The 57,671-nt window shown below is 35.3% G+C and carries 51 protein-coding genes (1 of these 51 running past the window's edge); 24 read left to right on the forward strand and 27 right to left on the reverse strand.

The features are described from left to right. Positions 1 to 21: 21 nt before the first annotated feature. Positions 22 to 606 (reverse strand): hypothetical protein, encoded by a 585-nt coding sequence (locus A8B35_RS04375; RefSeq protein WP_075602167.1) that lies wholly within the window; start codon positions 604 to 606, stop codon positions 22 to 24. A gap of 219 nt (positions 607 to 825) precedes the next feature. Between A8B35_RS04375 and A8B35_RS04380 the strand changes: the two genes are divergently transcribed. Next, entirely contained in the window at positions 826 to 1,275 is a 450-nt protein-coding gene (locus A8B35_RS04380; RefSeq protein ID WP_075602168.1) for a KTSC domain-containing protein, read from the forward strand. Between the two features lie 58 nt (positions 1,276 to 1,333). On the opposite strand, the gene A8B35_RS04385 is transcribed toward A8B35_RS04380, so the two are convergent. The 4 genes from A8B35_RS04385 to A8B35_RS04400 all read right to left on the reverse strand — a co-directional run bounded on the left by A8B35_RS04385 (position 1,334) and on the right by A8B35_RS04400 (position 5,936). Next, positions 1,334 to 2,776: a TrkH family potassium uptake protein gene (locus A8B35_RS04385; protein ID WP_075602169.1), complete on the reverse strand. Its 1,443-nt coding sequence runs from the start codon at positions 2,774 to 2,776 to the stop codon at positions 1,334 to 1,336. A 10-nt stretch (positions 2,777 to 2,786) separates the two neighbouring features. Then, positions 2,787 to 4,163 (reverse strand): sodium:proton antiporter NhaD, encoded by a 1,377-nt coding sequence (nhaD, locus tag A8B35_RS04390; RefSeq protein WP_075602170.1) that lies wholly within the window; start codon positions 4,161 to 4,163, stop codon positions 2,787 to 2,789. A gap of 117 nt (positions 4,164 to 4,280) precedes the next feature. Then, entirely contained in the window at positions 4,281 to 4,601 is a 321-nt protein-coding gene (locus tag A8B35_RS04395) for a hypothetical protein (protein WP_075602171.1), read from the reverse strand. A 561-nt stretch (positions 4,602 to 5,162) separates the two neighbouring features. Beyond that, positions 5,163 to 5,936, reverse strand: a complete 774-nt coding sequence (locus A8B35_RS04400) for a hypothetical protein (RefSeq protein WP_139314809.1) — start codon at positions 5,934 to 5,936, stop codon at positions 5,163 to 5,165. A gap of 770 nt (positions 5,937 to 6,706) precedes the next feature. On the opposite strand from A8B35_RS04400, the gene leuS reads away from it, so the two are divergent. After that, entirely contained in the window at positions 6,707 to 9,496 is a 2,790-nt protein-coding gene (leuS, locus tag A8B35_RS04405; RefSeq protein WP_075602173.1) for a leucine--tRNA ligase, read from the forward strand. Between the two features lie 463 nt (positions 9,497 to 9,959). Here the strand turns inward: leuS and nrfA are convergent, their stop codons facing one another. After that, complete coding sequence (gene nrfA, locus A8B35_RS04415) at positions 9,960 to 11,474, reverse strand: ammonia-forming cytochrome c nitrite reductase (protein ID WP_075602175.1); 1,515 nt, start codon at positions 11,472 to 11,474, stop codon at positions 9,960 to 9,962. Positions 11,475 to 11,502: 28 nt separating this feature from the next. After that, positions 11,503 to 12,093: a cytochrome c nitrite reductase small subunit gene (gene nrfH / locus A8B35_RS04420; protein ID WP_075602176.1), complete on the reverse strand. Its 591-nt coding sequence runs from the start codon at positions 12,091 to 12,093 to the stop codon at positions 11,503 to 11,505. A gap of 359 nt (positions 12,094 to 12,452) precedes the next feature. On the opposite strand from nrfH, the gene dapB reads away from it, so the two are divergent. The 5 genes from dapB to A8B35_RS04445 all read left to right on the forward strand — a co-directional run bounded on the left by dapB (position 12,453) and on the right by A8B35_RS04445 (position 16,922). Then, complete coding sequence (dapB, locus tag A8B35_RS04425) at positions 12,453 to 13,169, forward strand: 4-hydroxy-tetrahydrodipicolinate reductase (protein WP_075602177.1); 717 nt, start codon at positions 12,453 to 12,455, stop codon at positions 13,167 to 13,169. A gap of 18 nt (positions 13,170 to 13,187) precedes the next feature. Then, positions 13,188 to 14,630: a S26 family signal peptidase gene (locus A8B35_RS04430; protein ID WP_075602178.1), complete on the forward strand. Its 1,443-nt coding sequence runs from the start codon at positions 13,188 to 13,190 to the stop codon at positions 14,628 to 14,630. A gap of 71 nt (positions 14,631 to 14,701) precedes the next feature. After that, a complete protein-coding gene (gene lepB / locus A8B35_RS04435; protein WP_075602179.1) occupies positions 14,702 to 15,937 on the forward strand; it encodes a signal peptidase I in 1,236 nt (411 codons plus the stop codon). Positions 15,938 to 15,980: 43 nt separating this feature from the next. Then, complete coding sequence (locus tag A8B35_RS04440; protein ID WP_075602180.1) at positions 15,981 to 16,250, forward strand: LapA family protein; 270 nt, start codon at positions 15,981 to 15,983, stop codon at positions 16,248 to 16,250. A gap of 36 nt (positions 16,251 to 16,286) precedes the next feature. After that, positions 16,287 to 16,922 carry a WbqC family protein gene (locus A8B35_RS04445; protein ID WP_075602181.1) on the forward strand — a complete coding sequence of 212 codons (636 nt, stop codon included), beginning with the start codon at positions 16,287 to 16,289 and terminating at the stop codon, positions 16,920 to 16,922. Here the strand turns inward: A8B35_RS04445 and A8B35_RS04450 are convergent. Together A8B35_RS04450 and A8B35_RS04455 are read right to left on the reverse strand one after the other, a co-directional pair. Beyond that, positions 16,909 to 17,337: an NUDIX domain-containing protein gene (locus tag A8B35_RS04450; RefSeq protein WP_075602182.1), complete on the reverse strand. Its 429-nt coding sequence runs from the start codon at positions 17,335 to 17,337 to the stop codon at positions 16,909 to 16,911. The two genes, A8B35_RS04445 and A8B35_RS04450, sit on opposite strands and share 14 nt — an antisense overlap. Further along, a complete protein-coding gene (locus A8B35_RS04455; protein ID WP_075602183.1) occupies positions 17,338 to 18,111 on the reverse strand; it encodes a C40 family peptidase in 774 nt (257 codons plus the stop codon). 151 nt (positions 18,112 to 18,262) lie between these two features. Between A8B35_RS04455 and A8B35_RS04460 the strand changes: the two genes are divergently transcribed. Continuing rightward, complete coding sequence (locus A8B35_RS04460) at positions 18,263 to 20,377, forward strand: HD family phosphohydrolase (RefSeq protein WP_075602184.1); 2,115 nt, start codon at positions 18,263 to 18,265, stop codon at positions 20,375 to 20,377. Between the two features lie 56 nt (positions 20,378 to 20,433). On the opposite strand, the gene A8B35_RS04465 is transcribed toward A8B35_RS04460, so the two are convergent. After that, positions 20,434 to 22,353 carry a methyl-accepting chemotaxis protein gene (locus A8B35_RS04465; RefSeq protein ID WP_075602185.1) on the reverse strand — a complete coding sequence of 640 codons (1,920 nt, stop codon included), beginning with the start codon at positions 22,351 to 22,353 and terminating at the stop codon, positions 20,434 to 20,436. A gap of 274 nt (positions 22,354 to 22,627) precedes the next feature. Here A8B35_RS04465 and A8B35_RS04470 point away from each other — a divergent pair, with 274 nt between their 5' ends. After that, positions 22,628 to 23,644 (forward strand): substrate-binding domain-containing protein, encoded by a 1,017-nt coding sequence (locus A8B35_RS04470; RefSeq protein WP_075602186.1) that lies wholly within the window; start codon positions 22,628 to 22,630, stop codon positions 23,642 to 23,644. Positions 23,645 to 23,708: 64 nt separating this feature from the next. Here A8B35_RS04470 and A8B35_RS04475 read toward each other — a convergent pair whose 3' ends face one another. Then, the gene (locus A8B35_RS04475; RefSeq protein ID WP_075602187.1) at positions 23,709 to 24,530 is read right to left on the reverse strand and encodes a toxin-antitoxin system YwqK family antitoxin; all 822 of its coding nucleotides are present in this window, start codon (positions 24,528 to 24,530) and stop codon (positions 23,709 to 23,711) included. Positions 24,531 to 24,837: 307 nt separating this feature from the next. Here A8B35_RS04475 and rnr point away from each other — a divergent pair, with 307 nt between their 5' ends. The 3 genes from rnr to gcvH all read left to right on the forward strand — a co-directional run bounded on the left by rnr (position 24,838) and on the right by gcvH (position 28,455). Beyond that, positions 24,838 to 27,003: a ribonuclease R gene (gene rnr, locus A8B35_RS04480; protein ID WP_075602188.1), complete on the forward strand. Its 2,166-nt coding sequence runs from the start codon at positions 24,838 to 24,840 to the stop codon at positions 27,001 to 27,003. An 82-nt stretch (positions 27,004 to 27,085) separates the two neighbouring features. Further along, entirely contained in the window at positions 27,086 to 28,003 is a 918-nt protein-coding gene (gene metA, locus A8B35_RS04485) for a homoserine O-acetyltransferase MetA (RefSeq protein ID WP_075602189.1), read from the forward strand. 74 nt (positions 28,004 to 28,077) lie between these two features. Next, positions 28,078 to 28,455, forward strand: a complete 378-nt coding sequence (gcvH, locus tag A8B35_RS04490; protein WP_075602190.1) for a glycine cleavage system protein GcvH — start codon at positions 28,078 to 28,080, stop codon at positions 28,453 to 28,455. Positions 28,456 to 28,580: 125 nt separating this feature from the next. Here the strand turns inward: gcvH and infB are convergent, their stop codons facing one another. Genes infB through rimP form a run of 3 tightly spaced genes read right to left on the reverse strand, consistent with a single transcriptional unit; the run spans position 28,581 to position 33,358 of the window. Continuing rightward, positions 28,581 to 31,577, reverse strand: coding sequence for a translation initiation factor IF-2 (gene infB, locus A8B35_RS04495; RefSeq protein WP_075602191.1), 2,997 nt, complete (start codon positions 31,575 to 31,577; stop codon positions 28,581 to 28,583). 59 nt (positions 31,578 to 31,636) lie between these two features. Beyond that, positions 31,637 to 32,872, reverse strand: a complete 1,236-nt coding sequence (gene nusA, locus A8B35_RS04500; protein WP_075602192.1) for a transcription termination factor NusA — start codon at positions 32,870 to 32,872, stop codon at positions 31,637 to 31,639. Between the two features lie 21 nt (positions 32,873 to 32,893). Further along, positions 32,894 to 33,358, reverse strand: coding sequence for a ribosome assembly cofactor RimP (gene rimP, locus A8B35_RS04505; protein WP_075602193.1), 465 nt, complete (start codon positions 33,356 to 33,358; stop codon positions 32,894 to 32,896). A 234-nt stretch (positions 33,359 to 33,592) separates the two neighbouring features. Here rimP and A8B35_RS04510 point away from each other — a divergent pair, with 234 nt between their 5' ends. The 4 genes from A8B35_RS04510 (at position 33,593) to lpxA (ending at position 38,560) form a co-directional block, all read left to right on the forward strand. Further along, the gene (locus A8B35_RS04510) at positions 33,593 to 34,849 is read left to right on the forward strand and encodes an HD domain-containing protein (protein WP_075602194.1); all 1,257 of its coding nucleotides are present in this window, start codon (positions 33,593 to 33,595) and stop codon (positions 34,847 to 34,849) included. A gap of 183 nt (positions 34,850 to 35,032) precedes the next feature. Then, entirely contained in the window at positions 35,033 to 36,070 is a 1,038-nt protein-coding gene (gene lpxD / locus A8B35_RS04515) for a UDP-3-O-(3-hydroxymyristoyl)glucosamine N-acyltransferase (protein WP_075602195.1), read from the forward strand. A gap of 42 nt (positions 36,071 to 36,112) precedes the next feature. Further along, positions 36,113 to 37,513, forward strand: a complete 1,401-nt coding sequence (locus tag A8B35_RS04520) for a bifunctional UDP-3-O-[3-hydroxymyristoyl] N-acetylglucosamine deacetylase/3-hydroxyacyl-ACP dehydratase (RefSeq protein WP_075602196.1) — start codon at positions 36,113 to 36,115, stop codon at positions 37,511 to 37,513. 258 nt (positions 37,514 to 37,771) lie between these two features. After that, positions 37,772 to 38,560, forward strand: coding sequence for an acyl-ACP--UDP-N-acetylglucosamine O-acyltransferase (lpxA, locus tag A8B35_RS04525; RefSeq protein ID WP_075602197.1), 789 nt, complete (start codon positions 37,772 to 37,774; stop codon positions 38,558 to 38,560). A 111-nt stretch (positions 38,561 to 38,671) separates the two neighbouring features. On the opposite strand, the gene folE is transcribed toward lpxA, so the two are convergent. The 4 genes from folE to A8B35_RS04545 form a co-directional block, all read right to left on the reverse strand. After that, positions 38,672 to 39,295 carry a GTP cyclohydrolase I FolE gene (folE, locus tag A8B35_RS04530; protein WP_075602198.1) on the reverse strand — a complete coding sequence of 208 codons (624 nt, stop codon included), beginning with the start codon at positions 39,293 to 39,295 and terminating at the stop codon, positions 38,672 to 38,674. A gap of 43 nt (positions 39,296 to 39,338) precedes the next feature. Continuing rightward, positions 39,339 to 40,061, reverse strand: coding sequence for a carboxypeptidase-like regulatory domain-containing protein (locus tag A8B35_RS04535; protein ID WP_075602199.1), 723 nt, complete (start codon positions 40,059 to 40,061; stop codon positions 39,339 to 39,341). Positions 40,062 to 40,200: 139 nt separating this feature from the next. Next, on the reverse strand, positions 40,201 to 40,767 hold the full coding sequence (locus A8B35_RS04540) for a nitroreductase family protein (RefSeq protein ID WP_075602200.1): 567 nt from the start codon (positions 40,765 to 40,767) through the stop codon (positions 40,201 to 40,203). A gap of 65 nt (positions 40,768 to 40,832) precedes the next feature. Next, entirely contained in the window at positions 40,833 to 41,408 is a 576-nt protein-coding gene (locus A8B35_RS04545) for a superoxide dismutase (RefSeq protein ID WP_075602201.1), read from the reverse strand. 415 nt (positions 41,409 to 41,823) lie between these two features. Between A8B35_RS04545 and A8B35_RS04550 the strand changes: the two genes are divergently transcribed. Both A8B35_RS04550 and A8B35_RS04555 read left to right on the forward strand, forming a co-directional pair. Next, on the forward strand, positions 41,824 to 42,195 hold the full coding sequence (locus tag A8B35_RS04550; protein WP_075602202.1) for a BlaI/MecI/CopY family transcriptional regulator: 372 nt from the start codon (positions 41,824 to 41,826) through the stop codon (positions 42,193 to 42,195). Continuing rightward, positions 42,195 to 43,976, forward strand: coding sequence for a M23/M56 family metallopeptidase (locus A8B35_RS04555; RefSeq protein ID WP_075602203.1), 1,782 nt, complete (start codon positions 42,195 to 42,197; stop codon positions 43,974 to 43,976). The genes A8B35_RS04550 and A8B35_RS04555 overlap by 1 nt, the downstream gene beginning before the upstream one ends. Before the next feature lie 124 nt (positions 43,977 to 44,100). Here the strand turns inward: A8B35_RS04555 and groL are convergent, their stop codons facing one another. Together groL and A8B35_RS04565 are read right to left on the reverse strand one after the other, a co-directional pair. Then, positions 44,101 to 45,741, reverse strand: coding sequence for a chaperonin GroEL (gene groL / locus A8B35_RS04560; RefSeq protein ID WP_075602204.1), 1,641 nt, complete (start codon positions 45,739 to 45,741; stop codon positions 44,101 to 44,103). A 26-nt stretch (positions 45,742 to 45,767) separates the two neighbouring features. Further along, the gene (locus tag A8B35_RS04565; protein WP_075602287.1) at positions 45,768 to 46,046 is read right to left on the reverse strand and encodes a co-chaperone GroES; all 279 of its coding nucleotides are present in this window, start codon (positions 46,044 to 46,046) and stop codon (positions 45,768 to 45,770) included. A gap of 254 nt (positions 46,047 to 46,300) precedes the next feature. Here A8B35_RS04565 and A8B35_RS04570 point away from each other — a divergent pair, with 254 nt between their 5' ends. Genes A8B35_RS04570 through A8B35_RS04580 form a run of 3 tightly spaced genes read left to right on the forward strand, consistent with a single transcriptional unit; the run spans position 46,301 to position 48,604 of the window. Further along, positions 46,301 to 46,855 (forward strand): RNA polymerase sigma factor, encoded by a 555-nt coding sequence (locus A8B35_RS04570; RefSeq protein WP_171973156.1) that lies wholly within the window; start codon positions 46,301 to 46,303, stop codon positions 46,853 to 46,855. Next, positions 46,827 to 47,537, forward strand: coding sequence for a hypothetical protein (locus tag A8B35_RS04575; protein ID WP_075602206.1), 711 nt, complete (start codon positions 46,827 to 46,829; stop codon positions 47,535 to 47,537). Before A8B35_RS04570 ends, A8B35_RS04575 begins: the two co-directional genes overlap by 29 nt. A gap of 11 nt (positions 47,538 to 47,548) precedes the next feature. Next, entirely contained in the window at positions 47,549 to 48,604 is a 1,056-nt protein-coding gene (locus tag A8B35_RS04580; RefSeq protein ID WP_075602207.1) for a hypothetical protein, read from the forward strand. Between the two features lie 255 nt (positions 48,605 to 48,859). Here the strand turns inward: A8B35_RS04580 and A8B35_RS04585 are convergent, their stop codons facing one another. After that, a complete protein-coding gene (locus A8B35_RS04585; protein WP_139314810.1) occupies positions 48,860 to 49,540 on the reverse strand; it encodes a hypothetical protein in 681 nt (226 codons plus the stop codon). A gap of 418 nt (positions 49,541 to 49,958) precedes the next feature. On the opposite strand from A8B35_RS04585, the gene A8B35_RS04590 reads away from it, so the two are divergent. After that, on the forward strand, positions 49,959 to 50,912 hold the full coding sequence (locus A8B35_RS04590) for a hypothetical protein (RefSeq protein WP_075602209.1): 954 nt from the start codon (positions 49,959 to 49,961) through the stop codon (positions 50,910 to 50,912). Positions 50,913 to 50,956: 44 nt separating this feature from the next. On the opposite strand, the gene A8B35_RS04595 is transcribed toward A8B35_RS04590, so the two are convergent. From A8B35_RS04595 to A8B35_RS04610, 5 genes are all read right to left on the reverse strand, one after another. Further along, positions 50,957 to 51,421, reverse strand: a complete 465-nt coding sequence (locus tag A8B35_RS04595; RefSeq protein ID WP_075602210.1) for an SRPBCC family protein — start codon at positions 51,419 to 51,421, stop codon at positions 50,957 to 50,959. Positions 51,422 to 51,424: 3 nt separating this feature from the next. Further along, positions 51,425 to 51,598: a Lacal_2735 family protein gene (locus A8B35_RS23145; protein WP_139314811.1), complete on the reverse strand. Its 174-nt coding sequence runs from the start codon at positions 51,596 to 51,598 to the stop codon at positions 51,425 to 51,427. A gap of 79 nt (positions 51,599 to 51,677) precedes the next feature. Beyond that, positions 51,678 to 52,241: a 3'-5' exonuclease gene (locus A8B35_RS04600; RefSeq protein WP_075602211.1), complete on the reverse strand. Its 564-nt coding sequence runs from the start codon at positions 52,239 to 52,241 to the stop codon at positions 51,678 to 51,680. 107 nt (positions 52,242 to 52,348) lie between these two features. Beyond that, on the reverse strand, positions 52,349 to 53,593 hold the full coding sequence (locus A8B35_RS04605) for a threonine/serine exporter family protein (protein ID WP_075602212.1): 1,245 nt from the start codon (positions 53,591 to 53,593) through the stop codon (positions 52,349 to 52,351). A gap of 45 nt (positions 53,594 to 53,638) precedes the next feature. Beyond that, a complete protein-coding gene (locus A8B35_RS04610) occupies positions 53,639 to 54,940 on the reverse strand; it encodes a Na+/H+ antiporter family protein (protein WP_222844097.1) in 1,302 nt (433 codons plus the stop codon). A gap of 258 nt (positions 54,941 to 55,198) precedes the next feature. On the opposite strand from A8B35_RS04610, the gene A8B35_RS04615 reads away from it, so the two are divergent. Next, a complete protein-coding gene (locus A8B35_RS04615) occupies positions 55,199 to 56,059 on the forward strand; it encodes a DUF4437 domain-containing protein (RefSeq protein ID WP_075602214.1) in 861 nt (286 codons plus the stop codon). A 98-nt stretch (positions 56,060 to 56,157) separates the two neighbouring features. On the opposite strand, the gene A8B35_RS04620 is transcribed toward A8B35_RS04615, so the two are convergent. After that, complete coding sequence (locus tag A8B35_RS04620) at positions 56,158 to 56,919, reverse strand: RNA methyltransferase (protein WP_075602215.1); 762 nt, start codon at positions 56,917 to 56,919, stop codon at positions 56,158 to 56,160. A 218-nt stretch (positions 56,920 to 57,137) separates the two neighbouring features. Between A8B35_RS04620 and tamL the strand changes: the two genes are divergently transcribed. Further along, positions 57,138 to 57,671, forward strand: the 5' end (the start) of a protein-coding gene (gene tamL / locus A8B35_RS04625) for a translocation and assembly module lipoprotein TamL (protein ID WP_083634315.1). It continues 1,779 nt past the right edge of the window; 534 of the gene's 2,313 nt are visible here — the first part of the coding sequence; its start codon is at positions 57,138 to 57,140; its stop codon lies off the right edge, out of view.

Here is a 57,671-nt window from a genome sequence, read left to right on the forward strand (position 1 = left end):
ATTTCTATTATTTTAATTTGCTTACCACATAAATGTTTCCACTTTAGCTATAGTATCAGGTAAGTTAGCCCTTTGGTACATTCGTTGAACTCCTTTTACACTTACTTCTACAGATACTGAACCAATATCTAATAAATTGGTGGCTTCTAGCATTAATGTATCCGATTTAAATTCGTCGAAGCTATAAGTAGCGGGTAGTACTACATCTTTGTGTACAATTGTATCTCCAATAGAATCGGTATACATAACTCGTGCTTTACCTCTTAGGCTTGGGTTTTCTCTTGTTATTTTATATTGAATGATATTGTCTAAATTATATTCTTGTTGAAATATTTTATATACCTGAGGTTCTTCTTCTACATAGAAAATATAAAAGTTTTTCGAATAGCTTTTAGTTTCAATACTAGGTTGTTTTGTATCACAAACTACCACAACCTCCTCGTCAGGAGCAAGTGAGAAATTTTCAAAATCATCGCTTAATATCTCAACAGTAAACTCTGAAGTATTTTTATAGCTAATGTTATAGGTTGTTCCGAACAGAGTTGAGTCTTCCGAACAGGATAAAACAATTAAGGATATTATTGCTATTACTATTGTGTTTTTCATTAATTACTGTTTTAATAATTAGGCCTCAAAAGTATAAAAACTATTTAAGCAAGAGGTATTTTATAAACGCTGAAAGGCCCGTTATAGTATAAAGAATAATTGCAGATTATACAGTTCAGGTTTTAAGGCTAATGTTAATGCTTTATAAATAATTAGATTAGCGTATATATTTAACGTACTTTTGCGGCCGCTAAAAATAGCAGAGTTAAAAGTAGATTGATGAAAAGAATAAATGAATATAAGAAGTTGTTTAAGGTTGAGAATGCGATTGATCTTAAGGAGCTAAAGTTAACTTACCGTAGTTTGGTAAAGCAATGGCACCCTGATAAGTTTCAGGCTGATGACGAGAAGGCTGCTGAAGCTGAAAGTATGAGTCGTCAAATTATTGATGGTTACGACTTTTTAGTGAGCATTGCTCCTGAAACAATGGAAGCCAACAAAGAGCAATACACAAAAACAATTACCGAGTCGCCAATTACCGATTGGAAACACAAAAGCCAGGTGATGACACTTACTTTTTTAGATGGTACAACGTACGAGTTCTTTGGTGTAAGTCGTGTTATTTTCAATAAGTTTTTAAATGCTGATAACTTAAATCGTTTTGCCAAGCGTAATATATTCAATCAATATATTTACCGTCGCTCAATGAAAGCAATGCAAGAAGCATAATAATATTGACACATATTATATAGAATAGGCACTTCGTTTTTCGAGGCGCCTATTTTTTTTATCCCCGCCAAAAGTGAGGCGAAAAAATAATCAGAACAGAAAATAACTCTAACCTTCCTAATAACATCAAGAAAGATAGTATCCATTTTGCCGCATCGGGTATACCCGAAAAATTATTAGCTGGCCCTACAACGCCAAGACCAGGACCAATACCACCCATCGATGTGGCAACAGCACCCATCGACGACTCAATATCTAAACCAGTAATGGTTATGGCCAAAGAACCTACGGCGAATATTATAATATAGAGCACTAAAAATGCCAGTACCTTATAAACTACTTCGGGCGATACCGAGCGTGAGTTAATTTTTATGGGAATAACTGCCGAAGCATGCGTCATCCGTTTAAACTCAGTACGTATACTTTTTATTAGTATAATATGTCGGAATATTTTTACACCGCCCGATGTGCTTCCTACGCATGCACCACCAAACATGAGCAGAAACATCACAAAGGTTAGGTAAGGATGCCATGCGCCATAATCGGCAGTGGCAAAACCGGTGCTGGTTAATATACTCACCACCTGAAATGTTCCTGCTCTAAAAGCCTCCTCAATATCATAGTGTTCAACAAACATCAGCGCAAGCGATACACAAACAGAAACAAGCAGAACAATACCTCCGTAAATTCTGAACTCTCGGTTTCGTTTAAACTTATACCATTTCCTCTTCCAAATAAAGTAGAATAGTGCAAAGTTGGTACCCGCAAAAAACATGAACACAATTATCACATATTGTATATAGGGTGAATAGCTGGCAATGGAATCGTTTTTGGTAGAAAAACCACCTGAAGCCAATGTGCCAAAACTATGGCAGAGTGCATCAAAAAGGGGCATATTGCCAAGCATTAAAAACACCGTTTCTAATACGATCAATAACATGTAAATCCGCCATAAGCTGCTCGCTGTTTTCTGAATTTGCGGGTGTAGCTTATCATTTACCACACCTGCCGATTCGGCACTAAATAACTGCATGCCGCCAAAACCAAAGTAAGGCAATATAGCAATGGCCAATACAATAATTCCCATTCCCCCAATCAAGTGCGTAATACTTCGCCAAAACAAAATGCAATGTGGCAAAGCCTCAATATCGCTTACAACAGAAGCACCTGTGGTGGTAAATCCCGATATGGTTTCGAAAAATGCATTGGTAAAAGATGGTATTGTGCCGCTAAAAACGTAGGGCAAGCTCCCAAATAAAGACATAACCACCCACACAAGCGTTACAATAATAAAGCTCTCGCGCTTCATTTTACCACTTTCAAAATCGCGAGTACATAACCAGCATATTCCGCCAGTAAAAAATGTAATGATAAAGGAATAAGCAAAAGCGCGTATGTCGTGCTCGTTATATAGTATCGATACTATAATGCACAATAACATAAACGCACTTTCAAAAACCAAAATTAGTCCTAGTATATGAATAATGGCCTTCTTATTCATTGCTCAATAATTAAAATAAAAGTACTTGTAAATAGAAAGTAAGGGCTCCGGCAATGTAACCCACAAAAGCAATCCAACTCGCCTTTTTTAGGTACCACATAAAATCAATTTTCTCAATACCCATTGCTGCCACACCAGCTGCCGATCCAATAATTAGAATACTACCGCCCGTACCGGCACAATAAGCCAAAAACGACCAGAAGTTACCATCCTGAATAAAGTTGGCCATATAACCTGTAGCATCTGCCGCCGCAATATGATACATCCCCATTGATGCCGCCACCAAAGGCACGTTATCAACAATAGACGATACAACACCCACAATTAAATTAATGGCATAAATATTTTTCACCTCATCATCAAGCCACTGTGCCATAACATCTAAATGACCCGCAGTTTGTAAAGCAGCCACAGCACTCAATATCCCCAAAAAGAAAAGAACAGTAGGTATATCAATGGCCTTAATAGCCGCCATAACCGTAAGCTTACGTTTATCTTCATCGCTTCTGTTTTTAAGATACCTATCGGTCATTATCCACATAATAGACAGGCCAAATAACATACCTAAGAAAGGAGGCAAGTGCGTTACTGTTTTAAATATTGGCACCGATAACAATGCGGCTACACCAACCGAAAGCATGAAAACCCGTTCCTTCTGTGTGGTAAATTCATCGGTTTCGTTGGTATCTAGTACCGGACGAATGGTTTTTCCTTTGGTAAGCAGAGAAAACAAGAAAGTACTCACTAACATATTTACTATACTTGGCAAAATTACCGAGCTTATAATATGTGCAGCTGTAACTTGGCTTCCAATCCAAAGCATAATGGTAGTCACATCACCAATAGGCGACCATGCACCACCCGCATTGGCCGATACCACCACCATACTCGCAAAAATCCATCTATTATCTTTTTGTGTTAATAACTTTCTTAACACAGTTAATATCACAATTGTAGTGGTGAGGTTATCCAACACAGCCGACATAAAAAAGGTAAGAATACTAATAATCCAAAGTAGCTTTGTAGCATTACTATTGGTAATTTTACTGGTAATTACCTTAAAACCTTGGTATTTATCCACCAGCTCCACAATAGTCATTGCCCCAATCAAAAAGAAAATAATCGATGATATCTCCGATAAATGATGCATCAACTGATCATGCGTAATAAAATGCGTCATCTCCGCAAAACTACCGCCCTCTGCCATAAAGTTATTCCAGGCCGAGCTAAAGCCCAAGCCTAAAATCGATTCACCACTCAACGATAAAATAGCCCAGCACACCGAGCCAATAAATAAAGCAATAGCCGCTTTGTTAATATGATTTACGTGTTCAAACACGATGAATCCGTAACCTAGTACGAATACAACAAGCATTAATAAAAACATTACAAAAATGATTTAGGAAAAATGAAGTATATAACAACCCACCGTACAACAGTGCATTGCATTATTTAATAATAAAAATCTGAAGAATGTGCAGCAAGCCAAAACTTGCCCATGTTGTTAGACAATAGGAGGCGAACTATCGGCCTCAAAAAGAATATACCCGCAGAAGGTATATACCTCAATATGTTCAAAATGATATTGCATACCCTGATTGGTATGCGTAAGGCATGCCGATAAATCCGATAGAAGCGCATCGTAAACTAGCCCCGTTAGCACAAAGCCTTTGTCGTTCTCTACACTCGTTTCCGAATCAATAAACGTTAGTGTACCCACATATCCCTCTTCTACATCCGTATTTAAATACGATGTCACACCGCACACTTTCCCTAATAGCAGAAAAGCCGTTGCAACAACAAAAATGTAATAGAAGTTTTTCATGAGGTTTACTCTTATGGGCGGCAAATGTAAACTTTTGAAGCACTATCCTATCATCACGCTCCGTTAAAAAACACTAAAAACCTAAGTTAAATCATATATATGTTATTTGGGCGGAGTAATCTGGCTATTCGTTATAGCCTTTCTAACATTGGCTTGTTTAGCTAAGCAGTGCGTGTGCTCCTAAGGTCGCATACGCCAGCTAAGCTGCACAAAGCCCCTGTTAAAAAGGGCTGCCACTACTATCCAGCCCGCACATTAACGCTTAATATACTTCAAACCACTATTGCTAACTTTTAATACAAGCTTATTTAAGGTAAAAATGTCTACGAAGTCGAAAAAAATGCTTGCCAGATAGGATGAAGTTGTTAGCAGACTTTACGGAATGTTTACAAAGGTGGAAGAAAGTATTACCAATATTGATTAAGCCATATTACACACAAAGCAATAGCATATATTATGTAATTACAAAACCATAATTTACAAATGCCTTGAGATGGCTGCCTGCCTCGCCATGACAAGGTGCATCCTGCTTAGAATATTACTTCTAAAATTTATTGAACTTTAGTTTTTCCCTTTTCTCATATAATTATTAAGTTTTTCAACCGCGGCGAAATAACTCAGAATTAAGTCTCCCTCATTTGGCAAATATGTTAGTATAATACTAAAATTACTATTATGATTATTCCCTAACAGATAGAATAAGTCGCAAGTTTCAATTTCTGCTAATATTGATATCAATTCAGCTTCAGGATAAATAATACTTTTCCTAAATCCTTCTATATACCTTAAAGTATTATATCTATGCTTAATTGAAAAATCGATCCATGTAATTTTACTTTCGCGATTATTACTTAAATGTGTTCTATAAACATCACATATTTCTGTAATATTTTCGAGGGTCCAATCTGCGTCACCTTTGCTATTTCTTTTACTGAACCGGCGTAATATATTTTTATAATTACTTTCTTCTTCACATATTCGTGTATGATATTCTCTCCATACGCTTCTAAGCTTATCTTTATCTTTATATTCCTTTAGTACTACGACTATTAAATAAAAGAAGAAACCTGTTATAAAAGAAAAGCAAATATCTCTAAAAATTTTTCCAAATTCATAACCATATTGCCAACATTCCTCAATGTTGATTAACCAGAAATCAATAATAAAAACAATAGTGATTGAAACCATTGTAAAAAACAATACAGTCTTATTTATGTGATTGTAAATCCCTTTTGCATCAAAAATAATGTCTTGTATTTTACCATTAAGTGTTAGAGGTTTCTGTTTTATTATCATGTATTGAGTTAATGAGTTCTGTATACTTATTTTGTTCATTCAAAAATAACAGAAAAGTATCATAAACCAATCATATCTTAAAAAGTCATACCACATCTCTACCTCGCGGATTTAGCGTAGCGTAATCCGTGAAACTTTTCAATTATACAGAAACGAGAGAATAAAAGCATATTCAAATAAATGTAAGGTATTAATGACAAAAAACACACTACATTTTTGTGAAAAATACCTGTGATTTTTGAAAAAAGACGTGTGTTTTTAAAAAAAAGACACGTCTTTTTTTACACCAAATACAATGTGCTAAAAATAAACACCTTAACTCTATCACAGAATGATCATTCGTGATAGCAACCAGAATAGAGAACAGCCCAACCTGCAGTAAGGATAGCAACGGCAGTAAAAGCTTTGGGTGTTTAGTTTTTTAAGGAGGGTGGCGGCGACCGCAGGAAGCCCCCACACCGACTATAAAAAAAGAACAAGCCATAGCTTTTGCTATAGTGAATAGCCTGTTAACCCAAATTGTGTATTAAATATTTTTAGTGAGCATTTAAAATGCAATAAAATAAGCACTTATATAAAAGAGGCATAGCATCGCTATGGGGAATTTATATAAGTATTTATTTTGAAGTAGTTTAAATGCGTAACAAAATATTTAGTACATATTTTGGGTTTAACTGCCCAATAAAATCATGTTTTTTTACCTAAGGGTACTACAAGCAATTGTAAAAGATTTTTTATAATTTCGCAGCGCAGAATACCGCAGGTTTAAGCGGTGTTTTATCTACAGAATTCTTTGATATACAATAAATATGGATTACAATTTTAAAGCCATTGAAAAAAAATGGCAGAAGCAGTGGGTAGATAATAAAACCTACAAAGTTGAGATTGACAACAACCGTCCGAAATATTATGTGCTCGATATGTTTCCATATCCATCGGGTGCCGGACTGCATGTTGGTCACCCACTGGGTTATATTGCTTCTGACATATACAGCCGTTTTAAACGCCTAAATGGTTTTAATGTATTGCACCCAATGGGTTACGATGCCTATGGTTTGCCAGCAGAGCAATTTGCGATTCAAACGGGGCAGCACCCAGCCATTACTACCGAGAAAAACTTAAACAGATACCGCGAGCAGTTAGATAAAATTGGTTTCTGTTACGATTGGGATCGTGAGATTAGAACTTGTGAGCCCGATTATTATAAGTGGACACAGTGGGCATTTACCGAAATGTTTAACCACTACTACAACAATAAAACGCAAAAGGCCGAAAGCATTGATTCTTTAATTAAAGAATTTGAAGCCAACGGAACACAAAATATTGATGCATCGGAAACCGAAGCATTGAGCTTTACTGCCGATGAGTGGAAAGCAAAATCGGACAAGGAACAACAAGAGGTATTGTTAAACTACCGCTTGGCTTATTTGGCCGATACAATGGTAAATTGGTGTCCGGCTTTAGGTACTGTGTTAGCGAACGATGAGGTGAAGGATGGTTTATCGGAGCGTGGTGGTCACCCGGTGGAGCAAAAATTAATGCGCCAGTGGTTATTGCGTGTTTCTGCTTATTCGGAGCGCCTATTGCAAGGCTTAAACGATGTGGATTGGACCGATTCGTTAAAGGAAATGCAGCGTAACTGGATTGGCAAAAGTGAAGGTGCCGAGATGAAGTTTAAGGTGAAGGATTCGGATGTTGTGATGGATATTTTTACCACACGTGCCGATACGGTTTTTGGGGTTACCTTTATGGTATTGGCTCCGGAAAGCGATTTAACTTCGCAATTAACTACGCCTGAGCAAAAGGATGCGGTTGATGCTTACATTAAAGCTACTGCCAAGCGAACAGAGCGTGAGCGTCAGGCCGAGGTGGATAAAGTAACTGGTGTATTTTCGGGTTCGTATGCGATTAATCCATTAAATGGCGAAGAGATTCCTATTTGGGTGGGCGATTATGTATTGGCTGGTTACGGAACAGGTGCTGTAATGGCGGTTCCAGGTCACGACACACGCGACTTTAAATTTGCACGTCAGTTTAATTTACCAATTGTTCAGGTGGTTATTCCTGAAGGCGAAGAAGCAACAGATACGGCCACTTGGGACGATTCGAAAGATTCAAAAGCAGGTACAATGGTTAATTCTGATTTCCTAAACGGATTATCAGTTCCTGAGGCCATTGCCAAAACAAAAACACATATTAAAGAGCAAGGTGTTGGCGATGTAAAAATAAACTATCGCTTGCGCGATGCCATATTCAGCCGTCAACGCTATTGGGGTGAGCCATTCCCGGTTTATTACAAGGATGGAATGCCACAAATGGTTGATGCTGCCGATTTACCAATGCAATTACCTGAGGTGGATAAGTTTTTACCTACCGAAGATGGTGAGCCTCCGTTAGGTCGTGCTAAAAATTGGGTGTATAAAGATGCTTATCCATTAGAGTTAAATACAATGCCTGGTTTTGCAGGTTCGTCGGCGTATTACTTACGTTACATGGACCCGAAAAACGATACGGCATTAGTGGGTAAAGAGGCCAACGAGTATTGGCAAGATGTGGATTTATACATTGGTGGTACCGAGCATGCTACAGGTCACTTAATTTATTCGCGTTTCTGGAATAAGTTTTTATTCGATACTGGAAATGTAATTAAGGATGAGCCATACAAAAAGTTGATTAACCAAGGTATGATTCAAGGTCGTTCTAACTTTGTATATCGAATTAACGGAACCAACAAGTTTGTGTCGCTTAATTTAAAAGATGAGTATGAAACAACAGCACTTCATGTGGATGTTAATATTGTACATAACGATGTGTTGGATACTGAGAAATTCCGTAATTGGAATCCTGAGTATAAAGATGCTGAGTTCGTTTTAGAAGAGGACGACAAATATATTTGTGGTTGGGCCGTTGAAAAAATGTCGAAATCGATGTTTAACGTGGTTAATCCTGATGATATAGTTGAAGATTACGGTGCAGATACGCTTCGTTTATACGAGATGTTCTTAGGGCCATTGGAACAAAGTAAGCCTTGGAATACAAATGGTATTGATGGTGTGCATAAGTTTTTACGTAAAGCTTGGCGTTTATTCTTTGATGCCGAAGGAAATGTAAATATCTCTGACGAAAAGGCTACTAAGGATGAGTTGAAGACTTTACACAAAACCATTAAGAAGATTTCTGACGATATTGGTCACTTCTCGTTTAATACTTGTGTGAGTGCCTTTATGATTTGTGTAAACGAGCTTACTGAGCAAAAATGTAATAAGCGAGAAATACTAGAAGGCTTAACTACTTTATTGGCGCCTTTTGCACCACATATTAGCGAAGAGCTTTGGAGTACATTAGGTCATTCAACTAGCGTTTGCGATGCTGCATGGCCAGTATTTGAACCATCGCACTTAGTGGAAGCTAATTTTAGCTACCCTGTTTCGTTTAATGGAAAAATGCGTTTTAAATTAGAAATGCCTGTTGATGCCAGCAAAGAGCAAATTGAAGAGGCGGTTAAAACCCACGAGTCAGCTCAAAAGTGGTTAGAAGGAAAATCGATACGTAAAATGATTATCGTTCCTAAAAAGATTATTAATGTAGTGGTGGGGTAAGGTACCTACTAGCATATAAATATATACAAGGACTATGGTGCAAGCTGTAGTCCTTGTTTGTTTTAGTGTTTCATATCTTCAAGGAAGTCCTTAACAATGTTGTTCTGCCCTTTTGAACGTTCGGTTTGGACTTCGCAACACTTGTTTGTTGTATTTGGCACGTTCACTTTGCATCTCGCAGACTTGTAAGGTATATATCGAACGTTCGTTTTGGTATTTACAAGGCTTGTTAAGTGCATTAGGTACGTTCGATATTGGTCCCGCAGGTTTGTTTGGTGTATTTGTAACGTTCAAGTTGGGCCGCGCAAGTTTGTTTGGTGTATTTGGCATGTTCAAAATGGCTACGCAGTGTTGTAATGGCAAATTAATTTTAATGTATTTCGGAATATTACATGGCAGCATAAAATGAAAAGAGCTCACAGTATAACTGCAAGCTCTAAAGAGGTAAATTATCTAACCTAAATTAATTCATCGAAACATCATATTTAGCTTCTCTAGCATTAGCTTCTTCTTCCCATTGAGGAATTACGGTTTTTAAGAATTCGTCTTTCTCTGATTGAAGTTGATCAACATCTAAACCAATATACTTTTGAGCTTTTGCTTTAGTGCTGATATCAGGATAAGGAACTGCTTCATTATGTCCTAATTCAGATAATAAGCGACTTAGTTTTATTCTTCCTTCTTGAGCAATTGTAATTCCAGTGCCAATTACTCTACTAATCTCAACAGGAGAGTGGAAAGAACCACCATGACTTGCTGCTGCATAATCCCAACGCCATTGCGAGTGACGAATATCCATTAGTATATCTTTCATTTGTTTATCTGTAGCACCAAGGTCCCAAGCTAATTTAGCTTCAACGTGGGCGCGTACAATTAATTCCTCTAGCTTATCGCGATTTTCAATAATTCTATCTTGTCGCTGATATACATCTGCAATTAATTGATCTGTTTCCTGACGGTGACATACCTGACACGAGTTGGCAACATTATTAAGTGGACTTTGAATATGGTGATCAGTATATTTTATACCACCTTCGCTTTTATATGGCATATGACAATCGGCACAAGAAACACCACGTTCGGCATGTATACCAGTCATGTGAACTTCGTAACCTGGATGTTGTGCTTTTAACATTGGCGCTTTACTCATACTATGTGTCCAATCTGAGAATTCAATGTCATCATAATACTTCTCGGCACCTTCAACAGTCATTCCATTTTGCCATGGGAAAGTTAAATACGGCGATCCTGGTTTCTTCTTTTTATCAAAATAATACTCAACGTGGCATTGTGCACAAACCAATGAGCGCATCTCTTGGTGCGAAGCCTCATTAATATCTTTACCCATTGATTCAAATGCTTCAACAAGTGCAGGTCGTGTAATTTTTAAATTCATGGTTTTAGAATCATGACAATCAGCACAACCAATATTATTCATAACCTCAGCACCTTTTTGTTCCCAAGTTCCTTTATAAAACTCTTCAGGTCCCATTTCTTCCATCAAGCGCGGAACATCGGGGCTTTTACATGTCCAACATGTATTTGGCATCGGACTTTTTTTCCCTTCCATTGGAGCGCCAGTACGTAATGTATTCTGTATATCTTCAACAGCATGCATATGTCCTCTTCCTTGGTTGTAATCTTTAGAAAAACCATATCCAGCCCAAAGAACAACTAGTCTTGGGTCTACATCAAGCATGTCTATCATCGCAGAGCCATTGTATTTACTTGCATACAAAGTATCTTTAGTTTTTATATACGATTGATATTGATGCGGGAAATTCTGTCCCCAAATTTCGTTTCTTGGTTCAGTGCTCGAGTATTTTACTTGCGGAGTATAGGCAAAAACAGCTTCAGCTCTTCTTTCTGTTACTGATGAGGCTAATAATCCTAATAAAAACACAACCACAACAGTTGCAAAAAACAGTACCCAGCCTAGCCAGGGTTTCTCTTTCATTTGTTCACTAATAGATTTCATATGCTTGAGTTTATTTTATTAAGTTGTGCTATTTGTTATTTTTTTTTAAATCTTTTATCCATTGAGGTAGGGGGCTTTCAGGTACGGGAACTCTCGCATTAGGTGTACTAGAAAGACTATTCACTCTACCATGCGGCGTTTCTCTATGGCACTCCCAACAAAGTCTATCATTAATATTGGAGTGTACATTTGGCATTTTTGATAATAACTTGTCGTCTTTAATTAAGCCTTCGTGACATCTAACGCAATTATTCTGAACCACATGTTTACCTTCATCCTTAATGAATATCACCTGAGGTTCAGCGCGCATTGTAAATATAGTAGCATGTCGTAATCCATCCTTCGCTTTAAAATAATACTTGTTAAAAACATTATTATGAGGCACGTGGCAATCATTACAAGCAGCAACCTCCCTGTGCGAACTATGTGTCCAAGTAGCATATTGAGGAGCCATAATATGACAATTTACGCATGTTTTAGGGTCATCAGATAAGTAGGAGTGAGCTCTTGAAACATAAAATACGTATATAAAAAGCCCAACAAAAATACCGATAACAAGAATTACTGGAAAGATCCAATTTTCGGGAGGTTTAATGAAGTCAATAAGTCGTTTATTCATAATTCCTTAATTAGGATAAGTATTATTTATTTAAAAACAATAATAGTTTAGGTAACTAATTGCCTAAATTAAATCAATTACTACTAAATCACAAATTAGATAATTTTATAACTAACTAATAAGCAAGCTGTAATATTAATCTGCTTTTGTAGTATCTTGGTTATTAAGATACAATAAATACAAGTAAGAATAATTCTAAATTATTTATAGGAGTGAATCATCTAATAAATAGAAAATCAGAATAAAAGTTAATATTTATGTTTTTATGCGCATTAGAACGATGAATAAATTGAGTTTGTTATATTTGTTTTTTTGGAAACAATAGTTCGTAATTAACAAATAATTCAAAATATATTACAATGAATATCGCACTTATTGGATATGGTAAAATGGGTAAGGAAATTGAAAAGATTGCTCTTGAAAGAGGTCATACAATTTCTAGTAAGATTGACATGAATAGTCAGGATACTTTTGATGGAGAAGGTTTTAAAAAAGCTGACGTTGCCATAGAATTTACTATTCCTGATGCTGCATATGGAAATTTTATCAATTGTTTTGAACGTAATATGCCTGTGGTTTCAGGAACAACAGGATGGCTAGATAAAATTGAAGAGATAAAAGATTATTGTGAAAATAAAGGACAAACCTTTTTTTATGCCTCAAATTTTAGTGTTGGAGTAAACGTATTTTTTGAGATTAATAAAAAACTAGCACAATTAATGAATGGTGTAGATGGTTATGATGTAACTATGGATGAAACACACCATATTCATAAATTAGATTCTCCAAGTGGAACAGCCATAACCATTGCCGAAGGTATTATAGAGAACCTTGATTCAAAAAATGAATGGGTTGAAGGAGTAGATGCTAAAGATGGTCAGTTACATATTGAGGCCTATCGTAGAGATGAAGTGCCTGGAATACATACAGTGAAATATGATTCAGATGTTGATGAAATCATTATTCATCACAGTGCCAAATCAAGAAAAGGTTTTGCCTTAGGTGCTGTATTAGCTGCAGAATATGCTGCTAAAAACAAAGGTTACCTAGGAATGAGCGATCTTTTAAAATTTTAAAACTAAACTTAATCTAATATGTTTAAAAACATTCCCTTAGCAAAATGGATTAAATTTGCTATTGCATTAATTGTATATATTCTTTGGGTAATTTGGGTTGGTAATTATTGGTTACTACCAGGTGTATTTGTAGTTTTCGACATCTACATATCAAAGAAGGTACCCTGGGATTATTGGAAGAATCCTAAAGACGGTAGTAAACCAAAAGCTTGGGTTGAGTGGGTTGATGCCTTGGTTTTCGCTTTAGTTGCTGTTTACTTTATTAACTTATTTTTGTTTCAAAACTATAAGATTCCAACATCTTCGTTGGAGAAGACTCTTTTAGTTGGAGACCACTTATTTGTTAGTAAAGTAAGTTATGGCCCGCGTATACCGCAAACGCCATTGTCGTTTCCGCTTTTACAAAATACTGTGCCTGTAATTAATACCAAATCGTATTTAGAATGGCCTAAATGGGAATATCGAAGATTAGCAGGTTTTGGTAAAGTTAAGAGGGATGATATTGTAGTATTTAATTTTCCTACGGGAGATACTGTACCTACGCTAGTTACAAATCCTGATTTCTACATTACTACTCGTAACCTTGGTTTGAGTATTGCTAGAGATAATCCGGCTTATTTAAAAGGTATTTCACCAGATAATCAGTGGAAATATAACGAGCAATTACGAGCATTAGGAAAAGCCTACGTTAATCAAAACGAGGGTACTTTTGGCGAGGTAGTATATCGTCCTGTAGATAGACGCGATAATTACGTAAAGCGCTGTGTTGCCATTGCGGGTGAAACATTCGAGGTAAAACATAATCAAATCTATATTAATGGCGAGGCAGTGGTTAATCCGAAAGGCTTACAACATTGGTATAACATTAGAACTGATGGCACCAAGTTTAATGATAAGTTCTTAGATAAAATGGAGATTTCAGCCGAGGATGCAAGTGGAATGGGCTTTGGTCCAACTTATAGACTTCCATTAACTGAAGAGAAGGCGGCACAAATGAAGTCGTTCCCTTTCATTAAACAAATTATGATGGATGAGGAAGTGTCTGATTCTACATCTATGCCGCAAACTTGGCCATATAGTACTGATTATGTTTGGAGCAGAGATAACTTTGGTCCTTTATACATACCTGAGAAAGGTGCTACAGTTGATATTAATATGAAGAACTTAGTTCTTTATGATAGAATTATTACTGCCTACGAGGGTAATACCTTGGAAGTGAAAAATAACGATATTTACATTAATGGTGAGCTTGCAACAAGCTATACTTTTAAAATGGATTATTATTTCATGTTAGGTGATAATCGCCACCAATCAGCCGATTCGCGTTATTGGGGATTTGTACCGGAAGATCATGTTGTAGGAAAACCATTGTTAGTTTGGCTTTCATTAAACAAAGACAAATCAATCTTTGGAGGGAAAATTAGGTTTGATAGATTTTTTAAATGGGTTGCTAACGAATAGCAATTAAATAATATATTGTAGAAAACAGGGATATTCATTTTTGATTAATCCCTGTTTTAGTATTTAAGAGTATGAGCAATAAGAATATACTTAAACTAATTACGAGTATTTTATTATTCTGGGTTGGAGTCTGGACTAGGAGCTTGCAACCCTTCATACTCATATTATTTATTGGAGATACCGTAAATAATAGTCCATATTATAATCGGATTCACAACTTTCTGAAAACAAAATTAGATAAACGAGTTAAATGGGCGGAGTGGGGTCTTTCTCTACTAATTGGTGTTTGGATTATTTTCTTCGTTACAGATAATTTTATTCAGAGTTATAGTTTTCAAACCTCTTCGATGCAAGGGACAATAAAGTCAGGCGATGTTTTGTTGATCAATAAACTAGTTCCAGGTAAAAGACTTAGTCCAAATAATATTAGTGAATACAAGCGCACCAGAGGGTTAGATAACATTTCAAGAAAAGATATTATTGTGTTTAATTTCCCTGAAGGGGATACGCTGTTAATTGATAAACCAAACGAAAGTTATCATTATTTAAAGCGTTTATATCGCTTGAATCTATCAGAGAATAATAGTAATAGTTTTGATACAAAGCGATATTATTCAATAGAAGAACGACCACTTATTGTAAGTCGGGTATTAGGAATGCCAGGCGATTCTATTAGTATTATTGAAGGTTTATTTTATGCCAATAACACTATGGTAGAATACCCAGATTCTTCAATCGGTAGGTATCAAATTATTGACAATAAGGAAGCCATTAATAATAAACTGATAAAACCTTACAATACCTTATATTCTTCAGAAGGATTCAAATGGGAAATATTTCAAAAAGATTACGAGCTCTATAAGGATTCTATTACCTGGCTAAAACCAGATATAAATTCTAAAAATTATCCCGAGCCCTTTATTTACCCATTTGATAAGCATCTTCTTTGGAATAAAGATTTTTTAGGCCCTATTTATATCCCCCAAAAGGGAAGTAGTATTGAAGTTAATAATAGCACAATAGCTATTTATCGACGGGTTATAGAAACCTATGAGCAAAATGAAGTGGAAGTAGTAAACGGGGTTATATACATCAATGGCGAAATTCAGAAAAGCTATACTTTTAAAATGAATTACTATTGGGTTCAAGGTGATAATCGTTCACATTCTTTTGATAGCAGGTATTGGGGTTTTTTACCAGAGAATCATATAGTAGGCAAAACAAATTTTACAATTGCTTCAGTAGATCATTCTAATAGAAGTTCAGGATACTTTAGATTGCATCGCTTTTTTAAAAATCTTGAGTAACTTAGCTTAAATTTTAAAAGTTATTACATCAAAACTTAATTATATGAAGAAGTCATTCTGGGTATTAATAGTTCTTGCAGTGTTGATCGTTATGTTTTCTGTTCAAAATGCATCAACCGTTGAGTTTCATTTCTTTACTGTAACATCAGAAATATCATTAGCCGTATTGCTAATTATTACGTTTATAAGTGGCGTTTTAATCGGAGCAATATACTCTTCGTTGGCCCGAAGAAATAAAAAGAATAAGAACGAAAGTGTTAAGGATATATCTATAGCAGAAGATGAAAATATAGATTCTGCAGATGGTAAATAACCGTTCTTAGATTACAATTATTTAGTTTAAATATTTATGCAAAGCATATTTACCTCAAGTTACCTACCTCCAGTTCAGTTTTTGTCACATTGGGTTAATACCGATGAACCAATTATTGAAGCGCATTGCAACTATGCGAAACAAACCTACAGAAACCGATGTGATATTTTAGGTGCTAATGGTCCTATTTCGTTAATTGTCCCGGTTATAAAGGGGCGAAGGCCAAAGGTGGTATCCAAAGATGTTGAAATTGCCTATTACGAGCGATGGCAAGATCTGCATTGGAGGTCAATATTATCGGCCTATAAATCATCTCCATTTTTTGAATATTATATGGATGAATTCGCAATCTTTTATGAGAAACAGTATAAGTTCTTATTAGATTTTAATAATGAGCTAATGCAAGTAGTATTAGATGCTTTAGATATCAATAAAGACTTAAAATTTACTGAGAAATTTGATAGAGTATTGGCTGATGATATTATGGATTATAGAGAGATTATCCATCCTAAAAAAGACTATAGTCAACTAGATTTAAACTTTAAGCCTATAAAATACCGACAGGTTTTCTCTGATCGTTATGAATTTATCCCAAATTTAAGTGTGATTGACCTAATATTTAACAAAGGTCCTGAAGCTATTGATTTGCTTGAAGATTCTATTTTAAAATAGATTTCTTTATATCCGAAATGATTTTATCATGATCAAAAGCCAACTTAGGTAGCTTATTAATTTTAAACCATTGTACATCTATTGCATCATCCTGTGCAATGGCTTTTAATTCTTCTTCTACAAACGTGTAGTAAACCACAGATATGGTCCTCCCACGAGGATCTCTATCAATAGAGTCGTATATACCAAACTGGGTTAGTTCCTCACAAATTATCCCAGTTTCCTCTTTCAACTCCCTGTGGGCTGCAGTAACAAGTGTTTCATCCATGTCTAAAAAACCACCAGGGAATGCCCAAGAATCTTTGTAAGGTTCATTTTTGCGTTTAATTAGTAGAACGCTAGGTTCATTTTTTGCACATAGGATTATGGAATCAACAGTAAGTGATGCTCTAGGAAAATCGTAGGTAAAGGCCATTTATAAAATTCGTTTGATCACTCTTAGCTTATGTGAGTAGGTGTTTTTATCGCGTTTGAAAATACCTTGATGGTCAAGCTGATCAATTCTAACTTCGCCATTTGCATGAATGATTTGACCTCCACCAATGCAGATTCCTACATGTATTACTTTCCCTTCTTCATTATCAAAAAAAGCAAGATCACCCACAGTGGCTTCTTCAACAAATTCAACTGTTTCTCCAAAGTTAACTTGTTGCGATGCATCGCGAGGTAATTTTAGGCCATTAATTTTATAAACTATTTGAGATAAGCCTGAACAATCAATACCAAAAAAAGAACGGCCACCCCATAAATATGGAGTATGTAGTAAAGATGTTGCAACTTCTCTAATTCCTATTTCTTTAGCAGCCGGAAGCTGACCTGATATGAAATAATCATTTTTACCTATGGCAAAACTATTGCGATCATGTCCGTTAAATACAATTCTACTTCCAGCAGGAATGGTAATAGGAGCGCTGGATCCATCTTGAACAATTTTAATGTAAGGAACAGGAACCATCCAAGCATCCGCATCTTTCCATAATTCATATTGAGTTTGAGCAACTTCAAAAACTAAGTTTGAGTCAATCCATCCCTCGTAACCATCAAAGTCCATTTTTATCTTAGCCCACTTATCCGTTTTTTCTGTTACCTGATAAGTTTCTCCAAATAAGATTTGCGTTACCAATTCTGAACGTTCAGAAGCTTCGCTTCGCACTGGAATGTAACTAAATACACATATAGATCCCTTCATAAAACACTAAAATTTCAGCTGCGAAGATACCATTTTATGATAAAAGTCGCCTGTTTTACCCAAAAAAAACAAATTAAGTCAATGTAATGCCGTTGTTTTACTAATTTTAAACCGTCCTTATTTAAGGGTATCATTCAAAAAAATAAGTAAAATGAAACAAGTGTTGCCTAAGCTAAAAAAATATTCTAAGTCGATTAATCGAGTATTATTATTTATTGCAGCCATTATTATAATATCAAACTTATTGCCGAGGGAAGGAAAATTCCGTTTTGAATTTAAAAAGAGTGAACCTTGGAGATATGAAACTTTGATTGCTCCGTTTGATTTTAGAATATACAAAACGGATCTTGAGTTAAAGGCAGAAAGCGATAGTATTTTGAGCCATTTTAGGCCTTATTTTTCAAAGGATAGTTTGGTATATCCAACCGTAGTTGAAAATATTGCAAAGAGTATTATTGCCAACAGAAAACTACTTGAAAATAGATATCCATTTTTAACGTACGATTCTTTTATAATGGATTCTATTAATGCAACAATTTCTACTGTGTTAAAGCCTATTTACAATAAAGGGATTGTTCAAATTCCTGATGAATATATTAATCAGGCTTCTGATTTAGAATTTAAATTGATTGATAAAAACTTAGCAGAACTATATTCTGCCAGAGAGTTTTATTCTTCTAGAGATGCCTATAAACGTGCCGTTGAAGAAATTGATAGACTACTTTCTTACAAAGGGTTTGAGTATGATAACATGGATGGCTTCGTATCTGACCTTAAGATTGATGAATACATAGTTGCCAATATTCAAATAAATATTGAAAGAACAAATGAAGAGAAAGAGGATCAGTTAAAGAATATGGCTTTAACAGAGGGTATTGTTTTATCTGGTCAGAAGGTAATTGATAAAGGAGAATTGGTTGACAATGTTGCTCTGAAGAAGCTTGTATCCTATAAAAAAGAATACGAAAGTAGAATTGGAACAATGTCGGAGTATAATATAATATATGCAGGTCAGATATTGGTTACATTTGTGCTAACAATGAGTTTGTTTTTGTTCTTATTGTTCTATCGAAAGGATGTATTCAGAAACCTTAAACATGTTACTTTTTTATTGTTGATGATTGTTACGGTAATAGCTTTAGCATATCTGTCGTTCAAAATTGAGGATATTCCAATTTGGGTTATTCCTTTTACTATTCTGCCTTTAATAGTAAGAACATTTATGGATTCTAGATTGGCATTCTTCTTCTATGTAGTTGCTATTTTGTTGGCTTCGTTTTTCAGCGACAAGAGTTTTGAATTCATATTCTTGCAAATTCCTGCTGGGATTGCTTCTATATTTACGCTGTATAAAATGGCTCGTAGATCTCAAATTGTGCGCTCGGCCTTGGCTATATTTGCTACTTATAGTATTTTCTATACTGGATTAACATTAATTCAAGAGGGTAATATTGAAAGTTTAAATTATGAAACGTATATCTATTTTGCTATAAATGCCTTATTGATATTAATGGTGCATCCGTTAATCTATGTTTTTGAAAAGATATTTGACTTCCTTTCGGATGTTACTTTGGTAGAACTTTCAGATACTAACCATCCTTTATTACGTCAATTGGCAGAGAATGCACCTGGGACATTCCAGCACAGTATACAGGTTGGTAATTTGGCACAAGAAGCGGCCTATAAAATTGGTGCAAATCCTTTATTAATTAGAGCAGGAGCAATGTATCATGATATTGGGAAAAGTGTAAATCCATATTACTTTACTGAAAACCAGACTACGGGTATCAATCCCCATCAAAATATGGATTATGAAGATAGTGCTAAGATAGTAATTGATCATATTGAGGGAGGCGTAAAAATTGCTCAGAAGCATAATTTGCCAACTCAAATAATTGATTTTATAACTACTCACCAAGGTACAACGAAGACTCGTTATTTCTATAATTCTTTTATAAACGAGAACCCAGATGTTGAGCCTAATGAAAAGAACTTTACATATCCAGGTCCTACGCCTTTTACTAAAGAGACCGCTATTTTAATGATGGCCGACTCAATAGAAGCAGCATCACGAAGCTTAAAGGAATATACTGATGAGGCTATTGAGAATTTAGTAGAAAAGATTGTGAGTGTTCAAATGCAAGAAGGACAATTTCAGAATGCGCCAATTACCTTTAGAGAAGTAAATAAGGTAAAAGCTGTTTTTAAGGAGAAGTTGAAAAATATTTATCACGCTAGGGTTTCCTATCCTGATATTAAAAAATAGGCATAAAAAAAAGGATTCGAGCTATTCGAATCCTTTTTTATGCAATAATATATTAGTTAAAAACTTTCATAACCTTCACTCTCATTTAGCCCTAAATCTATAATTGGCTCAACTTTAGTTAAGTTCTTTTTTTTAGGTTGATAAACTGGAGTGTCTTGTTTTGTAGTTGATGTTTGTGATGTATCTGTTTCTTTAACAGTTTCAGGTTCATCGCCTAGTTTAAAAACAGAGATTGATCCTTTCAGCATGCCCGAGAGAGCTTCTAACTCTTTTGCAGCAGTGCTAATTTCTTCACTATTTGCGGCATTGCGTTGAGTGATTTGATTGAGCTGCTGAATAGCATTATTGATTTGTTCAATTCCTGTAACCTGCTCAAGAGATGCAGATGTAATTTCCTGAACTAAATTTGCAGTTTTCTCAATTTCAGGTGTAATATGTACTAGTTTCTCTCTTGCCTCAGAAGACGAAGTTATTGTTTTTTGTGATACCTCATTTATTTCGTTTGCAGCACCTTGACTTCTTTCGGCAAGTTTACGTACCTCGGCAGCAACCACAGCAAATCCTCTTCCTTCTTGTCCAGCTCTAGCTGCTTCAACAGCAGCATTAAGTGCTAATATATTTGTTTGAAATGCTATATCACCAATTATAGAAATTTTATCAGTAATGTTGGTTAGGTATTCATTTGCCTTTAAAGAGCTTTCGTTACTAATTTGAATACCAACAGCAGCATCTTTTGCAATTTTCTCGGTTTGTTTTGCGTTATCTGTATTTTGTTGAATATTAGCATGCATTTCCTCCATTGACGAAGAAACCTCTTCAGCTGATGATGCCTGCTCTGTAGCACCTTCACTTAATTCAAGTGATTCACGCGTAAGCTTTTCACTAGCTTTAACCATCTTATCAGCTCCAACTCTAATTTCATCAATTACGGTTTTAATATTCGCAACCATTGAATCTAAGGCAGCAGATAAACGTCCCACTTCATCTTTACGGTTAGAAGCAAATGTTATATTGAGATCTCCAGCAGCAACTTTCTCTGCTAAGGTAATTCCCTCCATAATTGGTTTACTAATTGAGTTTGCCAAAATAAATGTCAAAATAATTCCAAAAATCATAATGACAAATAGAGCTATTATGAGGATGTTTTTTTCCTGGGTTACCACATTTGCGCTATTGGTCCCCATTTCTAACAGATAATCCAAACCAATATCAGATGCCTTTTTAACTTCCCACATTAACTCTTTTCCAGCTTCAAATCTTTTTAATTCGGCTAAACGTGCGTTGTTATAAAGTTTTACGAAAGAAGTCGTTTGGTCAATAAAACTATTAGCATCTGTTTTAATAGGGGATTGTGGAAGTTTAGGTTGCAGCTCTTCTAATGTATTGGCTATTTTTTTTATTTCAACTCCATTCTTATGGCTTACAGATTGCACTAGATTTGCATATGCTTTATTTAGTTGCGCAATTGTTCTCTGAGTATTGTATGATCCTGTATTTGACTCAGCTAATTGGTTTAAATCTTTAAATGCTTTTTTTAAATGAACTTGAGCTGTTGTACTTTGCTCTTCTTTATTTAGATAGTCATTTCTGATGTTATCAAAATTCTCGAATAGATCACCAACAGCATGAAGGTCTATGCCTTTTTTATTTCCTTTTATTTGTGTCGAATCAGAAAGTGTAATGAGATTATTTAGTGCTTGTTGAAAACTGTTAATATCCCAAGATGCCATTTCTCTATAATATGTATTTCCCGAGTAATCTTGAGCTAATTGATAACCATTAGAACTTTCCCAAAAATGATCCATTCTGGAAGACTCATTAACCGATGGTATATAGGTATCAGATAAAGAAGTAATTTCTCTATCAACCTTGAGTAGGTTGATTAGTAAAACGAGGCATGTTATGGTTGAAAGTAAAACCACTAGGCCAAACCCAATGCCTATTTTCTTCTTTATTTTAAGATCTCTCCAAGTCATAAAATATAGATTTTAAATAAGTTAGTAATGTCTAAATGTTTAGTAACGAATACTTATTACTTATTCACTTAGTTTAAATATAAGTATGTGTGACGTGTAAAAGTAATGAATTTTATTAGATTTGTAAGGAATACATAATCTTTAGTTATCAGTTTTAATCACACACTAATTCTGTATCTTCTTAAAGTATTATGTAGTATGGGAGAATAAAGTGTTGTTGTGGATTTTATCCATAACGTTAATAAATATATGGGTACTTAAAAACATTATTTCTATGAATACAAATTTGAAAAAAGCTTTCAAGGGACTTCTTTGTTTTATATTTGCCATCTTGATATTTGGATGCAGTAAAACAAAACAAAACACAATTGGTTTTTTGCACCCTACTAAAGATATTATCAGGTTTACTATTGAGAGTAAGGCATTCAAGGATTATTGTAAACCTCAAGGTTACGATGTTATCATTAAAGGGGCTCAGAATGATGAAGCATTACAGATTGAACAGGCTAGAGAATTGATAGCGCAGGATGTTGATTTATTAGTAATTATTGCGGTAAATATTAATACTGCAGCCGCAATAGTACGCGAGGCTCATGAAAATAACATCCCGGTAATGGCTTATAATAGATTAATCGAAAATTGTGAAGTAGATTTCTTTATGGGTAGCAATGGTGATCAAATTGGGAAAATAATGGTGGATGCTCTTGTGGAGAAAAGTGGTGGAGGTAACTTCGTAATCCTAGGGGGCGATAAGTTCGATAAAAATGGATTAGATCTACAAAAGTCAGCAGAGAAATATTTACAACCTTACATTGATCAAGAAAAGGTAAATATTGTATACAAGACTTATATTGAGCAATGGATGCCATCAATTGCGAAGTATGAATTTGAAAAGATCATTTCGTTATATGGCACCGATATTGATGCAGTTCTTGCAGGATCAGATGGTATGGCAGAAGCTGTTATTAGCGTATTAAAAGAACATGATTTGCAAGGGAAAGTGGCTATAAGTGGTCAAGATGCTGAAATAAGAGCCTGTAAAGCTATCCTAGCGGGTAATCAAACCGTTACGGTTTATCATCCGCTAAAAGAGATAGCCCATAAAGGTGCTGAAATTGCAATTGATATGATAAATAATAAGAACCTAAAAAAGTATATAAACAGTAGTGAGTTTAATGGACTAATTGATGTGCCTACTCATAGAGTTAACTCTATTGGTGTGAATAAAGATAACTTGCAAGAGGTTTTAGTTGACTCAAAGTTTTACACAATAGATCAAGTTTATAATTAATTACACTATATAAAAAATATAAAAGAAAGCGCTATGGGAATAGTGCTTTTTTTTGTACTTGATTTTAAGGTCTTCTAAACCCAACCTCTTTGCTATCCTTTATCATAATTATTTTGACTAATTGAGAATCAGAATTATAGATGTAGCGCTCACCATCTATTAGCTCACCAATTTTATAGGTTCCTTTTTCTTCTATATCTCCATTTAACTTATAGATTATATGAAAACCACTTCCGTTAAACTTTTTGTTGTCATTATTATGCTTTTGATTGTTTTTGTTAATAGCAACAGGAGGTGAGACATGTTTAATCTCTACTATTTCATTAACTTTCCCATCCACATATTCTTTGGTGGATATTAAGATACCTTGTTCGTTATATGAATTCATGGAGCCAATAGTTTTGCCATCATTCCAAGTTCCAGAATATTTAGGCTTTCCATTCTCATGATAGTATTTTTGTTTACCGCTTCGTTTACCCTCTTTATTGTAGTGCCAATCGTAAGCAATATTTCCATTTTTATGGTAGTATTTGTAATTGCCTTCCCAATGGTTGATATGCCAATTTCCAGTTTCAGATAAGGTTCCATCTTCGTAGTAAAAATTAGCTTTACCTATTGCGCTACCATTTATATAGGTAATTTCATCCTTTTTATTTCCATTCGAATAATAGCTTGTCCATATTCCATTTTTTCTACCATTAGAATAAGAACCCTTTTGTTTTAATTGGTTTGTCTTATAGTTAATAAGCCAAAAACCTTCTTTTTTACCTTCAGAGTTTAGTTGATTAATAGTATCATTTATAAAATAAAGATTCTCATTAAGGTTTGCTTTTAATGAGAATGAGGACAGGATATATATAAATACTATAAATATAAAATGGTTCATATGACTAAGATACGGAGTTAAGGTGATTTGTGTTATCTCATTGCCTAAAAATAATAAAATGTAATTTAAAGCAATAAACTATATCTGATAAAAAAAACTGAGTACATTTGTTTTACCTTAGAAATAGGATAATGTTTCTATTCTGAGCTAAAAATATTACACCAATAATTAGGATACTAAACTAGATACAGTTTAAAGAAAGTGTTTTATGGAATTGACTTTATGTCAATAATCTGTAAATGATACAAACTACTCACTTCAAAAAGAAGCTCCTATATTATAAATTGATTACTATCATCACTACGATATGACAGGAAAAAAGAAACCGAAAAAAAAGAGAAATACCCTTAAAAAAGGACAGATTGTTAACCTTATTCAAGGAGTATTTAATAATAACCCTAAACGCAGTTACAATTACAAACAAATATCGACTTTCCTCGATTTAAAGAAGCCTGTAATGAAGCAGGCAGTGGTGCAAATTCTTTATGAAATGCTAGATAGCGGATTTTTAACAGAAACTGCCAAAGGAAAGTTTAAATTATTGTCTCGAAATAAATATATAATAGGTACCGTTGATGCAACTAAAAGTGGAGCCGCATACATTGTACCTGAAGATGGTGATGGAGATGACGTATTTGTAAGCCAACAAAACCTTAAATCAGCGCTTAATGGCGATATAGTTAAGGTGCAATGTTTTGCTAAAAAGCGAGGTAAATCGCAAGAAGGTGAAGTGCTTGAAATAATCGAGCGTAAACGAGATTCCTTTGTTGGAAGAATTGAAATGTCCGATAATTTTGCATTTCTGGTTACCGATAATAGAGTAATGTTTAAGGATTTGTTTATTCCTCTAACTAAGTTAAACGGAGCAACAAATGGTCAGTTGGCCATTGGTAGAATTACTGATTGGAAAGATCATAATAAAAATCCATTTGGAGAAATAATTGAAGTTTTAGGTGACGCAGGGGAAAACAATGCAGAAATGCACGCCATCTTGGCTGAGTTTGATTTACCTTATCATTATCCAGAAAAAGTTGTTGCCGCAGCTGAAGAAATTCCTGAAGAAATTCCTGAAGAAGAAATAAAGAAGCGACGAGATTTCAGAGGAATAACCACTTTTACAATTGACCCAAAAGATGCCAAGGATTTTGATGATGCATTATCACTTCAAAAATTAGAAAATGGTAATTGGGAAGTAGGTGTACACATTGCTGATGTTACGCATTATGTAACTCCAAAATCAATTATTGATAAAGAAGGTTACGATAGAGCAACTTCGGTATATCTTGTAGATAGAGTTGTACCAATGCTACCCGAGAGGTTAAGTAATGGGATATGTTCTCTTCGTCCAAACGAGGATAAACTTTGTTTTTCGGTGGTTTTCGAATTAGATGAATCTGCTAACTTACAGGATTATTGGATAGGACGTACTATAATTCATAGTGATAGACGTTTTACTTACGAAGAAGCACAAACAACTATAGAAACAGGAGAGGGAGATTACAATTCTGATATTCTGCAGTTAGATGGATTAGCTAAGAAATTAAGGAAGAAACGTTTTCAAAGTGGAGCTATTTCGTTTGAACGAACTGAGGTGAAATTTGAGATTGATGAAACAGGTAAGCCTTTAAGTGTTTTCTTTAAAGAAAGTAAAGATGCGAATAAACTAATTGAAGAGTTTATGCTTTTGGCAAATAAAAAGGTTGCAGAGTTTATCGGTAAAAAAGAAATATCAAACGGAAAAGGGGACAAAGCTAAAACATTTGTTTATAGGGTTCATAATAATCCAGATCCTGAAAAGTTTGAAAATTTTGCTCGCTTTGCACGTAAATTTGGTTACGATATTAACGGAGAAGATCCAGATAAAATAAGTGGCACAATTAATCGCCTTTTAAAAGATGTAGAGGGTAAAAAGGAGCAAAATATTATTGAAGTTTTAGCCATCAGAACCATGGCCAAGGCTGTATATTCTACAAAAAATGTTGGGCATTACGGCTTGGCTTTTAAACATTATTCTCATTTTACATCGCCAATTCGTCGTTATCCTGATATGATGGTACATCGTTTATTAGAGCACTATTTGGATGGAGGTAGATCAATAAATCAAGAAAAAATAGAAGAGCAATGTAAGCATTGTTCAAAAATGGAGCTTACCGCTTCAGAGGCTGAGCGTTCATCTATAAAACTGAAACAAGTTGAGTTCTTAAAAGATAGAGTAGGAGAGCAATTTCACGGGGTTATTTCAGGAGTTACTGAATGGGGTTTTTACGTTGAGCTCGATGATAATAAATGTGAAGGCATGGTATCAATGAGGAGCTTAGATGATGACTATTATAGCTTTGATGAGGAAAACTATTGTATTATAGGAAGACGTAAGAATAAGAAATTCCAATTAGGAGATCCTGTCAGAATACAAGTTGCCAATGCTAATTTGGTTAAAAAACAGCTCGATTTTGAATTAATAGCAGTTTTATAGGCTTAATATTGTTACAAATATCATTGTAATTATTTTGTTTAGAATGTATTTTGCATTTTTGTGAGTCATAAAGGAAAGAAACATGCCAATAAAGATACCAGATAAATTACCAGCAAAGAATATACTTGAAAGCGAAAATGTCTTTGTTATGGATGAGAGTAGAGCTATCCAGCAAGATATTAGGCCACTTAAAATAGTTATATTTAATTTGATGCCTCTCAAGATTACTACTGAAGCTCAAATTATGCGAGTATTGTCTAATACGCCACTACAAGTTGAAGTGGACTTATTAATGACTCGTACACATGCGCCTAAAACCACACCACGTGAACACTTAGCTAACTTTTACAAAACCTTTGAAGAGGTAAAGCAAAGTAAGTATGATGGTATGATAATTACTGGCGCTCCCGTTGAGCATCTAGAGTTTGATGAGGTAACTTATTGGGACGAACTTAAAGAGATTATGGAGTGGGGACGTAGAAACGTTACCAGCACACTGCATATTTGTTGGGGCGCGCAGGCCGGTCTTTACTACCATTATGGTATTCCTAAATACCATTTAGGGCATAAATTATTCGGGGTTTTTAATCATGATGTAGAAGATAAAAAGGAACCTTTATTAAGAGGTTTTGATGATATGTTTTTTGCTCCCCATTCTCGTTTTACAGGAGTACGAAAAAAAGATATAGATAAGATTCCTGGATTGAAAATATTGGCTCAATCAGAAGATGCTGGAGTACATATTGTAATTTCACCTGATAAACGATTAATATTTGTTACTGGCCATGCCGAGTATGATCCGTATACCTTACGTGATGAATATTTCCGTGATCTAGAGAAGGGTGATGATATTGCCATACCAGAGAACTATTTTATAGATGATGATGCATCTAATGATATAATTGTAAAGTGGAGAAGTCATGCTAGTTTGTTATTTACAAACTGGTTGAATTATTACGTTTATCAAGAAACACCATATAATAACGAAGAGATTCATTAATATGATATTTCTCCATAAATATTATCTGATAAAGATATATTTTTGAATTGTATTTAAAACTTAAAAAGATAACAATGAATATTCCTGAAAATCTTAAGTATACAAAAGATCACGAGTGGGTGAGAGTAGAAGGCGACATTGCCTATGTAGGTGTTACTGATTTCGCTCAGGGCGAATTGGGTGATATTGTTTTTGTTGAAATTGAAACAGAAGGTGAAACGCTAGATAAAGAAGAGGTATTTGGAACAATTGAAGCAGTAAAGACGGTTTCAGATTTGTACATGCCTGTAGCAGGAACAATTGAAGAGTTTAACGCCGAATTAGAGTCTAATCCTGAGCTTGTGAATAAAGATCCTTACGAAGGTGGTTGGATGGTTAAATTAAAAGCTACAGATGCTGCTGAATATGATACACTATTAACTGCTGATCAGTATAAAGAATTGGTTAGTTAATTATAATAGTAGAAGATATGTAAGCCTGATATAATTTTATATCGGGCTTTTTTATGTCTAAAATTTAGTAAAAAAAAGGCTGCTTGATTTTTCAAGCAGCCTGTATATTATTAATGTAATATTAGTTACAGTTTTCTAGAAACTTCAATTTCTTCGTAACCTTCAATTATATCACCTTCTTTAATGTTGTCATAACCATCTAAGTTAAGTCCACATTCATAACCGCTAGCCACTTCTTTTGCATCGTCCTTGTAACGTTTTAGCGATCCTAATAATCCCGTATGAATTACAATTCCTTCTCTAATTAAGCGGATTTTAGAGTTGCGATTAATCTTACCACTCTTAACCATACAACCTGCAATAGTACCAACTTTGGTAATTTTGAAAGTCTCACGTATTTCAAGTGTTGCAATAACTTGCTCTTTAATTTCAGGAGAAAGCATACCTTCCATCGCTGATTTTAATTCTTCAATTGCATCATAGATAATTGAGTAAAGACGGATATCAATTTCTTCCTTTTCAGCAATTTTACGAGCAGTTAATGACGGACGAACTTGGAAACCAATTACAATAGCATTAGATGCCGTTGCAAGCATAATATCCGATTCTGAAATCTGACCTACTCCTTTATGAATTACATTTACTGCAATCTCTTCTGTTGATAACTTAATTAATGAGTCAGAAAGTGCTTCGATAGATCCATCCACATCACCCTTAACAATAACGTTAAGTTCTTGGAAGTTACCAATTGCAATACGACGTCCGATCTCGTCAAGCGTAATATGCTTCTTAGTTCTCATTCCTTGCTCACGCTGTAATTGAGTACGTTTAGTAGCAATTTCTTTCGCTTCGCGCTCGCTCTCCATAATGTTGAACTTCTCACCAGCTTGAGCTGCTCCATTTAAACCAAGTATTAAAACTGGTTCAGAAGGTCCTACTTCTGTAACACGTTGGTTTCTCTCGTTAAACATTGCCTTAACGTGGCCAGTATAACCTCCAGCTAGAATAATATCACCTACTTTAAGTGTTCCTGATTGTACAAGAACTGTAGTTACATAACCTCTACCTTTATCTAATGACGATTCAATTACAGAACCAACAGCTTTCTTTTCTTTTACAGCTTTTAATTCAAGCAGGTCAGCTTCAAGTAATACTTTTTCAAGTAACTCATCGATATTAATACCGTTTTTAGCTGAAATTTCTTGACACTGATATTTACCTCCCCAGTCTTCAACTAGGTAGTTCATTTGTGATAACTGACTCTTGATATTGTCAGGATTAGCACCTGGTTTATCAATCTTATTAATTGCAAATACAATTGGTACACCTGCTGCAGAAGCATGATTAATTGCTTCTTTTGTTTGAGGCATCACATCATCATCAGCTGCTACAATAATAATTGCAATATCAGTTACTGAAGCACCACGCGCACGCATCGCCGTAAAGGCTTCGTGACCTGGAGTATCTAAGAAAGTAATTTTTCTACCACTATCTAAAGATACTGAGTAAGCTCCAATGTGCTGAGTAATACCCCCAGCTTCACCTTGAATAACATTTGCTTTACGGATATGATCCAATAAAGAAGTTTTACCGTGGTCAACGTGTCCCATCACTGTAATAATAGGAGAACGTTCAAGCATTAATGATTCATCATACTCTTCTTCTTCCTCAATTGCTTCAGCAGTTTCAACACTAATAAACTCAACTTTGTGTTCAAATTCTTCAGCTACTAGAGTAATAGTTTCAGCATCTAGGCGTTGATTAATAGATACAAATAAACCTAAACTCATACATGAGGCAATAATTTGGTTTACCTGAACATTCATCATCGTTGCTAATTCGGACACTGTTACGAATTCTGCAACTTGAATAATATTTTCTTCTAAGCTTGCCTTTTCAATTTCTTCAGCCTGCTTTTGGTAAGCGGCATCACGCTTATCTCTACGGTGACGAGAACCTTTCGATTTTCCTTTACCAGCAGTTAATCTAGCTAAAGTATCTTTAATTTGCTTTTGTACGTCTTCCTCAGTAATTTCAGCCTTAACAGGTCTTTTTTGAGGTCTACCTACATTATTATTAGGTCTACGACGGTTGTTATTATTGTTGTTGTTACGTTGGTTTCCTCCACCTTGGTTTCCACCTTGAGGTCTCTGACGCTGTCCACCACCTTGTTGGTTTCCACCGCCTTGTTGAGCCTGCTTGTCTCCAACATTAACTCGTTCTTTATCTTTGCGAATGCGCTTACGCTTCTTTTTCTTTTGATTCGCGTTGTCTGATTTTTCAGCTGGTTTTGGTAGTTCAATTTTACCAATAACTGTAGGACCACTCAGTTTTTTTACTTGAGTAGGTTTAAAAACGTCACCATCTGACTTCGTTTCTTTTTCTCCTTCAGTAGCTTGCGTTTGTTTTGATTTTTCGGTAACCACTTCTGTTTTAAGTTCTTCTTTTTGCTTAGGCTTTTCTGCTTTTGGTTCTTCCTTTTTAGCAGCGGCCGGCTTTGAGTCTGTTTTAACTTCCTTTTTAGGTGCAGGTTTTGCTTTTGGCTTATTAATCGAGTCAATATCAATTTTCCCTAGCACCTTTGGCTCCTCAACATTTTTTGTGGCAGTTGGTATATGTGGAGGATCAGCTTTAGGTGTTTCCTTTTTAGCTGGTTTCTCTATTGGTTTTTCTTCCTTAATAGGTGCTTTTTCAACAGGCTTAGCTTCAACAGGTTTTTCTTGTTTTGGCGCAGCAGGTTTTTCAGCCTTAGGCTTTTTGTTAAATTGATCAAGATCAATTTTGCCTTTAACTTTTAGCTCTTCTTTTTTAGGAACCTCTATATTTTCAACTTTAGATTTCTCTTCCTTTTTAGGCTTTTCAGCAGGAGCTAAATCTTCTCTGATATCTTCTATAGAAATAGTCTCTTTTTGAGGCTTTTGCTTAGTAAGCTCTTCAGATTTCTTACGTACATTTAAATCTGTACTGTATTCACTCTCAAGATGCTGATGCATTGCATCAGTAATCTTAAGGTTAGGGTTGAATTCTATATCAAACCCTTTCTTTTGTAAAAACTCAACAATGGTATGTGTACCTACATTGAATTCTCTTGCGACTTTGCTTAATCTTTTTCCAACTGCCATATTGGGACTTAATGAATTTCTCGATTATTACTATTAAAATATTAAGTAGATTTGAACTCCTATTCAAACTCAGAACTTAGTATCTTAACTACATCTTTTATTGTTTCTTCTTCTAAATCAGTGCGTTTAACTAAATCCTCTACGGATAAGTCTAATACTGATTTTGCGGTATCACAACCAATAGCTTTAATCTCATCCAAAATCCAGCCTTCAATTTCGTCAGAGAATTCGTCTAAGCTAACGTCTTCATCATCTTCTTCTGTTTCACGGTAAACATCTAACTCGTAGCCTGTCAACTGACTTGCTAAACGGATGTTTAATCCACCTTTACCAATTGCTAAACTCACCTCTTCAGGACGAAGGTATACTTGCGCACGTTTATCATCCTCAAATAGTTTGATACTTGTAATTTTAGCAGGGTTAAGTGAGCGTTGAATAAATAACTGAACATTTGTTGTATAATTAATTACATCAATGTTCTCATTTCTAAGTTCACGCACAATACCGTGTATTCTAGAACCTTTCATTCCCACACATGCTCCAACTGGGTCAATGCGTTCATCGTATGATTCAACAGCAACTTTAGCTCTGTCTCCTGGCATACGAACAATTTTTTTGATAGTAATTAAACCATCAAAAATTTCAGGTACTTCAAGTTCAAATAATCTCTCTAAGAAAACAGGAGATGTTCTTGATACGATAATCAGAGGGTTGTTATTTCGTATTTCTACTCTAACTACAACAGCTCTTAAGGTATCTCCTTTTCTAAAGAAATCAGATGGAATTTGCTCAGTCTTAGGTAAAATAAGTTCATTACCCTCGTCATCAAGAATTAAAATTTCTCTTTTCCAAATTTGGTAAACCTCACCAGTAATGATGTCACCAATTCTATCTTTATATTTATGATAGATATTATCTTTTTCTAATTCTAATATTCTTGCCGATAAGTTTTGGCGAAGACTTAGAATAGCACGTCTTCCAAAATCTAAAAATCTAACTTCATCGGTTACTTCTTCACCAACCTCATAGTCATCTTCAATCTTTTTAGCATCAGATAATGAAATTTGAAGGTTGTCGTCTTCTAATTCATCATCAGCTACAATTTCGCGGTTACGCCAAATCTCAAAGTCACCTTTGTCGGTATTGATGATTACATCGAAGTTTTCATCTGTTCCAAAGCGCTTTATTAATACGCTTCTAAAAGAGTCTTCCAGAACTCTGATCATTGTAGCACGATCAATGCTCTTTAATTCTTTAAACTCCGAAAAAGTATCAATTAAATTTATGTTTTCCATCGTATTCTAGTTTTCAATCGGTTAAAACGAGATAATTAATTTTACCGATTTAACTTCGTCGAACTTATATGTATGACTAAATGTTTTTATTTCCTTTTTTTTCTTGCCTTCAATTTTTACCTTTTTTTCTTCTTCAACGGTAAAATCATCTTCGTTGGCACTAACCAATATTCCTTTGAATGGCGCACCATCAAATAATATCACTTCAATTTCCCTGCCAATATTCTTTATGTATTGAGGAAGTACTTTTAAAGGTTGACCTAAACCAGGTGTTGAAACTTCCAACTCAAAATCTTCAACTTCTCTGTCAAATTCACCTTCTATTAATCGGCTTATCTGAATGCAATAATCAATGGTAATCCCTTCTATGCTATCAATTAAGACCATTATTTTATTTGTAGCTGATACTTTTATATCAACAATAAAACAATTGTCTTCAGTAATTTTACCTTCAATTATATTGTGAATTGTTTCTCTGGTTATCATGAATTTATTGTAATAAAATAGGGGACACTCGCCCCCTACCACCTAGATTCTCTTTAAATCTGCTGCAAAGATAACTAATTGTAGCGTAATTTCCAAAGGGCATTTATTTGATTTGTTATGCTTTTAAATTTATCTTGTTGAATCGCTAAATTTATAAATCGTTTAACTAAATATTTTTATAATGTGGATTACTACTAATAATTGGGTTCAAGTACCTATAACCCTCAATGTTATATGCAAAGTTCTTTAAATAAGCTAAAAATCATTAATGATCCCGTTTACGGATTTGTTAAAATTCCATTTGAGTTTGTATACGATATTCTGCAACATCGCTATTTTCAAAGGCTTCGTGGCATTAAGCAACTTGGATTAACCTCATTAGTTTATCCAGGCGCTATGCATAACCGTTTTCAACATGCCGTTGGGGCGATGCATTTAATGAGTTCTGCAATTTTGATATTGAGAGAGAAAGGGATAATTATCACAGAGGAGGAGTCTATTTCAGTTCATTTAGCTGTTTTGTTGCACGATATTGGTCATGGGCCATATTCGCATGTATTAGAAAATAGTATTGTTCAAGGTATTTCGCATGAGGAGATATCCTTACTTTTTATGCATCAATTAAACAATCAGTTTGATGGAAAACTGGATTTGGCGATTGAGATTTTTAAGAATAATTATACTAAAAAGTTTTTACATCAATTAGTAAGTAGTCAATTAGATATGGACCGATTGGATTATTTACGTCGCGATAGCTTTTTTACTGGTGTTTCTGAAGGCGTAATTGGGTCTGACCGGATTATTAAAATGTTACATGTTAGTAATGATAACCTTGTGGTTGAATCAAAAGGAATTTATTCAATTGAAAAATTTCTAATTGCTCGTAGATTAATGTATTGGCAAGTGTATTTACATAAAACTGCGGTGGCTGCTGAGCGTATGCTAGTAAATGTTTTACGCAGAGCAAAGTTTTTAATGATGAATAACAGCCCTTTATTTGCTACACCTGCGCTAAAATATTTTTTGGGAAATACAATTGTGTTAGATCATTTTAAGCAGGATAATAAGGCTTTAAATGCTTTTTCATTGCTTGATGATTCAGATATTATGTCTGCCATTAAAGTCTGGTCTGATCATGATGACTTTATACTATCAAAACTTGCGTCGTCTTTACTTTCAAGGAATTTGCATAAAGTAATTATACAGAATGAAGCGTTTGATACTAAGATCATATCAAATATAAGAGCTGAAGTAAAACGTAAATACAAACTAGATAATTCCGAGGTTGATTATTTTGTTGCAGTTGACAATGTTGAGAGTCATACCTATAATGTTAATAAGGATAAAATTGAAATACTTTTCTCAAATGGTGCATTGAAAGATATATCAGAGGCATCTGATATATTAAAACTATCTGTATTAGGAAATAATATAAAAAAGAAAATATTATGCTATCCTAAAGACGTTTTTGTCATTAATGACAATGTTTAATTTTAAAAATAATGGAAATAATGTTTAGCTTTGCACGAAATTAATACTTTAAGTATCATATTTAATTATTTAAATGCACCCCTTTAAATTTCAGAGGTCCATTTAGTTTTGATGTAGTTAAAAGAACTGCCTATTAGTTCCTTATAGTTGCATCCTAATAAAATGAAAGTAAACACAAATCACATGAATTTTTCAGCAAAACAGATTGCAGAGTTAGTCGAAGGAGAAGTTGTTGGTAACCCGGATGTGGAAATCAGTAATGTATCTAAGATTGAGGAAGGTAAACCTGGAACTATCTCATTTTTATCCAATACTAAATACACAAAGTATATTTATGATACCGAAGCTTCGGTTGTAATTGTAAATAATGATTTTATACCTGATGAGCCAGTTAAGTGTACTTTGATTAAAGTGGAAGATGCTTACAGTTCAGTTGCAAAACTTATGAGGATGTATACTGAAATGATGCCTAAGAAAACGGGAATAGAACAACCTAGCTTTATATCTGAGTCGGCAACTGTTGGTGATTTTGCTTATGTTGGGGCATTCGCATATATAGGTGATAATGTTACTATAGGTGACAATGTAAGTATATATCCAAACACTTATATTGGGGATAATGTAACAATAGGTGATAATTGTACTTTATATGCAGGGGTTAAGATTTATAAAGACTGTAAGGTTGGTAATAACTGTATTTTACATGCAGGTGCTGTTGTAGGTTCTGACGGTTTTGGTTTTGCACCTAACCAGAATAATGAATTTGATAAAATACCCCAGTTAGGAAATGTTGTAATTGAAGATAATTGCGAGATAGGAGCCAATACTACTATTGATAGAGCAACAATGGGATCAACCTTAATTCAACAAGGAGTTAAATTGGATAATTTGGTGCAGGTAGCGCATAATGTTGTGTTTGGTAAAAATACAGTTATGGCTGCTCTTTCAGGTGTTGCAGGATCTTCAAAAATTGGAGAGAACTGTATGTTTGGTGGGCATACTGCTGTTGCAGGGCATTTAACGGTTGCAAATAGGACTAATGTAGCCGGGATATCTGGCGTTTCTGGTAATGTTAAAAAGGAAGGAACCGTTATAAAGGGTTCAGCAGCGTTCGACTTGAGATCATTTAATAGATCTTACGTTAATTTTAAAAGATTGCCTGAAATGGCTGAAGAGCTAAAATCTCTGAAAGAAGAGATTAAGAAATTAAAAGGAGAATAAATACAGATAGACTAATTCTTAACAATAGAATAAGACTTTATAATGATAGAGAATCAAAGAACTTTAGCAAAACAAGCAACCCTAAAAGGGAAAGGACTACATACTGGAGTTGAAGTTACATTAGTACTTAATCCAGCTCCTGAGAATCATGGATATAAGTTTAAAAGAGTTGATTTAGAGGATCAAACTATTATAGAAGCCCTTGTTGAAAATGTTGCATTTACTGAGCGAGGAACTGTATTAAAAAAGAAGGAAGCCAGTATAAGTACAATTGAACATTGTATGGCTGCATTAAGAGGTCTGGGTGTCGACAATTGTTTAATTGAAGTTAATGGTCCAGAGGTGCCTATTCTTGACGGGAGTTCTAAGTTCTATGTAGAAGCCATTAGAAATGCAGGAATAGTTGAGCAAGAAGCAGAAAGAAGATACTTTGTTATTAAAGAAAGAATAGAATATGAAGATAAGGAGAGGGGCATAAAGTTAGTTGCCTTGCCTGATGATAGCTTCAGTATTGATACTTTAATATCTTATCCAAATTCGATACTGTTAGCAAGTCAGTACGCTAGTTTAGAGTCTTTAGATGATTTTGAGAAAGAGGTAAGTGCTTGTAGAACATTCGTATTCCTTCATGAAGTTGAAATGCTAATGAAGCATAACCTTATTAAAGGCGGTGATCTTGATAACGCGATTATTATTTTAGATAAAGAAGTTAGTCAGGAAGAATTAGACCGATTAGCAGATTTATTTAATCAACCTCATATTGAAGTTAAGTCAATTGGTGTTTTAAATAATCTTGAGTTAGTGCATCAAAATGAACCAGCACGACATAAATTATTAGATGTTATTGGTGATTTATGTTTAGCGGGTATGCCAATTAAGGGAAAGATTATAGCAACACGACCTGGGCACCAATCGAATGTTGAGTTTGCTAAGGTGTTGAGAGCAGAGATAAAAAAGATTCAGAATAAACCAGTTGCTCCAGTATATGATCCGTGTAAAGAACCTCTTTACGATATAAATAAGATACGTAATACTTTACCACATAGATACCCTTTCTTATTGGTTGATAAAATTATCGACTTATCTAGTAAGTCAGTGGTTGGTATTAAAAACATAACTCTAAACGAACCTTTCTTTCAGGGACATTTCCCCACAGAGCCAGTTATGCCAGGTGTACTTTTAGTAGAGGCAATGGCACAATGTGGAGGTATTTTCGTTTTAGATCAGGTCGAGGACCCTGAAAACTACTCTACTTACTTTATGAAATTGGATAATATCAAGTTCAGAAAGAAAGTGATTCCAGGAGATACGGTAATTTTCAAATTAGAATTAATAGCACCTATGCGTAGAGGTGTAGCTAATATGAAGGGTGTAGCCTTTGTTGGTGACGCTGTAGTAGCTGAAGGTGAATTTATGGCCAATGTATCAAAAAATAAAGCTTAGTATAAATAGCTGTATTTTGCAATGTTCGTTATATAAGAGATTGTAGTAGCTGTAAATAAGGGTATTTATTTTTTTTATTGGGATACTTAGACTATTTTCGCAGCTGATTTTTCGGAAGGAAGATTTTACGCATAAAGAATTTAATAGATATGTAGCCTGTAAATTACTTATTTGAGTATTAGGCTTTCGCTAAATATAGTATGGTAGCATTACATTAGTAGTTATCTGTATTTAGTAGATGAAATAAAATAAACACACATGAAACAACCATTAGCATACATTCACCCGGAAGCAAAAATAGCTCCGAATGTGGTAATAGAACCATTTGTTACCATATATAAAGATGTTGTTATTGAGGAAGGAACTAAGATTGGTGCTAACGTAACCATTTTTGAAGGATCTAGAATTGGTAAAAATTGTAATATATTTCCAGGTGCTGTAATTGGTGCCATCCCTCAAGATTTAAAATTTGCTGGGGAGGAAACTGTTGCTATTATTGGAGACAATACTACTATTAGAGAGTGTGTAACTGTTAATAGAGGAACTGCTTCAAAGGGTAAAACTGTTGTAGGTAGTAATTGCTTATTAATGGCCTATTCGCATATTGGTCATGATTGTGAGATAAAAAATAATGTGATCATTGGTAATGCTTCTCAAATTGCAGGAGAAGTGGTTATAGATGATTTTGCTATTTTAAGTGGATCTGTTTTAGTACACCAGTTTTCATCAATTGGTAGTCATGTTATGGTTCAGGGCGGATCAAAAATATCTAAAGATATTCCTCCATATGTTATTGCAGGTAGAGAGCCAGTAACTTATTTTGGTATCAATACTGTAGGATTACAGCGTAGAGGATTTTCAAAAGATATAGTAGATCGTATTCACCAGATTTATAGAATATTCTATAATAGTAACCTGAATAACACAAGTGCAATAGAGCAGATTGAGGCTGAGATTCCGGAGTGCGAAGAGCGTGAGGTAATTCTAAGCTTTATTAAGAGATCAGAGCGAGGTGTTATTAAAGGGCCTACAGTTAGAAAGAAGTAATTATTATAATATTATACGAGCCGGTTTGTTATTACAAACCGGCTTTTTTTATACAAAAAAACTCAGAACCATTTAGGAACTGAGTTTGTATATTTTAATTATTTATTCTGATTAATGCAGTTTTCCTGCGATTATATTGAAGAACTCCTCGCGTGTAGAATGACTATTCAAGAAAGCCCCGGTAAAGTCAGAAGTGGTTGTTACCGAATGTTGTTTTTGAACACCTCTCATTTGCATGCACATATGCTGTGCTTCTATCACAACAGCAACACCTAGCGGATTAAGAGTATTTTGAATAGCTTCTTTAATTTGAGTAGTAAGTCGCTCTTGCACTTGTAATCTGCGAGAAAAAGCTTCCGCCACACGTGCTAGCTTGCTTAAGCCAGTAATATGTTGTTTGGGAATATAGGCAATGTGAGCTTTCCCGAAGAAAGGTAGCATGTGGTGCTCGCACATCGAGTATATCTCAATATCTTTAACTACCACCATTTGTTGGTAGTCTTCCTTAAACATAGCAGATTTTATAATCTCTTCAGGATCCATCTGATAGCCTTGCGTTAAAAACTGCATTGCTTTGGCTACTCTCAGCGGTGTTTTTTCTAACCCTTCCCTGTTTACATCTTCTCCTAATAGTTTGATCGTTTCTGCATAATGCTCTACTAATTTGTTAGTAGTTTCATCATCGTAACTTTCTGTTTTTGTATATCCGCCTTTGCCGTTAAGTGTAAAATCCATTTTAAATACTATGAAATGATATTATGAATATATGCTAAAAGTGTTATTCTTCTAGGTGCTTATATTGTTGTTTTTGTCGTTCTCTATAAGTAGAAATTAAAAATTCCCACTCCTCCTGAGTAATATGTATTGCTTTAGAAGATTTCTTTTTGTTTAGTCTGCGTCTTTCTAGTTCTGCATTTATTTCGGTATTGCTTACTGCAACTAGTTGGTCGGGTTGGTATTGGTGCTTGTAAACAATATTATCCGATTGTGATTTTATAAAACCTTTTTGATTCATTTCTGCATCCCATACTTCTACGGGTCTTGTCTTTGCCTGATAAGCAGATCTGTTTAAGTTATTTTGAGCTGTAATCATATCGTTAGTGGTCATAAGCGGTAGGTTTCTTGCTACTGCATTTGGGTTAAGGTTTTGAGGTATAATTACAACCTCAGATAGTTGAATAGTATCCTTACTTAAAAACACACCCGTTAAAAACTTGTTGTTTTTCATAGAGTCTGTAACCTGCAAATAAAGTGGTTTGTAGCCCACATGGGTAAATTTAATAATATCTCCTTTTTCAGCTAAAAAGATAAATTCCCCACTTCTATTTGTTATGTGTGTTTCTTTATCGTTTATAATGTATCTGGCATTAGCTATGCTTTCAGTGCTGTCGCTATCCATGATAACACCCCTAAATAATTGAGAGTTTTTATTAGTATCCTGTGCAAATATGCTATTTGATATAAAAAGTAAGCCTAGTAAAATTAGAATTGAGAATCTCATAGTAATATGTTTATGGTGTCTATTGTTGGCAAATATACTACTTTCAATGCTGTTGTGAAATATATGCCTTAATGTGTTTACTGTGTTATTGTAAGATAAAACAAAGCCTCAACAGTTTTTGTTGAGGCTCATTATAAATTTATAAGTCTATAATTAAATCATCCAAACTTCTTTTAGGTACGTGGTGTTTGCCTTTTATATCTCTCCAGTATTGATAAGACTTGTCAAGGTCTTTGATAACCACTTCTTCTTTAGGTACTCCAATGGCGAGTATTTGAAGAATTTTATATTCAGATGGAATATCTAATTTGCGTTGTAATTTTTCTCTTTCTACGTTACCGATAATGCATCCACCTAGTCCTTTTTCAACAGCTCCTAGCATAATACTTTGAGCAGCAATTCCGTTATCGCTAAAAAAATTAGAACTTATTGAGGTGTCATTTAGCATTATGATGTAAGCTGCAGGTTGTTCTCCTTCTTCAGGACCTTTCCAATCTTTTAAGTAACCAGCCCAGCCTAAATGAGGGAAAATGATATTGTTGGTTTCGGGTTTGTAAGATAAAATGTATTTAAGGGGTTGTGCGTTTCGGGCAGAAGGTGATAAGCGAGCTAAGTCAACTAATTCACTAAGTGTTTCTTTACTAACAGCCTTGTCTTGTTCAAAGCGGCGGTAGCTTCGGTTTTGTAGAATGAGATCTTTAAGCATAATTATAAAGGTTTTATGTAGATGTTACAGCCCGATACTTTACCGAGCTGCAACTGATTTATTTACTAAAATCTTTTTTCAACTACTTCCCAATTGATAAGATCCCAGAATTTACCAATGTAATCTGGTCGCTTATTTTGGTAATCTAAATAGTAAGCGTGTTCCCAAACATCGCATGTTAATACAGGGGTTAATCCGTCTGTTAGTGGATTAGCAGCATTTGCAGTTTGTACTATTTTTAAATCGCCATTGGCATCTTTTACTAACCAAGCCCAACCCGAACCGAATTGAGTAGCTGCCGCTTTGTTGAATGCTTCTTTAAAAGCATCAAAGCTTCCGAATGCTTTTACGATTGCCTCGGCTAAAGCACCTTTGGGCTCGCCACCTGACTTTGGAGCAAAAGCTTCAAAGTAGAAAGTGTGGTTCCAAACCTGTGCAGCGTTGTTAAAAATTCCGCCCGACGATTTTTTAATAATCGTTTCTAAATCAGCATCAGCAAACTCAGTTCCTTCAACTAAGTTATTTAGGTTATTAACGTATGCTTGGTGGTGTTTTCCGTAATGGAATTCGATAGTTTGCTTTGAGATAATTGGCTCAAGAGCGTCGTGTGCATATGGTAATGCAGGTAATTCAAATTTCATATTCTGTCTGTTTTAATTATTTGTCTATGCTTTAAACAGTAGTTTGTAAAAAGGGTTCAAAAGCATTTCTCAAAAATAATATACTATAGCGATAATTGGTAATTTATGTTCAGTTTTATTGTTGGTTTAGTATAAAGTGAAACATTAGTTGTTGTTTATCTTTTTAGCAGAATTGATCAATTATTGAAGTGATTTATCGTTTACCACGGCTGTCTGAGCCCTCTCGAGTTAAGTATTCTTTAATTAAAGAAACCGAAAGTATATGCTTAGTGCTTTGTTATTTTATAAAGTTCTTGCTCTTAATTAGATATTTATATCTCTTAATAGCATATAACTATTTCAATAGTTATAAAACTACTTAAATAATTTGATAACTATATTTATAGTTCTATATTTGTTCCAAACATTGTGGGAAATGAAATTAACGAAAGCAGAAGAGCAAGTAATGCAATACTTGTGGAACATTGAAAAAGGGTTTTTAAAAGATATAGTGGAACAGTATCCTGAGCCACGCCCTGCATATACAACAGTTTCAACGGTTGTACGTGTGTTGGTAAAGAAGAAAGTAATTGGCTTTAAAACTTATGGTAAAGTAAACGAATACTTTCCTCTGCTCAAGAGAAATGAATATACCAAAGGGCATTTATCTAACTTGATTCAAAACTTTTTCAACAATTCGCAAAAGCAATTTGCCTCTTTCTTTACCAAAGAGAGTGACTTATCCGTTTCTGAATTAGAGGAACTAAAAGCATTGATAGATCAACAAATCTCTAAAAAGAAAAATTAATGGAACCATTGGCTATATATATCTTCAAAAGCACATTGGCTTCAGGTGTTTTTTTTGGCATATATTATTTATGCTTCAAAAAGGAATCGTTCTTTAAGCTGAATCGGTTTTATCTCTTGTTCTGCTTATGCTTTGCTTATGTTTTTCCGTTTATTAAGCTCACAATTGTAAGCTCAAAGGAAAGTCCTGCTTATATCATTCATAATTTTCAGTCGGCAATTAACCAGTTTGCTTTTACCGATGAAGCTGTAACTATCAATACAACGGCGTCAGATTATTCGTCGGTATTTCAGTACTGGTGGCTGATTCTTTTATTAATGATATCGGGTGTTTTTATATTCAGATTTATCAAACACATCATTCAACTTAATAATTATATATGTGCCTATGATAAAATAAATTATTCAACGTTTACGCTGGTTTTATTTGACCGCGCTATTACCTTTTCTTTCTTTCGTTATATTTTTATTTCCCCAAATGTATTGCGATCGCCTGAGAGTAAAAGCATTATTGCACACGAGTTAAGTCACATCAAACACAAACATTCGTTTGACAGGCTTTTTGTGGAAGTATTGCTGATTATTTTCTGGATGAATCCCTTTATATATTTTTATCGAAAGGCTTTAGAAGAGGTTCATGAGTTTCAGGCAGACGAAGATGCTTGCATAAACAGTCATTCAGTATCTGACTATTTTAAGCTGGTATTGCAGCAATCTGCCCAGCAAAGTTATTCGCCCCTAATGAGTCCTTTCAGTTATAAACTCATTAAAAAACGAATAAAAATGACAACATATAAATCAAATCCATTAAAAAAGCTGTTAGTAGTAGCTCCAATTGCTATTGCTGTATTTATTGTGATGCTATCGGCCACATTAAAGCAAGAGATCGTCATTCATGAGGATTTGGCAAAACTTGATTGGCCAAGCGATAACAGAAGTGAAAATGTTCTGATATCGGACAATACAAGCTTTACAGAAAGTGACAATTGGACTCTGATGGTTGAAAAGCTTGCAGCAAAAGAGAACAGTGTTCTGCCAATATATATTAATATCAAGGGCACGCTTTTAATCAACGGACAAAAGAGTGATGTTTCACAAGTACGCACTCAGGTAGAATCGTTCTACAAGAACAATGAGTCGGAGACCATCATTTTTCTCAAAAAAGATCAAAATACTCCAAATGCTATTGCTAGCGCAGTTATTAGCGAAGTAGCTACAAGTATTGAGCATATGCGCAACATCGAAGCTAAGGCACGTTTTAGCAAGCCTTATTACGAGTGCAACGACACGCAAAAGCAAAAAGTTCAGCAAGCCATACCTATGCAAATTGTGGTGGCTCCATCTAAAAATATGCAGTCGTCAGCGATTAAAAAGCAAAGCATTGGCGCGCCAATACGTAAAGAAAATCTGGTCAGGATTTCTTCAGGCTTTGGGCAAAGGATTCATCCTATTACCAAACGAAAGAAAATGCACAACGGAGTTGATTATGTAGCACCGTTAAATACACCTGTACTTTGCAGTGCAGAAGGAACTGTGCGATTTGTAAAACAGGATTACGAGATTGGTAAAGGTCATGGGCGTTTTATTATTGTTGATCACGCTAACGGTTACTCATCTCTTTACTCGCAGCTGAATAGCTACGCTGTAAAAGAAGGGCAAAAGATTAAAAAGGGTAGCACGGTTGGATACGTTGGAAGTTCTGGTGTATCAACAGGTCCGCACTTACACTTTGAGCTTAAAAAAGATGGTCAGTACATTGATCCGAAAAGTGTAATTGAGTAATATACATTATTGTGTAAAATATATAGCAAATGCTTAAGTCTATTAAAGCTTTTGGTGCATGATAAGAAAAAGCCCCTGCAAAACGAGTTTGCAGGGGCTTATATATATTATGTGATGTTTATGCTTACATCATTCCAGGCATACCTCCGCCCATTCCGCCACCCATTGGTGGAGCAGCTGGCTCGTCTTCTTGGATATCAACTAAAACACACTCTGTTGTTAAGAACATACCTGCAATAGAAGCAGCGTTCTCAAGCGCAATACGTGTTACTTTAGCAGGATCGATTACACCGCTTGCTAAGAAGTTTTGGTACTCATCGATACGAGCGTTGTAACCAAAATCACCTTCGCCTTCGCGAACTTTTTGTACCACAACAGCACCTTCTTTACCAGCGTTGGCAACAATCTGACGTAATGGCTCTTCAATTGCACGTTTTACAATTTCGATACCCGTAGTTTCGTCTTCAGTATCGCCAGCTAAACCTTCTAATTGGTCGATAGCACGGATAAGTGCAACACCACCTCCAGGAACAATTCCTTCTTCAACAGCAGCACGAGTAGCACTTAAAGCATCGTCAACACGGTCTTTTTTCTCTTTCATTTCAACCTCAGAAGCAGCACCTACATAAAGTACAGCAACACCACCAGCTAACTTAGCTAAACGCTCTTGTAACTTTTCTTTGTCGTAATCAGAAGTAGTATTCTCGATTTGAGATTTAATTTGATTTACTCTGTCTTCGATAGCTTCTTTAGCACCAATACCGTTTACGATAGTTGTGTTTTCTTTATCTAAAGTAACGTTAGCAGCCGAACCACACATTTCTAATGTAGCTTGCTCAAGCGTTAAACCTACCTCGTCAGAAATTACAGTACCGCCAGTTAAGATGGCAATATCTTGTAACATTTCTTTTCTTCTGTCGCCAAAACCTGGAGCTTTAACAGCAGCAATTTTTAACGATCCGCGTAAGCGATTTACCACTAAAGTAGCCAATGCTTCGCCATCAATATCTTCGGCAATAATTAATAAAGGACGACCCGACTGAGCAGCTGGCTCAAGTACTGGCATAAGATCCTTCATTGTAGAGATTTTTTTGTCGTGAATTAAGATATAAGGATTCTCTAATTCAGCTTCCATTTTCTCTGTGTTAGTCACAAAGTAAGGAGAAATATAACCTCTGTCGAACTGCATACCTTCAACCACTTCAACAGTAGTTTCAATACCTTTAGCCTCTTCAACAGTAATAACACCCTCTTTAGTAACCGCTTTAAAAGCCTCAGCAATTAGTTTACCAATTTCAGCATCGTTGTTAGCCGAAATTTTAGCAACCTGCTCTATTTTTTCGTTGTGCTCGCCAATCACTTCCGATTGAGCAGCAATACTCTCTTTTACAACTTTAACAGCTTTATCGATACCTGTTTTAAGCTCCATTGGGTTAGCACCAGCAGTAACGTTTTTTAAACCAACGCTAACAATTGATTGTGCTAATACAGTAGCAGTAGTTGTTCCGTCACCAGCGTTATCACCTGTACGAGAAGCTACTTCTTTAACCATTTGCGCACCCATGTTTGCATACGGGTCTTTTAACTCAATCTCTTTAGCAACCGATACACCATCTTTAGTGATAGCTGGAGGTCCGAATTTTTTGTCGATGATTACATTACGACCTTTAGGACCTAATGTTACTTTTACTGCGTTAGCCAACTCATCAATACCTTGTTTAAGTAGGTCGCGAGCTTCAATATCGAATTTAATTTCTTTAGCCATTTTCTTTATATTTTAAAGATGCTTGATTAGTTAATAAATAATACGTCTGATTGAGCCATAAGTAGGTAATCTACTCCGTCGATGTTTAATTCAGTACCGCCATATTTGCCATAAAGAACTACATCGCCAACAGCGATTTCCATTTTCTCATCATTTTTTTCGGCACCTACCAATACAACTTCTCCTTGTTGCGGTTTCTCTTTTGCCGAGTCAGGAATAATAATTCCACTAGCAGTTTTTGTTTCTGCCGCTTGTGGCTTCACTAAGATCTTTCCAGCTAAAATCTTTCCTTTTAATGTTGACATATTTTTAAGTTTTAAATATTTAAAATTTACGAGTATGGTTTTTTCATAAACTGTGCCAAGTGCTTTTTGTGCCATAATACTATCAAAACACTGTCAGAATTACATTGTCACTGTCAGGTTTTTGTGTAATCGGATTTTTGGTGTGTCATATGTGCATTACAAAAGCAGCTTTTTATGTAAACTTTATATCTTTCAGGCAACCTTTTGTTTTCAGTCTGCATTCTTAAAGTAAGCAAAGCAAAAAAACCTTAATAGTGAAGAAGCTCTTACGAGATTTAAAAAAGAAAAAACACAAAGCTCAGCACGAGCTGTTTAAAATGTATGGAGATTTTCTCTATCGCGTTTGCTATCGTTATATGGCCAACCGCGATGATGCGCACGAGGTTTTGTCAAAAGCTTTTGTAAATATTTTTGAGAAACTGGCAGATACCGATATCGAAACAGAAGTAGTACTAAAATCGTGGATGAAGAAGGTGGCCATTAACCAATCGTTAATGGAGTTACGAAAAAGAAAGGTGTTTTACGCCGAGTTAGAACTAATTGAAGAAATTGCTGAAGATACCATCAGTGCCGATCAGGCCCTGCTAGAAGCCGATTTAATGCAAATGCTTTTTGAATTACCCGATGGATATAGAACCGTTTTTAGCCTGTATGTAATTGAGGGATTTAAACACGATGAGATTGCCCAGAAGCTCGACATCTCAGTAAATACCTCTAAGTCGCAATTGCGAAAGGCACGATTACAACTGCAGCAAATGATTAATAAAACAGAAATTAGATATGAAGAAGTCCGCAGAACAAGAAATTAGACAGCAAGTTGAGGCATGGGACGAAAAGTCTTCAGATATTGGATTTGATAAAGCCTTAGTTTGGCAAAATATAAATGATGGAGGCCATAGTGCTAAGCCGCGCATTACTTGGCAACAAATAGCAGTTGCCATAATCATCTTCTTTTTGCTTGGCGGATGGGGCCGTTCAGAATACCGTAATGCCCAATTGGCACAGAGCACCACGGCTATGGCACACCAAATACAAGTTTTGCAAAATAACGCAAAATCAGCAGAAGCTTTACCAGTAAAGCAACAAGCCATGGCACAAATAGTAACAGATACCATTGTAAAAACAATTGTGAAGCAGGTGTATGTTAATGAGGCTAGCGAAGAACTTAGTACACTTAAAAATGAATACCAACAATCGGTAAATGCACTTGCTCATATGCAAGTGGAGTTAAGCAATAGTAAACAAGCCTTAAAGCAGTACGAAGATAGCTTAGCCGCATTAAGCAGTAGTTTACTGGTATATCAGCAAGCCGAAGTTAAGCAAGATGTAAGCTTAGAAATTAACGAAGCGGCTTTGGTAGCGTCTTTAAATCCTGATAAAGAGAATGCTATTTCATCATCGCAAGAAAAAAATAAAGTAAAACTCGTAATATTTAACAAATCGAAATCAACTATAAGCAAGGCGCCTGCAAGTGGAAGAATTCGTTTATAAAGAAAAACAAAATGCAAAATAAACCACGAATATTTATTGCCCTGAGCCTGTTGATAGGCTTGGTGCAATTGAGCGCTGCCTCAACAAAAAACGATGTAGTAAAAATTACGCTACCCAATAAAGCAGCCGTTGAAATAAAGGGCGAAGACATTTACAAGCACAATGTTGATACCGCTTGTATAGCCCAAAATATTAACCGCTTTTTCCGTTATTACCAAACATCAAACCTATCGGAAATTATGAAGCAATCGTCCACTTCATTTACCATAAAAGAAATGGATGGACAAATATTAAGCAGCACAAGTACCAATAGTTCTGTTAGAGAAAGCTCGCACCAATTACTGATTAATAACAAGGAGGTTGAAGAACAAATCATTTCTTCAGAGAATTTTGATGCCAATATTTATTACCTACAAAAGCACCAGCTTCAGTTTAGTAATAAAACCTATACTTATATTCTGAAATTCGATACCATTGAGCAGTTGCATCAAATAATTGATGACGAATTGTTAGGCGTATTAAACCAATTAATGGCAGATATTAAAAACAATAAAGATCAAGATTATGGTGGCAAACATATTGCCAAATTGCATTACTCGGTGAGTGATGATAACAGTTATAAAAGACAATACGAGGCCAACAAGTACCCCGGAGATCAAATTATTCTGAGTGGTAATACCGGATTAGAAAGTGTTAAGAATGCTTGGGTAGCTAGTTTTGAATTAGCCATGGGACTATCGTTTAACAAGAAAGGTATTAGAAAGAACACGTATAATATTTATTACGAATGGCAATACGACTTTTCAAATCCTGATAAGCGAAATATTAATCAGTTTGCGAGCATTGGCTATCGACGCGACTTCTCAAAAGACCCCGACAAAACCAATGCCTACACCTTTAAGTTGGGATATTTAACCAACAAACAAGGCAACATGTATGAGGATAATACCCTTAAGTTTGGCGTTCGTAAATCGTTAAGCAAGCATATCTACATAGAACCACAAATTTATTTTACCGAATTCTTTCAAGATGTAATGCCATCTATAAAAGTGGGTTTTAGTTTCTAAACTGCCCTTATGGTTTAAATAATATAATAATAGTGTAAATCGACAATGCAAAAGGACTATTCAGTTTTCTGAGTAGTCCTTTTCCTATTTATACCAATCATTCGATGATGTTTTTGGTATTATAAGGGCGTTCCCTAAAGGGCCGCGCTTTACGCTATATCTTTACTCGCCATAATGGGCTTGCAAAGGATGTCGCTGCAATCGCTAACGCAGGGGGTGACCGGAGTTTTGTTGGTTGAATTGAAATGTTAAATTTTAATTCCAATATTCATACCATTCAGGTATTGGATTCTCAGAAGAGACGTCTTTTTTATAAGTACTAAACCATACAAGTTCATTGTCTTCAGTTTCCATAATAACCTTATAAAAACCTTCTTCAAGATTAGAGGTGTTTAAAGATATGATGTTCCCTTTAGGAATATCAGTAAGAAGAAGTTCTGTTGATACCGATAGATTTGTAGTGTCAATAGCTATATTGCTAAAATCTACATTATTAAACTCGTTTGTTCGCTCCCCTTTAACAAACCAAATATTTTTTAGGTCAGCAGGAGTTTGTATATAGCAATAGTCTAGATAAGGATTTGGATAAATGGATATGGCATTGCTAGTCATATCATTACTTTCGGTTGGCTTTTGAATCGCATCTTTGTTTGAATAATTACCTACAAATGATTGTGGGTTACCATCTTCACCAATTAATAATAGTCCTGTTATTAAATTTAAATAGTGCTGCGGTATAATGTCTTCCGTATCTGTTTCATTACCGTCATCGTCATCGTTATTTTCAGAATCGGGATCATCAGTACTGTTTTCTTCGTTTGACTCATCTGTGTTGTTTTCAATATCAGCCTCTTCTGTTGCAGGTGTGTTATCTTTATTACAGTTAGTAATTAATAACAATAGAAGTAATGCAAGTAGGATTTTTGTTAATTGCATGATAATTAGAGATAAAGGTTTAATTGTTTTCATAGTAAATTAAGGAAAGAGGTTTTTATCTGTTGTACTCTTTACTAGGCATCTAAGATAATACTGCATTATAAAAAATCTAGCATATATACTATAAAATATTATGTTGCACGCACTGCGTGTATCTAAACGATAGAGCTGGTTTAGTGCTGGGTAGTTCTTGTAAGCTGGTGTACTTTGCAGCTCTCCTTGAGATCGCTTCTTGCATCGCGATGACGCAATACCGTACGCCTCTCGTCATTCCGAGGCACGAAGGAATCTTAAGGCAGTGCGAGAAATCTAAGCATTTAATTAATTGCTTTTCTGCACAGCTTACACTAAAGTTGATGGTAAAGTATCGAAGTTTGTTTTGGTGGCACGTTTATTGAATTTGCTGCGAAAACATAATATGAGACCAATAATTATTCTTTTTCTTGCAATATTTAGTTGCATTTCTTGTTCTGATAAAATCACGGATGTCGATTTCTCTGATAGTATATTATTAGAAATAAAAACCGAACGAAGTTATCAGGACTTAAAACTTCAGATGCCTGGATTTTACGGTGTAATTTCTATTAATGACGAAAGAGAAATTAGAATTGATGAACCCACCAAAGAAATAATTATAGAATCAGTAGATAATGAGGAGCAACATATCGTATTTAAGGGAAAATACGATAGCGAGCAAACTAAATTATTAGCACTGGAAAGTAAGCAACTGAAAGAATTAATTGTTGTTTCTGATATCGAAAATTTAATTGTTAATAACACAAACATACAATCTGTTTCTGATGAGTGTTTAAAAAACTCACCTCAACTGAATAGTATAGCCTTTAAAAATAATACAAAGATAAGCTCGCTTCCTAACGATTTTTTATCGTATACAAGTAATATAAATGCTTTTAGGAAAACTTTTTGGGGCTGTACAATGCTTTCCGATATTCCTGGAGATTTATTCAAGACAAATGTAAATGCTACAGACTTTAGCAATGTTTTTTATGCTTGTAATATTCATACTATTCCAGAAGAATTATTTACACATAATATTTCAGCTGAGAATTTTGAGGGCGCGTTTTCACAAAATCATAATTTACATGTCATCCCTGAAAAATTATTCCTTAATAACATAAATGCCAAACGTTTTTACTCATCTTTTTCATATTGTGATAAACTGCAAAGCATTCCAAATCAATTGTTCGATAATATAGAACAAGGCGTCTATAATCTTGCTTTTTCTGATTGCACTAACCTACAAGGAAATGCGCCTACCTTATGGGACGATACCAATGCAAGTGGAACGTTTTGTTTTAGAGGATGCACAAAATTGGAAAACTTTAACGATATTCCTGATTCGTGGAAGTAAAATAAACCCTTTCACTACAGTATCGCTTTTTTATTGGCTAGGAACTACTCTTGCGGAAATCGCTCTTTTAAAGCCATGGAGCGGTAGTCGAATATTTCGTTCAGTTTTCTCTTGATGAGGATTGTGTTTGCTAGGTTTCCTAAAATACCAAACGGCGGTTGGTAGCTAACTATATCTCGCATTATGGTGCCGGTACCAGCAGGTTCTAAAAAGTGCTCGTGATGCCATACCTTATAAGGGCCCATCCGCTGTTCGTCAACAAAATAATGTTGGTGTTTTACATGGGTTATTTCAGTTACCCAAGTGGTTTTAATACCAAGTGCCGGCGAAACTTTGTATTTGATTATCATACCCTCGTACATTTTCTCGGGCAAATCCTCGGTTTGTATATCAAAGCCCATATAGTCGGGCGTAATGGTTTTTAAGTTGCGAGGGTTTGAGATAAATTCCCACAGCTCATCGAGGCTATTATTAAAATACTGACTGCTTTTAAATTGATAAAACCCCATAAGCTAGCTATTTAGTTTTAAGGCCTCAATTTTTGCCAATACTTGATTTGCTTCAACCGATTTGTTATCGCTTAGCTTTCTGTTTGTGGTAGATAAGCTATGCGCTTCCTTTAAAAGTTTATGATATTGGCTTTCGAGTTTTTCAAGCTCTGTTTTCTTTTTAAAAATCTTAAACATAGTCTCAGGGTTTTAATATTCCTTAATAGAACCCCTGAAGTGAGTAATGGTTTAGCCTTGCTGAAATGTGGGCGTTTATCTAGTTTAACTCGAATACACCCATCTTATACAATTCGTACACAATTAAAGCCTCGTGTTTGGCATCATCGGCACCACGGTGTAATTCATTGTATGGTTGTGTTGGGAAAAAGTGTTTCCAAGCTTCTTCAACCGATGGCCATTTGTAATTGTCGTAGCCATTTTTGTTGGGCAACTGGCAAATATCGGTTGATAGTATCATAGGGCAGGGCAGTTCTTTAATTTTTAAACCACGGCTTTTTAGAAAGCCAAAATCGAAGTTTTTGTTATAGGCCGTGCATCCCAATGGATATTGGTTTAAAACGTCTTGCACCTGTGGTAGTACATCTTTGGCTAGTGGAGCATCTCGCACTTCTTCAACTGTAAGGCTAGAGTTGCGAAAAATCCAACCCATTGGTTCTTCGCGGTGTTTGGCTGTTAAAATATCCTCACGCATAAGTGAATCAAAAATTGTTTTTACATTTCCCGATTCAAGGCATAATTCAACAATGCCTATTTCTACTATGCTTCCTCCTTGGTTCTGAAAGCCCGTTGTTTCTATATCTAAAATTAGAATTTTGCTCATTTGTATTGGCTTATGATTAATTGCGGAACAATTATAATTATTATTAAAGTAATACCCATATCACAAGCCTGCTTTTGGCTTAAAAAATACTATCGAAAGGGAATAATTTACAGATTGTATTTAGGTTTAATTAAAGCATCGGCAATAATAAAACCTGCCGCTAAGGTGGCAGCAATAATAAACATTTCGAGAAATTGCGCAGTACCATCTGCGTCTCCTTGAGCCACCGAAACAAGTCCTCGGAATCCGATACTACCACTCACAAGTATCATAATTGCCGGAAGCAATACAATTGAGCCAGGTTTTTTAGTTTTCCACTCCCAAGTATTGGCAAAAATTCCTGCTAAAACGGAGCCTATGAGAACGCCTATGTTGTTATCTCCAAGCTCGCTCCCAAACAGAAAACCTAAATAGGCAATGGTACAGGAGAGTATGGCCCATCCAAAATCGTTGGCTGAAGTTTGAAATACTATTGGCAATGCTATAATTAATATTGGAATGAGCATCCACATCCAAATGGGATCAATGGGTTGTGCAACGGCAGGGTTTACATTTATAAATGCCAACACTAAGGTGAAACCGACCCATGCGCCTACAAATTGTTTTAATAAATAAACGAGACCATTAATCAGATTGGTTAAGCCCGATATGACATGACTATTCACTAATTCAGAAATGCCGATACTTACCGAATAACCTGGAATTAGAATAATAATAGCCGATAAGGTTACGGCAATATAATTGAGCTCACTAATAAAGAAGTGTTTTAACAATACAGATAGCACAGCTACCACAAAGGCCGTACTTATAGGAATTAAGCTGGCCCATCGCTCTTTCGAGTTTTTAGAAATCAGTACAATGCCATAAACAATTAAGCTCATTAATCCCGAGAATGACACATCCATCCAGCTGCCAGATAAAATTCCTGCGAAACCAACTCCTGCAAAAATATAACTCAGTCCGGTCCAACTATATCCAAATGGGTTTTTTAGTTTTTGTATTTCCTTAAGTCTGTTAAAAGCTTCTTCAATGGATATTTCACCGGTATCAAGCTCACTCGCAAGCTCATCAAGCTTAGCTAATTTGTGCATATCGAAGCTGCCACTAATAACAGACGATAGGTGAGTAGTCTGGCCAATTTTATCCTCTTCGTTAAAAGCAAAAATAAGTTGATTTGGGGTAACTCTAAAATGGCCATCTATTTTTAAAACATCAGATAATCTCCCAAGATATATCTCCAACCTAATGGAAGATGAACCATAGGCATGCGCCGCCTTTCCAAAGTTGATGATAAACTGATATTTTAGTTTTGTAGCCTTATCGTCAAGGGGCGATTTTGTATTTATTTCCATAGAAGATTGATCGGTTTTTAATTGAAGTTAAGTTTTGATCAGGATTTATAATACCAAGGCAGCAATTACTCCAAATATAATAAGCGGAATATTGAAATGCAGGAATGTTGGTACGCAGGTATCCCAAATGTGATCGTGCTGTCCATCAACGTTCAGTCCGGCAGTAGGTCCCAAGGTACTATCCGAAGCTGGAGAACCAGCATCGCCCAAGGCAGCGGCTGTACCCAATAGCGCAACAATAGCCATGGTTGAAAATCCTAAGGACTCTCCCAAGGGACAAAATAAAGCTGCTAAAATAGGCACAGTTCCAAATGAAGTGCCAATACCTAAGGTTAAAAATAAACCGAGCACCAGCATAAGCGTAGCAGCAATTACTTTGCTATGTCCAATGCTACTTTGTATGGCTTCTACCAATTGTCCTGCCCCTTGCGTTTCGCGTATTACATTACCAAAACCAGCAGCTACGAGCATTACAATGGCCACAAATCCCATCATGGCAATACCGCCGTTCACCGATTCGTTTAATACTTTCCAAGTTATTGCCCTAGTGGCAAACATGGTTATGAGTGCGGCAATGGCCCCTAAAACAAGGGAGTCAGTTATCAACTGAACCACAAAGGCAATAATAGCCGCCAATAATGTGAATAGGTGTTTCTTCTCAAATTTCAACTCTTCTTCCTTTTCTTCGTTTGGGAGGATGTTTTTATAAACTCGGGCTTTACGGTAACTTATAAATAGAGCAAATAATAGCCCTACAATCATTCCTAAGCCCGGAATAAAAAGGGCTTTCCAAATTTGATTGGTTTCTATGGCAAGCTTGTTTGCGGTCATTTGTTCTTGAATAAGGTTATGGAATACCAAGCCAAAACCAACCGGTATCATAATATACGGAGCCTTTAAGCCGAAGGTAAGTGCGGTGGCAGCAGCTCTTCTATCAAGATTCATTTTATTCATAAGGTGCAAAAGGGGAGGGATCACAATAGGAATAAAGGCAATGTGAACGGGGATAAGGTTTTGAGAAGCGCAAGCAAGAGAGGTAATGCCTAAAAGAAGAATTCCTTTTTTGCCCTTGGTAATTTGGGTTACTTTGCGCGCTAACAATAATGCTGCACCTGTTTTTTCAATGGCCACAGCAAAAGCGCCTAATAAAAGATAGCTCAATGCTGTTTTGGCATTATCGCCCATGCCTTGAATAAGCAGGTTGATGGATTCCTCAAGCGATTTATTAGCCATAGCACCTCCAACTAAAGCCGCAATAATTAGCGAGAGTATTACATTCATGCGCGCTAGGCACAGTATTATCATAACAATAACTGCTACAACAACCGGATTTAGGAGTATTTCCATTCCATTCATATTATTTCAAACTATGTATTGCACAAAAATAGATAAGTTAAGGCGAATATTCATACTATTTGAAATCTTAGCTTGTTATTAGTAGTTCGTATTTATCCATGTTTTATACAATAATTACCCATTTTCTTACATCTTATGGAATCAACATAGTGCCTATGTTTGTGTTACTTATAATATGGGAATGTTTTGATGAGAATGAATCCAAATCGAATATTGACCCTTTTGACAATAAACTTTTAATGATTAAGTATGAAATTGATACAGATTTTTGCAGTCTTGGCATTATTTAGCTCATGCAATAATGCAACAAAAGATAGTAAAGAACCAATTGACACAGCAAACTATGAGTTGGTATTGGCTTCTGATGTGGAGTGGACGCACCTGAATCCAAAACGAGGTGATCTAGCTCCAAAAGCAGGTACCCTGTGGGGGGATAGAAAGGGCACGGAAGCCACTGGATTTTTGCTAAAACCCAATGATGGATTTTCATCGCCACCTCATATTCATAATGTCTCATATCGTGGTGTTGTTATTAGTGGGGTGTTGCATAACGATGATCCTGAAGCTGCAAAAATGTGGATGCCAGCTGGGTCGTTTTGGACACAACCTAAAGGTGAAGTACACATAACAGCTGCAGAAGGTAATTATACTTTGGCTTACATAGAAATTGAAGAAGGTCCTTATTTGGTTTTACCCGAAGAGGAGCATTTTGATAGTGGAGAGCGTCCTGTGAATGTAGAGGAGTCGAATTTAGTATGGCTGAATGCAGCAGATATAGAGTGGGTTCAGTCAGAAACTAACACAAATAATACCGCTCAGGTCACATTTTTATGGGATGAGGCAGTAAGCGATTTGAATGGCTCACTAATAAAGTTGCCCGCAGGATTTAAAGGAAAAGTTATTTCAGCAGAAGAAAGTTTTAAAGCTGTGGTAATAAACGGGGAGCCCGGCTATTCATCTAAAACACAAACTTCAGAGAAACTTTTATCTCCCGGGAGTTATTTTGCATCAACAGGTGGTGGCGTTCATCAGCTTTGTAATAATACCAATGCTGAAGTTCTTATTTACATACGTAGTAAGGGGAAGTATCGTGTTGTGTCCGTTAAGTAGTTTACCGCATCGCTTTGAAATAATTGAAACACACGGAGCAGAGTTAATAAGCCTCTAAGTTGTTGACTATAGACAAAACAACTTAGAAGCTTATTTATTTAATGAGATAAATTACGTTTGAATTCAGATAAGGTAATGCCAGTGGCCATAGATACATTTAGCGATTCAGAAGTATTCTGTGTATCCGAAAAATTGGGTATTAATAAGCGCTTGTTCACTAACTGAGCAATTTCAGAACTGATGCCCTGTCCTTCGTTACCCATCACAATAATACCATTGGTGCTTAATTTAGACTGATATATATTATCGCCATTTAAAAAAGTACCATACACAGGAATATCTTCCTTAATATCTTCTAAAAATTTTGTGAGTACGGTGTAGTTGGTGTTGACTCTGGCTATGGCACCCATTGTAGCTTGAACAACTTTTGGGTTATAAACATCTACAGTCTCATTTGAGCAAATAATATGCTTAATGCCAAACCAATCAGCCAATCTAATAATGGTACCCAGATTCCCAGGGTCTTGGATATTATCTAGGGCAATAACCAACTCTTTACTAAGGTCAATTTTATCAGTAGTATCTTCTTTAATTTTGCAAAGGGCAATAACTTGCGGTGCCGTTTTAAGTTGTGTTACCTTCTTCAGATATTGATTGTTGGTTTCTGAAATTGGTATTGAGCTAGATATAGAATGTGAATGAATCCATTCAGAAGTCGCATAAATATGTTCAATTGGATGATTGTTAACACATAAATCATAAACTAACTTATCACCTTCAGCAATAAAAAGTTGATTTGCATCTCTGTGTTTTTTCTTGGCTAGTGAGTTAATTAGTTTTATCTGATTATTTGTAATCATTTTTTTAGTATTTATAGCTGTTTATAAACAAGTAAGCATTCTGTATCACACTGTTTTCTTTTTTAAAATATTGCTTCAGAATTGATGGTGTTCTTTGATGTTTCATATTTAATGAACCTAAATACAATTTTGGTGTAATATTTTATAAGAATGCCTAAATGTTATAGTATTTTAGTGCCCTGTTATGTATTGCAAAAATAAATATTTCAAATTAACCATTGAGAAGTTTTAGAGTTTATATTGTTTTAGTCTCAGTTTTAATTTTAGTTGGATGTAAATCTACACGAAATGTACCTGATGGATCTTACTTGTTAACTAAAGTAGAGGTTAAAAATACGGCAAAGGGTATTTCCAAGGATGCTTATAAACCATTTATTAAGCAGCACTCTAATGTAACAATTTTAGGAGGACTTAAATTTCACTTGTGGTTGTATAATTTAGCAGGGAAGGATTCTTCAAAGTGGATTAACAAAAAATTAAAGTCTTCTGGTGAAGCTCCTGTTGTATACGATAGTTTTTTAGCAGATCAAACTACTGATCAGTTATCTATTTATATGCGTAATAAAGGGTATTATCATTCAGTAGTAGTTGACAGTGTTAAAAAGAAACGCGCTAAAAAGCTAAAGGTTATTTACGATATAAATGCAGGCGAACAATTTAAGGTAAATGATTTTGCAGTTCAAAGCAACGATGCTGAGATTGAAGCCTTGGTGCAATCAGATTCGCTAAACAGTTTGCTTAAGAATGGGTCG

The sequence above is a fragment of the Saccharicrinis aurantiacus genome (genome assembly GCF_001660705.2).
Taxonomy (GTDB): domain Bacteria; phylum Bacteroidota; class Bacteroidia; order Bacteroidales; family Marinilabiliaceae; genus Saccharicrinis; species Saccharicrinis aurantiacus.

Bases quoted from the DNA above. Each gene is read 5' to 3' on its own strand.
- A8B35_RS04375 (WP_075602167.1), bottom strand. From the start codon at position 606: ATGAAAAACACAATAGTAATAGCAATAATATCCTTAATTGTTTTATCC.
- A8B35_RS04380 (WP_075602168.1), top strand. From the start codon at position 826: ATGAAAAGAATAAATGAATATAAGAAGTTGTTTAAGGTTGAGAATGCG.
- A8B35_RS04385 (WP_075602169.1), bottom strand. From the start codon at position 2,776: ATGAATAAGAAGGCCATTATTCATATACTAGGACTAATTTTGGTTTTT.
- nhaD (WP_075602170.1), bottom strand. From the start codon at position 4,163: ATGTTTTTATTAATGCTTGTTGTATTCGTACTAGGTTACGGATTCATC.
- A8B35_RS04395 (WP_075602171.1), bottom strand. From the start codon at position 4,601: ATGAAAAACTTCTATTACATTTTTGTTGTTGCAACGGCTTTTCTGCTA.
- A8B35_RS04400 (WP_139314809.1), bottom strand. From the start codon at position 5,936: ATGAACAAAATAAGTATACAGAACTCATTAACTCAATACATGATAATA.
- leuS (WP_075602173.1), top strand. From the start codon at position 6,707: ATGGATTACAATTTTAAAGCCATTGAAAAAAAATGGCAGAAGCAGTGG.
- nrfA (WP_075602175.1), bottom strand. From the start codon at position 11,474: ATGAAATCTATTAGTGAACAAATGAAAGAGAAACCCTGGCTAGGCTGG.
- nrfH (WP_075602176.1), bottom strand. From the start codon at position 12,093: ATGAATAAACGACTTATTGACTTCATTAAACCTCCCGAAAATTGGATC.
- dapB (WP_075602177.1), top strand. From the start codon at position 12,453: ATGAATATCGCACTTATTGGATATGGTAAAATGGGTAAGGAAATTGAA.
- A8B35_RS04430 (WP_075602178.1), top strand. From the start codon at position 13,188: ATGTTTAAAAACATTCCCTTAGCAAAATGGATTAAATTTGCTATTGCA.
- lepB (WP_075602179.1), top strand. From the start codon at position 14,702: ATGAGCAATAAGAATATACTTAAACTAATTACGAGTATTTTATTATTC.
- A8B35_RS04440 (WP_075602180.1), top strand. From the start codon at position 15,981: ATGAAGAAGTCATTCTGGGTATTAATAGTTCTTGCAGTGTTGATCGTT.
- A8B35_RS04445 (WP_075602181.1), top strand. From the start codon at position 16,287: ATGCAAAGCATATTTACCTCAAGTTACCTACCTCCAGTTCAGTTTTTG.
- A8B35_RS04450 (WP_075602182.1), bottom strand. From the start codon at position 17,337: ATGGCCTTTACCTACGATTTTCCTAGAGCATCACTTACTGTTGATTCC.
- A8B35_RS04455 (WP_075602183.1), bottom strand. From the start codon at position 18,111: ATGAAGGGATCTATATGTGTATTTAGTTACATTCCAGTGCGAAGCGAA.
- A8B35_RS04460 (WP_075602184.1), top strand. From the start codon at position 18,263: ATGAAACAAGTGTTGCCTAAGCTAAAAAAATATTCTAAGTCGATTAAT.
- A8B35_RS04465 (WP_075602185.1), bottom strand. From the start codon at position 22,353: ATGACTTGGAGAGATCTTAAAATAAAGAAGAAAATAGGCATTGGGTTT.
- A8B35_RS04470 (WP_075602186.1), top strand. From the start codon at position 22,628: ATGAATACAAATTTGAAAAAAGCTTTCAAGGGACTTCTTTGTTTTATA.
- A8B35_RS04475 (WP_075602187.1), bottom strand. From the start codon at position 24,530: ATGAACCATTTTATATTTATAGTATTTATATATATCCTGTCCTCATTC.
- rnr (WP_075602188.1), top strand. From the start codon at position 24,838: ATGACAGGAAAAAAGAAACCGAAAAAAAAGAGAAATACCCTTAAAAAA.
- metA (WP_075602189.1), top strand. From the start codon at position 27,086: ATGCCAATAAAGATACCAGATAAATTACCAGCAAAGAATATACTTGAA.
- gcvH (WP_075602190.1), top strand. From the start codon at position 28,078: ATGAATATTCCTGAAAATCTTAAGTATACAAAAGATCACGAGTGGGTG.
- infB (WP_075602191.1), bottom strand. From the start codon at position 31,577: ATGGCAGTTGGAAAAAGATTAAGCAAAGTCGCAAGAGAATTCAATGTA.
- nusA (WP_075602192.1), bottom strand. From the start codon at position 32,872: ATGGAAAACATAAATTTAATTGATACTTTTTCGGAGTTTAAAGAATTA.
- rimP (WP_075602193.1), bottom strand. From the start codon at position 33,358: ATGATAACCAGAGAAACAATTCACAATATAATTGAAGGTAAAATTACT.
- A8B35_RS04510 (WP_075602194.1), top strand. From the start codon at position 33,593: ATGCAAAGTTCTTTAAATAAGCTAAAAATCATTAATGATCCCGTTTAC.
- lpxD (WP_075602195.1), top strand. From the start codon at position 35,033: ATGAATTTTTCAGCAAAACAGATTGCAGAGTTAGTCGAAGGAGAAGTT.
- A8B35_RS04520 (WP_075602196.1), top strand. From the start codon at position 36,113: ATGATAGAGAATCAAAGAACTTTAGCAAAACAAGCAACCCTAAAAGGG.
- lpxA (WP_075602197.1), top strand. From the start codon at position 37,772: ATGAAACAACCATTAGCATACATTCACCCGGAAGCAAAAATAGCTCCG.
- folE (WP_075602198.1), bottom strand. From the start codon at position 39,295: ATGGATTTTACACTTAACGGCAAAGGCGGATATACAAAAACAGAAAGT.
- A8B35_RS04535 (WP_075602199.1), bottom strand. From the start codon at position 40,061: ATGAGATTCTCAATTCTAATTTTACTAGGCTTACTTTTTATATCAAAT.
- A8B35_RS04540 (WP_075602200.1), bottom strand. From the start codon at position 40,767: ATGCTTAAAGATCTCATTCTACAAAACCGAAGCTACCGCCGCTTTGAA.
- A8B35_RS04545 (WP_075602201.1), bottom strand. From the start codon at position 41,408: ATGAAATTTGAATTACCTGCATTACCATATGCACACGACGCTCTTGAG.
- A8B35_RS04550 (WP_075602202.1), top strand. From the start codon at position 41,824: ATGAAATTAACGAAAGCAGAAGAGCAAGTAATGCAATACTTGTGGAAC.
- A8B35_RS04555 (WP_075602203.1), top strand. From the start codon at position 42,195: ATGGAACCATTGGCTATATATATCTTCAAAAGCACATTGGCTTCAGGT.
- groL (WP_075602204.1), bottom strand. From the start codon at position 45,741: ATGGCTAAAGAAATTAAATTCGATATTGAAGCTCGCGACCTACTTAAA.
- A8B35_RS04565 (WP_075602287.1), bottom strand. From the start codon at position 46,046: ATGTCAACATTAAAAGGAAAGATTTTAGCTGGAAAGATCTTAGTGAAG.
- A8B35_RS04575 (WP_075602206.1), top strand. From the start codon at position 46,827: ATGAAGAAGTCCGCAGAACAAGAAATTAGACAGCAAGTTGAGGCATGG.
- A8B35_RS04580 (WP_075602207.1), top strand. From the start codon at position 47,549: ATGCAAAATAAACCACGAATATTTATTGCCCTGAGCCTGTTGATAGGC.
- A8B35_RS04585 (WP_139314810.1), bottom strand. From the start codon at position 49,540: ATGCAATTAACAAAAATCCTACTTGCATTACTTCTATTGTTATTAATT.
- A8B35_RS04590 (WP_075602209.1), top strand. From the start codon at position 49,959: ATGAGACCAATAATTATTCTTTTTCTTGCAATATTTAGTTGCATTTCT.
- A8B35_RS04595 (WP_075602210.1), bottom strand. From the start codon at position 51,421: ATGGGGTTTTATCAATTTAAAAGCAGTCAGTATTTTAATAATAGCCTC.
- A8B35_RS23145 (WP_139314811.1), bottom strand. From the start codon at position 51,598: ATGTTTAAGATTTTTAAAAAGAAAACAGAGCTTGAAAAACTCGAAAGC.
- A8B35_RS04600 (WP_075602211.1), bottom strand. From the start codon at position 52,241: ATGAGCAAAATTCTAATTTTAGATATAGAAACAACGGGCTTTCAGAAC.
- A8B35_RS04605 (WP_075602212.1), bottom strand. From the start codon at position 53,593: ATGGAAATAAATACAAAATCGCCCCTTGACGATAAGGCTACAAAACTA.
- A8B35_RS04610 (WP_222844097.1), bottom strand. From the start codon at position 54,940: ATGGAAATACTCCTAAATCCGGTTGTTGTAGCAGTTATTGTTATGATA.
- A8B35_RS04615 (WP_075602214.1), top strand. From the start codon at position 55,199: ATGAAATTGATACAGATTTTTGCAGTCTTGGCATTATTTAGCTCATGC.
- A8B35_RS04620 (WP_075602215.1), bottom strand. From the start codon at position 56,919: ATGATTACAAATAATCAGATAAAACTAATTAACTCACTAGCCAAGAAA.